This is a genomic window from Streptomyces sp. NPDC057002 (assembly GCF_042673825.1).
GTDB lineage: Bacteria > Actinomycetota > Actinomycetes > Streptomycetales > Streptomycetaceae > Streptomyces.
The window spans coordinates 1,264,614-1,320,778 of sequence record NZ_JBHURZ010000002.1; the positions used below are offsets into that span (position 1 = coordinate 1,264,614).

Genomic DNA, 56,165 nt, shown 5'->3' on the forward strand with positions numbered 1-56,165 from the left:
CAGCTCGTTGAGCGTGTCCATCGGACAGGCCTGCCGCAGTGCGGGGAAGAGGGTCCCCTCCTCCTCCGCGAGGTGGGAGCGGATCTCGCTCATCAGCATGCCCATCAGCCGGTCGAAGTCGGCGTCGCCCGCGTCGCAGCCCTCCAGGTCCTTCATGATGCGCTCGGCGGTCGCGTGGTCGGCGAGTTCCCGGTCGGCGAGGGTGTCCCCGTTGGCCACGTGCTCGCGCACGGCCGGATACAGATAGGCCTCCTCGGCCACCGAGTGCCGTACCAGCTCGATCGTGACCTGGTCCGCGTACACCTTGCGGTCCTGGTGACCGGACGGCAGTGCCTCGATCCTGCCGAACATCTCCTCGACTTCGCGGTGATCGGTCACCAGCTCGTCGATGACGTTTCCTCCGTGTCCCATGTCCTTCACCTCCAGCCCCCGGGTCCCCCCTGCCACGAATGGGCTAACGCGCGGTCCCGGACACGCACCGCCGGCGGCTCAGACGGGGAGCTTGGCCCGGACCCGGCCGGCCGCGGCGGCGGGCCCTGCGGTGGCACGGACGGAGCGGCGGACCAGTCCCGCGTCGTGCCGCAGGCCATGGGCGGCATGGGTGCCGCGCCACAGCAGCGAGGGGCGGGCGCCGGTGTCGTCGGCGGCGATCAGCAGCCCGCCGAGCATGGACATGTTCTTGAAGAAGTGGATGCGCTGCTGGGCCCGTTCCGAGGGGTCCTCCGCCTCCCAGAAGCGGTGCGCCGCAAGCGTCGTGGGCACCAGCGTGGCCGCGATGGCCAGCGCGGCCGGGCGCGGCATACGCCCCGTGGCCAGCATCAGGCCCGCCACGACCTGCACGGCGCCGTTCAGCCGTACGACCTGCTCGGTGCGGTCGGGCAGGGCCGAGACACGTTCGGTGACCGGTTCTACGACAGGCTCGGCGAGCGGGGCGACCTCCTCCGGGGCACGGACGGAACTCAGGCCGCCCGTCAGGAACATCGAGGCCAGCATGGGGCGGCCGAGCACACGCAACAGACTCATGGTCCTCTCCAGGGTGTCGGTGGGTACAGCGCTCGCCGGGTTCCCCGTCAGGGGCGAAAGCACGCACCCGGTTCGCTTCGCGGGGCTGATACGCGTGCGTCGGATGTTGAACAAGTGATCTAAATAAACTCATGGGTAAGTTGGCATGATTTGTCCCCATCAGGTGCACTAGAGGAGAAGCATCCGCTTCCCCCCAAGGAGATGGTGCAATGTCCTCCACCGAGAAGGTCACCAAGGAACTGACGGGCATCCAGAGTGCCGACATCGAGGCGGCGCTCGACCCGGCAGAAACCGACGGCATCTACCGCGACAGCCGTGAGTGCGCCGCACTCGCGCTGTTCAAGGGCGGATTCGGTCTCCTCCTGTCGCCGCCCACCCCGCGCCCCAAGAAGGGTTGAGTGGACCGACAGGAGCAACCATGAAGCAGTCAGGCACTTCGTCTCTCTTGCAGGACGCGGTGCAGGACCTCGCTTCCGGCGTGGTCTCCGCTCTTCGGAGCGGAGACCACGCTCGTGCGGCCGCCCCCGTGGCGGTCGACCCGGAAGCTGAGGGCCTAGCCCTCGCGGCCGTACGTGTGCTGGGAGCCGACGCGTTGCTGCCGAGCACCCTTCAGCACACCCCGCCCCCGCCCGACGAACTCGCCGTGTTCCGGAAGGCCGTGGAGGCCTATCCGCCCGGCGCCCACGCCGCCCCCACCGTCGTGTGGAGCCACTGGGCCATGCGACGCACGCTGCGGCGGCTCGATCCGGGCCACGCCGTCGGCCCCGACGAAGAACCGGACGCGGCCTGGCTCGAGGGCGCGAGCTGGCAACTCCTCACGCACCAGCTCGCGGTGCTGGCCGCCCTCGCCCTGCCCGGCGAGGACAGCGCGGTCGCCCGCGCGGCCGTGCACCGGCCGGTCGACGTCGCCCGCGGCTTCGTACGCGCCGTACGCCGCAGGGACTGGCGGCAGGCGGCAGGCGCCGGACGCTGGCTGACCCTGCTGGACGGCGTACCGCGGACGCTGGGGCTCGAGAACGGCCTGGACTTCGTCGAGCTGATGGGCGGTCAGGACCCGCTCGTGGCGCTGCAGGTGCGGGCGGCGCGGCTGACACGGACGGGAGCGTTCGTGTGAGCGACGCACGGGGGCCACGGCAGGTGGCCGAGGACGCGCTGGCCTGGGTGTCCGCACATCGCGAGCGGTTCGCGCTGGGCGAGGACGCGCTGGCCGCCGACGGACAGGTGAACCGCAGCTGGAAACCGCTCGGGGAGCTGGCCCAGGTGTGCGCGACCGTCTCCCTGCACACCGCGCCCCCGGATCCGCTCCACGCGTGCGCGGCCGACCTCATGGCCTTCGCCTGGCAACAGACCGGCCGGGGAGAGCTGTTCGTCCGTCTGCAACGGCTGGAGCCCTTCGCCACCTACCCGTTGGAGGTGTACGCCGCCATGGCCGCGGCGGGTCTGCGGCACCCCGGCTACGAGGCGGCCACCGCCACGGTGGCCCGCACCCTCGGCTGGCGGCTCACCGAACAGGAGCCCACCCGGCGGCTCGGCGTCCTGAACGCCGAGACCCGCAGCGGCATCCGGCAGTCCGACGCGATGCCGCAGGCGCTGCGGCACACCTGGCTGGCCGGGCTGCCCGAGCCCTGGACCTTCGAGCAGTCCTCCGGCTACTCCCTCACCCACGTCGTCTTCCACCTCACCGACTGGGGACGCGCCGGGCCCGGGGGCGTACCACCGGACGTGGCCGACTACCTGGCCGACTGGCTGCCGCCCTGGCTCGACACCTGTCTGGACGCCGGGATGTGGGACCTCGGCTGCGAGCTGCTGGCCGTGGCGGCGAGCCTGCCCCTGCTGCCCGAACCCGCCGTCCTCGAGGACGCCTGGGCACGGGTCGCGGCGGTACAGCACCCCACCGGCGCGATCCCCGAGCAAGGAGGCGGAACGGACCACGACGGCGGCCCGGACTTCCTCACCCACTACCACCCCACCCTCATGGCCGCCTTCGCGGCAACCCTCACCACAGGGCGTCTCGAGGACGGAGCCCGGGCGGGCACGCACCACCGGCCCGGCGGACAAGGAGTGCTGGGATGACCGACACCCGCCTGATCCACAACGTCGGGGCCGGCGCCCTGGAATGGCTGTGGGCCCACCGCGACGGATTCGAGCTGGAACCCGACGTCGACCCCGAGGTCGGATTCCTGGAGCGCTTCAAACCCATCGGCGAACTCGCCATGATCTGCAAGGTGCTGTTCCGCGAGGGCGTCGCGGGATCGCGCCAGGCACAGCTGGCCCGGCAACTCGTCGACCACGCCTGGCGCGAGACGCTGGACGGCGGCCGCATGCTGGTGCGCGGGCAGCTCACGGAGCCGATCTCCCCCATCCCGTTCGAGGTGTATCTGCCCTTCAAGGAACTCGGCTACAGCCAGCCGGAGGTGGAGCGGGCCGCCGCCCTGAACCACCGGCTGGACAGCTGGGTGGCGTTCGAGGCGACCCCCACCCGCAGGCTCGGACTGTCCGCTTTCCAGCGCCGGTTCGGTCTCCCGCCGCGCCCTCCGGAGGCCGAACTGCGGGACACCACCTGGCTGGCCCGCACCCCCGAGCCCTGGACGGTGGAAGGGCACATCGCCTACGACGTCACGCACAACGTGTTCCACCTGACCGACTGGGGAGAGAACCCGGACGGCCTGCCGCCCGCCACCGCCGACTACCTCGCGACCTGGCTGCCCGTCTGGATCGACGACTGGCTGGACCTCGAACGCTGGGACCTGCTGGGCGAACTGCTGGTGGTCGACGCCTGCCTGCCCCGCCCCACCCTGGACGAACGGGCCTGGGAGGGCTTCGCCGCCGCACAGCAGCCCGACGGGGCCATGCCGGCCCTGCGGACGATGCCCGAGGGCGACCCCGACGAGGTGTTCGACATCGTCTACCACCCGACCCTGGTCGCCGCCTACGCCTCCGTACTGGCCACGTCCCGCTCCCTGTCCCGCCTGGCACACGCCTCGTGACGATCCGCCGGCACCCCTCGCGGCGGGACGAACCGCTCGACGTCCCTCGCGCCACGGACGCGGCCGCCCACCCTGCCCCACCCGTCCGGTCACCGGAACCTGCCCCGGACGACGGGTCGCTCGGCGCGCGGCTCGCGGACGCCGTCACCGCGGCCGACGCGCCGGACGTCGTCTTCGCCCTCTCACGGCACGGCCGCCGCATCGTCCTGAGCGGCGGCACCGCCCCGCCTCCGCCGCTTCCCCGGGAGGAGCTGCGGTACGAGATCGGCTCGGCGGCCAAGACGTTCACCGGGCTGCTACTGGCCCGGCTGATCCACAGCGGAAGGCTGTCCGGCGGTGAGCCTGCCATCGCCTTCCTGGACAGGGGGCGGCCGGCCGGTGCCCACCCGGTGACGCTCGCCCATCTGATCACCCACACCTCCGGACTGCCCGCCCTGCCGCCCGGCTTCCTCCTCCGGGCCCTGCCCGCCTGGCACACCAACCCCTACGGCCGCTTCCCGGCCGCCCGGGTCGTCGACGCCTTCCTGCGCCACGGTCCGCGCCACCGCCCCGGCACCCGGTGGCGCTACTCCAACTACGGCGTCGCCGTGCTCGGGCACGCGCTCGCCGCCGCGACCGGCACACCGTGGGAGGACCTGCTCACCGGCCAGGTCCTGCACCCGCTCGGCCTGGCCGGCACGACCCTGCGCGCGGACGACTCCGGGTTCGACGCACTCGGGCACGGCAGGGACGGCCGGTCACCCGTGCCCGCCTTCGACGCCGGAGGCTTCCAGGCCGCGGGCGCCGTACGGGCCACGCCGCACGACCTGCTCACCTTCCTCGAGGCCCATCTGGACCCCACGGGCCGATCACCACAGCTCACCGCGGCTCTGCGCGAGGTGCGCCGACCCGTGCTCCGCCGGGGCATCGGGCACCGGCACGTCCACACCACCGCCTGGTTCCGTCACCCGGCTGACGGCGGACCGGTGTACTTCCACAGCGGGGCGACCCTCGGCCAGCAGGCGTTCCTGGGCTTCCGCCCCGACACCGGCACGGCCCTGGCCGCCGTGTGCACCCGCCGCTTCCGCGGCCACGACCCGTTCCTGGCGTCCGCCTACGCGCTGCTGACGGGGGAGTAGCGCGGAGAGCAGCGGGCCCGGCCCGGCGCCCACGGCACATGCCGCGCCGGCGCCGGGCAGCCCTGATTCCTCGTCACACGCGCTGCCACAGGGCCGGAGTCCGGGTGGGCGCCCAGGGGCCCTGGGCCTGGTGGGTCTGCAGGCACCGGTAGCGCACCCCGGCGTGGCTCACCATGACACCGGCCTCGTAGACACGGCCGGCGGCCCAGGTCTGCGCGACGTTGCCCTGCGGTGCCGCGGCTTCGGCGACCGCGGTCCTCAGAGTGAGGCCGAAGTCGCTGAGCAGCGGATTGATCGGCTGGAAGAACGTCGTACCCCCGCTCTTGCAGTCGCCCGTACCACCGGAGGTCACGCCCTGCGCCTGGACGCCCGCGACGTAGGGCCCGCCGGAGTCGCCCGGCTCGGCGCACACCGTCGTCCGGGTCAGCCCGTCCACCCTGCCCTCGGCGTAGCTGACACTGGCGTCGAGCTGCTCGATCTTGCCGCAGTGCCACCCGGAGGTGGAGCCGGAGCGGCAGACGGCGGCCCCGACGAGCGCCTGGACCGAGCCGGTGACCTGCACCTTCTGCTCGCCCTCGACCTTCACGTTCGCCGTGGTCGTCCACTGGTCGTTGACCGCCACCCACGACATGTCCTTGCCGGGGAACGTGGAGGCCTGGAACGTGCCCTGCTCCGCCTGGTTGAACCCGGTCGTCGCGGCTCCCTTCTTGCCGCAGTGGCCCGCCGAGGCGAAGCCCTGCTGCTGGCCCTTGGTGACGGAGAAGCCGATCGAGCAGCGGGCGCTGCCGTTGATGTAGTAGGGATCGCCGCCGGTGATGTCCGCCATGAGGCGCGGCCGGTCCGCCGTCACCGTGACGCCCACGGACTTGGCGTCGAGGCCCGCGGCCTTGACGAACGCGGCGGCCGCGGTCTTGCTCCGGGCCTGCATCGCGACCCGGTTCGCCGGAATGTCGACGTACCACAGGGGCGTGTCGCGGGTGTCGGCACGGGCCGCTGCCCCGTCCAGCTTCTTCTTCGCCGCCTGGAGGTCTCGGAGCGTCTTCTTCACGACGGCGGCCTTGGCGCCCTGGGCCTTGATGGCGGGCACATCAGCGGTGTTGGTGGTCGCCACCACGAGCTCCTGCGCTGTCGTGCCGCGCAGCCAGGCCCCCGCGAAGCGGTTGCCCAGGGCGTTGCGCAGCCGCCCCGCCCGGGTGCCCGCCTCCGCCTCGTTGACCAGCCGCCGGGATGCCTGGGCCGGGGTCAGCCCGAGGTCGCGCTGCAGAGCACGCAGCACCGGAGCCGACGGCCGGTCGGCGCCGAGGGTCTGGGCGGCCGAGGGCAGCGGGCCCGCGGGGGGCGTCGGCTCGGCCGCCACGGCGGAGGGGAGCCCGGTGGCGACGAGCGCGCCGAGTGCGGTCAGGGCCGCCCGGCGGCCGGTCACGGCGTGTCTGTGGACCATGCGATGTGTCTCCTTCGATCACGGTGGAACTGCGGTACTGCGGGAACCGGGCGTGTCACGCGGACTTCAGGCCGGGCGAACCCACCTCCGTGACGAAGGACGCGGTCGTCGAGACGGTGCCCCCGGGCTGTGTGATGGACGGGACGGTCCGGAAGTCGACCTGGGCGTTCGCGCGGCCGAGTTCCACCCGGACGTAGCCGCGCCGGCCGTCGTAGTACTTCATATGGGGGTTGGCCCGCAGATAGGTGTCCCAGTTGTCGGGCTTCTCGGTCCCGTTGCCGCCGCTGGAGATGGAGGTGCAGGTGAACTCCGTGCCCAGCGTCCTGGACTGCGGGTCGTCGAAGTCGTCCTTGATGTCGAAGGCGTACCCGACGTGGACATCGCCGGTGAGGATCATCCAGTTGTCGATGCCCGCGGCCTTCGCGCCCGCCGTGACCCGGTCGCGGGAGGCTCCGTAGCCGTCCCAGGCGTCCATGGAGACCCGGGCAGGCCCGGTCACATCGAACTTGCGCTGTGAGAAGCACACCTGCTGCGGCATCACGTGCCACAGCGCGGAGGAGTCACGCCAGCCGTCCAGCAGCCAGCGTTCCTGCGCGGCGCCGGTCAGGGTGCGGGCCGGGTCGTCCGACTCGGTGCCCGGCGCGTGCGGCCGGTCGTCGTAGGCCTGGTCGGATCGGTACTGGCGGGTGTCGAGCAGGTCGAACTGGACGAGTGACCCCCAGTTCAGCCGGCGGTACAGCCGGGCGTCGGGCCCTTGCGGCAGCTGTTCGGCGCGCAGCGGCTGGTTCTCCCAGTAGGCCCGGTAGGCGGCGGCGCGTCGCGCCAGGAACTGGTCCGGGGAGGTGCCGTTCTCGTCGAAGGCGCCCGCGTAGTTGTTCTCCGTCTCGTGGTCGTCCCAGGTGACGAGGAACGGGTGCCGGGCGTGTGCGGCCCGCAGGTCCGGGTCGTTCTTGTAGAGCGCGTAGCGCAGCCGGTAGTCCGCGAGGGTGGTCGTCTCGCGGTTGAACACGTCGGGCAGCTTGCGGTCGCTGTAGCGGCGGGCCCCGCCGGCGGAGTCCACCGGATACTCGTACAGGTAGTCGCCGAGGTGGAACACCACGTCGACGTCCTCCTCCGCCAGATGCCGGTGGGCGGTGTAGTAGCCGTCCTGGTAGGCCTGGCAGGCCACGGCGGCCAGCCGCATGCCGGCGGTTGCGCTGCCCGCGGCCGGTGCCGTACGGGTCCGGCCCGTGGGGCTGATCCAGCTGCCCACCCGGAACCGGTAGTAGTAGTGGCTGTTCGGCCTCAGGCCCTTGACGTCGACGTGCACGCTGTGGGCGTACTCGGGATGGGCCGTGGCGACACCCCGCTGCTCGACGAGCGCGAACCACTCGTCCAGGGCCACTTCCCAGGAGACGGCGACCCGCTCCTGGCCCAGGCCGCCGTCCACGGTGAACGGCTCGGGGGCCAGCCGTGTCCAGATCAGCACCGAGTCGGGCAGCGGATCGCCGGAGGCGACGCCGAGGGTGAAGGGGTCGTCGGAGACCCGGGCGGCGTCGAGTTCCGGAGCGGCGGTGGCGCCGCGGGCCGGCCGGTTGGTGCTGAAGGCGAGCATCGCCGCCGCCGCGGTGACGGTCAGGAAACGGCGGCGGGCGACGTGCGGCGCCGCGGAGCGCAGTACGGCGTCGTGCGGGGAGAAGGCATGCTCGGACGGTGCTTTCCGACGGCCCGTCAGCGCCATCTGGTGTCCTCTCGTACGGGGCAGGGCGCCCCGGACGGACGCGTGGGGCATCGCCGACGTGGGGAGCGCGGAGCATGCATGCTAAGCAGACAAAATGCCTGAAGCGGGCGCGACCTGCGGGGCGTTCACACCAGAGGCGGTACGGGAACAGCGACTCGCGTCATCTGCGGCGGAGCACGGAAAACGCCGCCGGCGTCGGCCGGCGGCGGGAGAGCAGGGGTCGGGAAGGGGGGCGGGGCTAGCGGGCCGCCTCGGCGGCGGCCCCGGTGGTCGCGTGGTCACGCACCGGCAGGTGGTAGACGTGGAACGCCCGCCCGATCACCGGCTGGGCGACATTGCGCACCCGTACGCCGCCGCTCGTCATGCCGTGCTCCGTGCCGGCGTGCGCGTGCCCGTGCACCGCGAGGTCGGCGCCGGCCGTGTCGATCGCCTCGGCCAGCAGATAGCTGCCCAGGAACGGATAGATCTCCAGCGGTTCGCCGGCCAGCGTGTCCGGTACGGGGGAGTAGTGGGTCAGGGCGATCCGCGCGTCACAGCCCTCCTCGCCGAGCTGTTCCAGGGATGCCCGCAGTCCGTCGGCGCAGCGGCGCGAGTGCCTGACGAACTCCTTCATGACGGGCTCGCCGAACTCCCCGGCGCAGCGGCCGACGAAGCCGCCGCCGAACCCCTTGGTGCCGGCCACGCCGATCCGCGCCCCGCCGCACGGCACGACCGTCCCCCGCCCCTCGAGGACTTGGGCTCCGGCGTCCCTGAGCACGGCCGTGACCTCGTCGGGCTTGTCGTCGTGATGGTCGTGATTGCCCAGGACGGCGACCACCGGCACCCCGAGGCCCTGGATCTCCCGGGCCACCACCCGGGCCTCCTCGGGAGTGCCGTGCCGGGTGAGGTCCCCGGCCAGCAGCAGGAGGTCGGCGCACTCGGGCAGGGTCTCGAACGCGGGGCGGAGCAGGCCCTGGCTGTCGGGCCCCATGTGGATGTCTCCGACGGCTGCGATACGGATCATGAGAGTTCCTCCGCGTGGTCGGGGGAGGACGCCTCGGTGACCACGAGGTCGCTGTGCACCGGTGTCCCGGCGAGCTCCTCGAGGGCGGTGCGCAGGATCTCGTCGCGGCAGGGGGCCGAGGGCACGGTGCCGGTGAGCAGCACCGTCCCGCCGCGGGCCTCGGCCCGTACGCCCAGTTCACCGAGTTCGCCGGAGGCGAGGCGGTCCTGGAGGTGGGCGATGCGGTAGTCCAGGCTCTGTGCCGGCGGCGCGCCGCCCGTGTCCTGGGAACCGTGGGTGCTCATGGGTGCTCCTTCAGATGACGTCGAGGCGCTCCAGGAGGAAGAAGAAGGCGGCGGGCATGGGCGCGTCCCCGCACTCGCGCCGTACCCGCTCCCAGTCGACCTTCTCCCGCAGGGCGCGCGCGATGGGAAGGGCGGCGCCGAAGTCGCAGTGGTGCTCGGAGAAGGCGGCGGCCAGGCTCCACAGCAGGTCGGTCGGGGCCAGCACGGGCATGCGCACCGAGTCGACCGAGATCTCCTCCGCCCGCTCCAGCATGTCCGCGCCGACCGGCCGGTCCGCCAGCTCGAAGATGATGTCGACGGGCTGGCCGAAACACGTGGCCTTGATCAGCCAGTCCTCCGGCGGCGTGTAGACGGTCAGTCCCGCGTCCCGGAGCGTGACGGCCACCGCCTCGGCGTCCTCGGGGCGGATGGCGAAGTCGACGTCGTGCTGGAGGTTCTTCTCGCCCCCGTGCGCGTAGGCGGCCACGCTCCCGGCCAGCGCGAAGAGATGCCCCTTCCGCTTCAGCAGGGAACCGACCTGCTTGGCCGCCTCCAGAATGGCCTGGTTGCGATCCAGGGGCAGTTCGTGCGGGGGCTCGCCGGCCTGCGGGTCCTGGGGTGGCGCGGGCTCGGTCCGGTCCGGAGCCAGTCGGAGGTCGGGTATCCCCGGCCGCCGGACGAGCGTCGCGTCATCACCGTTCTCCGTCATGACCACTCCATTCGCCGAACCGGACACTCCGCTGCCACAAGGGCCGCGTGCCCGCTCTGAGTACCCAGCGCGCCTGTGCCGACACGGAAGGCTGCGACTCCCTGCTCCGGCCGAACAAGACAAGCGCTCACACCGTCGACGAAGGAATATGGGGCAAGAAGCTGGAAAACCGGTTGAAGCCGGATAAAAAACGCGCCTGTGGAGGTCGGCATGAACCAGGAGACATCACGTTCGTCTGATCTTCCGCAGCCGTTGCGGGCCGTGGTCTCGGGCCTGAGGCATCTGCCGGGTGCCGAGCAGGTGGGCAAGGTGGCCGGAGGAGCCCTGGACAAGGTCGGCGCGGTGTCGCCGCGCGGCCGCCGGATGGCCGTCTACGCCGGTGCCGGGGTGCTCGGTGTGGCCGGAGTGGTGGAGTGGCCGGTGGCCCTGACCGGCGCCGCCGTCGCCTGGCTGACGCAGCCCCGGCACGGACAGGAGCCCGACGGCGCGTCACCGAACGGCGGTACGCGGACCGCCCGGGCCGGTGAACGCCGCGAGGGCACCGGTGCCCGGGACACGCCGGACGATCAGGACACCTCCGAGTACGGCCCCGGCGGCAGGCTCGCCGCGTCCCACTACCGGCACGACCGGCCCGAACAGCACGTCCACGAACAGCCCGCCAAGGTGGGCGACACCGCCACCGCCTCCGCGCTGAAGCAGGTCGCCGAGGCCACCGCGCACCACGAGGCGCACGGCGAGGAGCCGGACCGGGAACACCCGCACCCGCAGGGACACGACAGCCGGTCCGCCGGCTGAGTCGGGACAGCGGCAGATGCTCACACGCTTCGACGTCGCCCCGTTCGTCGGGGCCGTGGCCGGGGCGGCCGCAGGGGCCGTCCGCAACACCGCCCAGGGCGTGACGTCCGTCTACGACACCACGCGGCGCGTGCGCAACGTCGCGCGCAACGCCCTGACCGGAGGGCAGCACTGGAAGGCCGGGCAGCACGTCCACCTCGCCCTGCGGAGCTCCGACGGCGAGGCCGGCACGCTCGCCCGCGAGATGGCCGGGGAACTGCTCGACCACCCGGACGTCCTCATGGCGTACTGGGACGAGGGACTGTCCCGCATGGTGATCACCGTGGCCGAGGAGGCCGCCACCGACCGGGTCACCGAGCGGGCCGCCGCACTCGCCGCCCGCTTCGGCCTGGACGAGGGCGCCGACCCGAACGCCCGGGACACCAGCCACCCCGGCGACCCCACCGAAGTACGCGTGACCGCGGCGGCGATCCTGCTGGACGCCGCCGGCGCGGCCGGCGCCCTGGTCGGCCGGTCCCTTCGCCTGCCGCCCACCTCACGCATCATCACCGCCACCGTCACCCTGCTGCGCGAGAACCCCCGCTTCCGCGCCCTGCTCCGGGAGCGCTTCGGCAGCTCCGGCATGGAACTCGTCCTCGCCGCCGCCAACGCCGCCGCACACGGCGCCGGCCAGACCCCGCTGGCGCTCGTGCTCGACGGCGCCCTGCGCGGCACCCAGCTGACGGAGGCCGTCGCCAGGGCCGCGGCCTTCGAGGCGCTGCACGACGACATCGTCCACGAACGGCGCATCAGCCTGCCCTGCCCCCCGGACACCCGGCCGCCCCTCAAGGTGACGCCCGCCGCGGAGTACGCCTCCCACGCGAGCACGGGCAGCCTCGCCGGCGCCGCCGCCACCCTCCTCGTCACGCACAGGGCCGGCGACGCGGCCGAAGCGGTCCTCGCGGGATCCCCGAAGGCGGCCCGTTACGGACCGGCCGCCTTCGGCGCTACCCTCGGCACCTTCCTCGCCCACGCCGGGATCCTCCTGCGCAACGGGGAGCGCCTGCGGCAGCTGGAGATCGCCGACGCCCTGGTCCTGCACGCCGACGCCCTGCGCAGCCGGCGGGAGGACACCGAGGACGACTCCGACGGGCTGCCCGACGACCCGGTCCACCCCTTCGCCGAGGCCGTCCTCGACGCCGCCCGCAGGGCGGGACTGCACGTCGTGATCGCCGGCGGCTCCGACCTGAAGGACATCACCCGGCTCGCCGACGAGGTCGCCCCGGGCGCGAAACCGTTCGGAGACGTCGTACGGGGCCTGCAGCAGGACGGGCACGTGGTGGTGACCGTCGCCCGCCTCAGGGCGTCCGGCGACGGACACGTGGCGGAAGGACTGCCCGCGGGCGACGTGGCCATCGCCCTCACCGACGGACGGGCCGCCGTCTCCTGGGGCGTCGACGCGCTGGCCCCGGGCGGCCTCGCCGACGTCTGGCGGCTGCTGACCGCGATCCCCGCGGCCCGGCGCGTCGGACGCCGGTCGCAGACCCTGGCCCGCGCGGGCGCCGCCCTGTCCGGGCTCCTGGTCGCCCGCGGCGGACAGCGCCTGGGCCGACTCGGCATGTGGCCCCTCACCCGGCACGCCCCCGTCAACATCGCCGCCGCCAACGCCCTGCTCACCGGCTGGCTCGCGGCCGTCCGGGTGGCCCGGGCCACCCCGCCCCCGCCACGACTGCACATCCCCTGGCACGCCCTCGAACCCCACGAGGCCCGCGACCGGCTGGGACGCGCCGGGCGCGACGACGAGCCCCGCGGACTCGCCCTGCTCGCCGACCGCTCGCGACAGCAGGCCGGACGCCTGATCCGCCACCCGGCCGTGACCCCCGCCCGCTGGACGTGGCAGGCGGCCGGTGCCGTACGCCGCGAACTCGACGACCCGCTCACCCCCGTCCTGGCCACGGGCGCCGTCGCCTCCGCGCTGCTCGGCTCGCTCGTCGACGCCCTGCTGGTCGTGGGCGCCATGGACCTCAACGCCGTGACGGGCGGACTCCAGCGGCTGCGCGCCGAACAGGCACTGGCCCGGCTGGCCGCCCGGCAGCAGCCCAAGGCCCGCAAGCAGGACAGGCACCGGCGCACCGTCACCGTCGACGCCGCCCGGCTGCGGCCCGGCGACGAGGTCAGCCTCGGCGCCGGCGACGTCGTACCCGCCGACGCCCGGCTGCTGGAGGTCGACGGCCTCGAGGTAGACGAGTCCGCACTCACCGGCGAGTCCCTGCCGGTGACCAAGGCCGTCGACGCCACTCCCGGACTGCCGGTGTCCCAGCGCACCTGCATGGTGTTCGAGGGCACGACCGTCGTGGCCGGACGCGCCACCGCCCTCGTCGTCGACACCGGCGACCAGACCGAGGCGGGCCGCGCCGTCACACTCGCCGCCCGCACACCGCCGCCCGCGGGCGTCCAGGCCCGGCTGCAGGAACTGACCCGCAAGGCCCTGCCGGTGACCTTCACGGGCGGCGCCGCCGTGACCGGACTGTCCCTGCTGCGCGGCAGCCCCGTACGACGCGCCGTCAGCGGCGGTGTCGCGGTCGCCGTCGCCGCCGTTCCGGAAGGACTCCCGCTCGTCGCCACGGTCGCCCAGATGGCGGCCGCCCGGCGGCTGTCCCGGCGCGGCGTCCTGGTCCGCACCCCGCGCACCCTGGAGGCGCTCGGGCGCGTCGACACCGTCTGCTTCGACAAGACCGGCACCCTCACCGAGAACAGACTGCGCCTGGTCCGCGTCGCCACCGCCGACGGCACCGTCCTCGAGACCGGCACCGAACAGGCCCTGCCGGTCCTGCGCCTGGCCGCGCGCGCCTGCCCGCAGGAGGAGACTGGACAGGGCCGCCGTGTCGCGCACGCCACCGACGAGGCCGTCCTCGACGTCGCCCCGCCCGACGAGGGCTGGGCCCCGACCGGAGAGCTGCCCTTCGAGACACGGCGGGGCTACGCCGCGGCGGTCGGCCGCGACGGCGACCCGGACTTCGGTGAACTCCTCGTCGTCAAGGGCGCCCCGGAGACGATCCTGCCCGCCTGCCGGGACCTCCCCGGCCACGCGACCGACACCGCCCACGAACTGGCGGGAAAGGGGCTGCGTGTCCTCGCCGTCGCCCGGCGCCCCTGCCGGGCCGACGACGCCGACGCCGAACTCGAGGCGCCGCTCGCGGACCTGGAGTTCAGCGGTTTCGTCGCCCTCGCCGACGTCCCGCGCGACACCTCGCACGCCCTGCTCGCGGAACTCCGCCGCTCCGGCATCCTGCCCGTCATGCTCACCGGCGACCACCCCGAGACCGCCCGCGCCATCGCCCTGCAACTGGGCTGGCCGGAGGAGACCGAGGCGGTGACCGGCGACGAACTCGTGGCCATGGAACGCCGCGAACGGGTCCGGGTCCTGCGCGGCGCGGGCGTCATCGCCCGGGTCGCACCCGAGCAGAAGCTGCACGTCGTCGAGGCGCTGCAGCAGGCCGGACGGGTCGTGGCGATGGCCGGCGACGGTGCCAACGACGCCGCCGCCATCCGCGCCGCCGACGTCGGGGTCGGCGTCGAGTCCCGCGGCTCCGCGGCCGCCCGCAACGCCGCCGACCTCGTGCTCACCACGGGCGACCTGTCCGTCCTCGTCGACGCGGTCGCCGAGGGCCGTGCCCTGTGGCGCAGTGTCGCCGACGCGGTGAGCATCCTCATCGGCGGCAACGCCGGCGAGGTCGGCTTCAGCGTCCTCGGCACACTGCTGGCCGGCGCCTCACCCCTGTCGACTCGTCAGCTGCTGCTGGTCAACCTGCTCACCGACATGTTCCCGGCCATGGCGGTGGCGGTCACGCCGAGCGCCGACCCGTCGACGGCGGAGCACGCCGCGACCGGCCCGATGGGCCTCAACGTCCTCGGCGCCCCGCTGCTGCGCTCCATCCGGCGCCGGGGCATCACCACCTGCCTGGGCGCGGTCACGGCCTACCTCATCGGCCGCCTCACCCCGGGCACCGAACGCCGGTCCACCACCATGGCCCTGTGCGGCGTGGTCGGCGCCCAGCTCGTGCAGACCCTCTCCGGCCGCCGTCACAGCCCCCTGGTGTGGGTGACGGCCCTCGGCTCGGCCGCCGTGCTCGCCGCGCTCGTCCAGACCCCCGGCGTCAGCCACTTCTTCGGCTGCACCCCGCTCGGCCCGGTGGCCTGGGCGGGCGTGGCCGTGGCCATCGTCCTCTCGGCCCTGGCCCCGCGCCTGGAACACCTCCGGGCCGTCCACCTCCTCTACGAGGCGGTGACACGCCTCGCCCTGCGCCTGGGCGACCTGAGCCGGCAGGCCCGGGAACTGCTGCAGAGCGGGATCGCCCGGCCTGTGGTGGCGTAGCGGGCGAGCGCACACGGCAGAAAGCTGCCGCCACCACTGCACGTGGTGGCGGCCGCCCGCTGTCGCCGGCTCAGACCGCGCCGCGCCAGGCACCCGTCTCCGACCCCCGGGCCTCCATGAACTGCTTGAACCGCCGCAGGTCACCCGAGACCTGCCGCTTGACGAACCCGAGCTTGTCGCCCACGGTCTCGGTCAGCCCGACGGGGTCGAACTCCAACTGCAGCATGACCTTGGTCGTGTCGTCCTGGATGCGGTGGAAGGTGACCACACCGGCCTGCCTGGCCTCCCCGCCCACCGTCGTCCAGGCGACGCGCTCGTCGGGCACCTGCTCGGTGATCTCCGCGTCGAACTCCCGCTCCTGGCCGCCGACCTTCGTCACCCAGTGCGTCAGCGTGTCGGTGCGCTGTTCGATGCGCTCGACGCCCTCCATGAACTGGGGAAAGTCCTCGAACTGGGTCCACTGGTTGTAGGCGGTGTGCACCGGGACGCGGACCTCGATGGATTCCTCTACCTGTGACAAGGCGGTACCTCCCTTTCTCGTACGGAGAGCGACGGACGGGTACCAGATCTCGCGCAGGACACTCATGCTCATCACGACTTGTAAGGTCGGATGCCGTGGCCACCTTGCTGATCGTCCATCACACGCCCTCGCCCAACTGCCAGGCGATGTTCGAAGCCGTCGTCTCCGGGGCGACGGACCCCGAGATCGAGGACGTCCGGGTCGTACGCCTGCCCGCGCTGTCCGCCACCGCCTCCGACGTCCTCGCTGCCGACGGCTGCATCCTCGGCACCCCCGCGAACCTCGGCTACATGTCGGGCGCCCTGAAGCACTTCTTCGACCAGGTCTACTACCCGTGCCTGGACGCGACGCGCGGCCGGCCCTTCGGCTTCTACGTGCACGGCGGCAACGACGTGACCGGAGCGGTGCGGGGCATCGAGTCCATCACGACGGGCCTCGGCTGGCGCCGCACCGCCGAGGCCGTGACCGTCACCGGCGAGCCGGACAAGGGCGACATCGAGAGGTGCTGGGAACTGGGCGCGACGGTCGCCGCCGGACTCATGGGCTGACCAGGTCAGGTTTCCTCGACGCGGCGCCGGTCCTCCTCGTCCCACGCACGGGTGTCACGCGGCTGGGTGTACGGCTCGTCGTCCGGCGGATGCCCGCCGGCGACGGCCCGCTGCCGTACCGTCTCCGCGTCGAACTCCAGGCCCAGCAGGATCGCCAGATTGGTGATCCACAGCCACACCAGGAAGATGATGACACCGGCCATCGTGCCGTAGGTCTTGTTGTACGAGGCGAAGTTGGCCACGTACACGGCGAAGCCCGCCGATGCGGCCAGCCAGATCAGCAGGGCCAGCACACTGCCCGGTGTGACCCAGCGGAATCCCTTCACCTTGGCGTTCGGGGTCGCCCAGTACAGGATCGCGATCATGATCGTGACCAGCACGATGAGAACGGGCCACTTGGCGAACGACCACACGGTCAGCGCGGTGTCGCCGATGCCCAGAGTCGTCCCGGCCTGACGGGCCAGCCCGCCCGTGAAGACCACGATCAGCGCGCTCACCGTGGCCAGCACCATCAGCACCACCGTCACACCCACCCGCACCGGCAGCACCTTCCACACCGGCCGCCCCTCGGGCATGTCGTAGACGGCGTTGGCGGAGCGGATGAACGCCGCCACGTAGCCGGAGGCCGACCACACCGCCAGGAGCAGACCGACGATCGCCACCAGTGAGCCGATGCCGGCGTTGCCCTGCAACTGCTCGACGGCCCGGGTGATGATGTCCCGTGCCGCGCCCGGAGCGAACTGCTGGATGTTCTCGAGCACCTTGTCCGTGGTGGATTTGCCGGTGATCCCCAGCAGCGACACCAGGACCAGCAGCGCCGGGAACATCGCCAGCACCGTGTAGTACGTCAGTGCCGCCGCCCGGTCGGTCAGCTCGTCCTTCTTGAACTCTCGCAGGCTCCCCTTCAGCACCGCACCCCACGACGTCCGGGGCAGCTCACTCGGCGTGTCGGGCGCCGCTCGCTCCACTTCTGGCCCCGGACCGGCCGTCTCGGGCGCCGGCGGCGGGCTCTCGGACTGCTCCGATGGCGGAGTCTCCGTCGCGTCATGTTCTTTTCGTCCTGGAATATGCAGCTTCACCATGTGAGCCGGGTAACCCCGGTCTCTGCCCTTAAGCGGTCAGCCCGCCTCGCGTGTTGCCATCAGCCGCCCCGGGCCGGTGCCCGCAGGGACTTGGTCCGACGCAGTGCAGCGCCAGCAGTTCCGCCCGGGGCGTCGGCCATTGCCTTCGCCGCGGCCAGGGACGCGGCGAGCCGCTTCGGGGCGCACGCAGCACTTCGTCACAGCGGGTTGAGGGAGCGCTCCCACACCGTGCACGATGCCGTCATGACCGCGTCCCCCGCCATCCGCCCGTACCGCCCCGAGGACCGTCCGGCCCTCGACGACATCTGTATCCGCACCGCGCACGCAGGCCAGGACGGCCGCCCCCACTACGCGGACCCGGGCATCTTCCCGGTGACCTTCGCGGCTCCCTACGTCCGTCTGGAGCCGGAACTGGCCTTCGTCCTGGACGACGGACGGGGGCGGGCGGTCGGGTACATCCTCGGCGCCGCCGACACCCCGCGCTTCGCTGCTGAGTTCCGCACGGCATGGCTGCCCCTGGTCGCCGGCCGCTACCCGGAACCGCCCGAGCCGCCGCGCACCCCGGACGAGGAGATGGCCCATCTGCTGCACCACCCGGAACGGATGGTGCTGCCCGAACTGGCCGCGTATCCCGCGCATCTGCACATCGACCTGCTGCCCGGCTGGCAGGGCAGGGGCCACGGACGCCGCCTGATGCGGACGCTCCTCGGGACCCTCCAGGACAGGGGAGTCCCGGCCGTCCACCTGGCCATGGCGACCGCCAACACCGAGGCCAGGGCCTTCTACGACCGTCTGGGGTTCCGCGAGATCGACGTGCCGGATGCCGGCTCGGCCACGTACCTCGGACGCACCACGAAGGAACTCGACCGGCTCTGACGGAAGTGGCGCAATCGTGCGTTGCCGACTGGTGCCATCGGGCGCAGCGTGGGAGTGCGGGAGCGCTCCCACGTCGCGCCCGCACTCCCCACGCACGGCACACCGCAAGCACCGCAACCCCCACATCCGAAAGAGGAGATCATGAATTGTCATGGTCATGACCATAATCAAGCCCGTTCGGTCAGGTCCCGTCTGACGCTCACCCTGACCGTGCTGGTCGCCGCGCTGCTCAGCCTGATCCCATGGAGCGGCACCGCCGTCGCCCACGGCTCGGTCGTCGACCCGGCATCCCGCAACTACGGCTGCTGGCTGCGCTGGGGGAACGACCACCTCAATCCCGCCATGGCCCAGCAGGACCCCATGTGCTGGCAGGCGTGGCGGAGCGACGCGAACGCCATGTGGAACTGGAACGGCCTGTACCGCAACGGCTCCGGCGGCAACTTCCAGGCCGTGGTGCCCAACGGCCAGCTGTGCAGCGGCGGCCGTACCGAGGGCGGCCGGTACAACTCCCTCGACACGGTCGGCGCCTGGAAGACGACGGACATCGGCGCCAACTTCACCGTGAAGCTGTACGACCAGGCCAGCCACGGCGCCGACTACTTCCTGGTGTACGTCACGCGGCAGGGCTTCAACCCCGCCACCCAGCCGCTGACCTGGAACGACCTCCGGCTCGTCACCCGCACCGGCAAATACGCGCCCAGCCAGAACTACGAGATCCCGGTGAGCACTTCGGGGCTGAGCGGCCGGCACGTCGTCTACACGATCTGGCAGGCGTCGCACATGGACCAGACCTACTTCCTGTGCAGTGACGTGAACTTCCGCTGACCTGCGGCTTCGGCTGCCGTACCCCGCCGGACGGGGCGAGTCCGGCGGGGTACGGCTGTGCGGGCTTTCTGAGAGTTCCCGAAGAATTTCAGGAGCGGCTGAACGCTCCGGTGCCCGCGCACGTATGAGGCGAGGGGATTTTCATGCCCGGCACGCCTCAAGCGCAGGAGAGCACCCTTGGCACGCAATTCGCGAAGACGCCCTACAGGCCCACGGCGCGCGACCTTCGCCGCAGTCGCGCTGATGCTGGGCGGAGGCGGCCTGATGGCGGCGAACGTCTACGCCTCGGCCACGGACGGCGGATCGGGCGGTGAGTCCGCCCAGACGCGGTCCGGTACGGGGGTGCGGACCGCCGGCGCCACGATCGACTGCCCGGACGTCGGCAGCAAGCTGACCTCGGTCCCCGAGCAGGCGAGGGCGGAGGTCGACAAGGAACTCGCCCTCCTGGACGAGCAGATCGCCAAGGCCTACCAGCGGCTGAGCGAGTCGGCGCAGGAGATCCAGCAGGATTCCGGCTTCGCCGACAACGCGATCATGAATCCGCTGAAGGAGAAGCGGGGCGCGACCCTCGAGCGCATCGCCATCGCCATCGACCGGGTGGGCGACCGCCCCGAGGGACTCGACGCCCTCGCGGCCTGCACCGTCCGGGACTCCGGCAACCAGGCGCCCGAGCAGGGCGAGGGCCAGGACGGCGACGGCGAGGAGCAGCCCGGCGAGGAGCAGGACCAGGGCGGCCAGGAACAGGGGAACGGCCAGGAGCAGGGCCAGGGCAACAACGGCGGACAGGCGGGCAACGGACCGGTCGCCGCCGACTTCGCGGACATCACCAGTGTCCAGCCCAATGTGAACAGCCCCCGCCAGAAGGACAACGCCTCCCGCGGCACCTTCGCCACCAGTTGCGGCGTGAACGAGAACGGCCTGTTCAACTCCGACAACATCATCGCCGCCCCGGGTGTCACCAACGGCGCCCACCACTTCCACGACTACGTCGGCAACCAGGCCAACAACGCCTTCGCCAGCGACCAGGACCTCGCGAACGCCGAGACCAGCTGCGACGATCAGGGCGACAAGTCCTCCTACTACTGGCCCGTCGTGCGCGTGCAGAACGGCACCCAGGAGCAGGACGCCAACTCGCCCGGCGGCGGCATCGAGGGCAACGCCGGCGCGATCGTCACACCGAAGCAGGTCACGCTCGACTTCGTGGGAAACCCGCGCGACAAGGTGACCGCCATGCCGCGGCTGCTGCGCATCATCACCGGCGACGCCAAAGCGTTCGTCAACGGCACGGCCAACGCCAACGCCTCCTGGAGCTGCACCGGCTTCGAGGACCGGCAGCTGAAGGACAAGTACCCGCTCTGCCCGAAGGGCAGCGACGTCGTGCGCTCCTTCAAGTTCCAGAGCTGCTGGGACGGCCGCAACATCGACAGCGCCAACCATCGCACCCACGTGGCGTTCGCCGACGCCTCAGGCGCCTGCCCGTCCGGCTTCCGGCCGATTCCGCAGCTGGTCCAGCGCATCGTCTACGACGTCGACGCGCCGAGCCTGAACGACGGCGGCCGTACGACACCGCTGTTCGCGGTGGACTCCTTCCCCGAGCAGCTGCACAAGCCGGTCACGGACCACGGCGACTTCATCAACGTCTTCGACGAGGACCTGATGGGGGAGATGGTCGACTGCATCAACGACGGCCGGAAGTGCGGAGCCGGAGCGGAAGGCGAGCCGAGCGAGCAGCCGAGTGAGCAGCCGGGCGAGCAGCCGAGTGAGGAGCCCGGGGCGGGCGAGGAGCCGAGTGAGGAGCCGACGAAGACCCCCGAGGCTCCGCAGGAGCAGCCCACCCGCACCCCGGACGCCCCGCAGGGCGGCAACGCGGGTGGCAAGCCCGGCGACACGGGCAACGGCGGCAAGGACGAGGCTTCCAAGCCTCCGGCGACGGACAAGCCGGCCCCCGAGCCGGAGCCCAGCGACCCGCCCGCCGGCGAAGCCGAGGTGTACGCGACGCCCTCGGCGAAGTCCGGTGACCAGGGCGGCTCGAAGGACGGCAGCGGCGAGGACTCGGACGGACTAGGCCAGTCCCAGGCCGTCGGCACGGCGACCAGCGCCGCCGCGACCCCGGCGACCCCGCCCCGGACCGAGCCCCAGGCGGTCGGCAGCGGCAGCCTGGCCGAGACCGGCGCTCAGCTCTGGCCGGCCGCGGCAGGCGCCGTACTCGTCATGGCGGGCTTCGTGGTCCTCCGCCGCTCCAGGCGCAGCTGACACGACAACGCCCTGACGTGCCCCGGGAACGGCGGCGGGATCCCCCTCGGATCCCGCCGCCGTTCCCGCGCGTCCGTGCCGGGGCGATACGGATCCGACCGGCTCGGTCTCCGGCGTCCGGCACCCTTCGGCCAACCCCGAAGTGCGCACCCTCTAGCGTGATCCCATGGACAGCACCTGGAACGCCGGACGCGGCGTCGGAGTCGCGGCATGACGCCCTGGGAGATGGCGGCCGTGTTCGCGGCCGGTACGGGCGCCGGTGCCGTCAACGCCGTCGTCGGCTCGGGAACGCTGATCACCTTCCCGGTGCTGCTCGCCACCGGACTGCCACCGGTCACGGCGACCGTGTCCAACGGGCTCGGGCTGGTTCCCGGCTCGATCAGCGCGGTCATCGGCTACCGCGAGGAACTCCGGGGGCAGAGACGGCGCGTCCTCCTGCTCGGCATCGGTGCCGTGCTGGGCGGCCTCGCGGGCGCCGTGCTGCTGCTGACCCTGCCCGCCGCGGCCTTCGAGCGGATCGTGCCGGCCCTGGTGGGCCTCGCCCTGGTCCTGGTGGCCTGCCAGCCCCTCATCGCCGGGTGGGTGCGCCGCCGCCGTCGCCGCACCGGCGGCCGCGCCCGTCCCGACGGCGGTCCGCTGCTGTTCACGGGGCTGACGCTCGCCAGCGTCTACGGCGGCTACTTCTCCGCCGCGCAGGGCATCATCTACGTCTCCCTGATGGGCATGCTGCTCGACGAGACGCTCCAGCGGCTCAACGCCGTGAAGAACGTGCTAGCGGCCGTCGTCAACACCGTGGCCGCGCTGCTCTTCGTCTTCTTCGCGGAGTTCGACTGGACGGCAGTCCTCCTCATCGCCGCCGGGTCCGCGCTGGGTGGCCTCGTCGGAGCCAGGACGGGCCGGCGCTTCAGCCCCGCCGTCCTGCGGACCCTGATCGTGTCGGTCGGCGCCGTCGCCCTGGCGCACCTCGTGCTCCACTGAGGCCGGCCCGCTACCGCGCCGGACGGGCGCCCTCGGCCTTCTGTTCCCCCTCGGCGTCGATGTGGGGCAGCACCCGGTCCAGCCAGTGCGGCGTCCACCAGGCGTGCCGCCCGAGCAGCGTCATCACGGCCGGCACCATCAGCAGCCGTACCACGGAGGCGTCGATGAGCACACTGACGGCCAGCCCCAGTCCCAGCATCTTGACCACGATGTTGTCGCTGATGATGAACGCCGCGAACACACTCACCATGATCAGCGCGGCACTGGTGATGACCCGCGCCGTGATCTCCAGCGCGTGCGCCACCGACCCCTTGGCGTCCCCGGTACGCAGCCACGCCTCGTGGACGCGGGACAGCAGGAAGATCTCGTAGTCCATGCTGAGGCCGAAGATGATGGCGAACATCATCATCGGCACATAGCTCTCGATGGGCACCTTGCCGTGCACGCCGAGCGCGGGCCCGCCCCAGCCCCACTGGAACACGGCGACGACCACGCCGTACGAGGCGGCGATCGACAGCACGTTCAGCACGGCCGCCTTGACGGCGACGAGCAGTCCCCGGAACACGGCCAGGATGATGAGGAACGCCAGGCCCACCACGACGGCGATGATCACGGGCAGCTGGGAGGCGACGATGTCACGGAAGTCGACCTGCGTCGCCGTCGTGCCGGTGACGTACCCCTTGGCGTCCGTCCCCTGGACGACGTCCGGCAGCGTGTCGTCGACGAGACGGTTGGTCAGGTCCGTGGTCGCGGCGTTCTGCGGCGACTTGGTCGAGTAGACCGTGCCGACCAGGACGTCCCCGTCCTGGGTGGGTGTCAGGGGCGTGACGGCGGCGGCTCCTTCGACCGAGCCGAGCGTCGTCTGGGCGCGCGAGGCCAGATCGTCGCGCTGCGAGTCCGGCACGTTCGTCTGGTCGATGACGACGGTGAGCGGACCGTTGGACCCCGGCCCGAACGCGTCGGTCATCAGGTCGAACGCCCGCCGGTCGGTGAAGGAGGTCGGGTCGGCGCCGTCGCCGATGTGGCCGAGCTGGATGGAGAACAGCGGGATCGCGAGCACCACGATCACGGCGACACCCCCCGACAGGAACCACAGCGGCCTGCGCTCCACCCGCTGCGCGTACCGGTGCCAGGTGCCCTGCGCCGTCTCACCCGCTTCGGCGTCGGTCTCGGCGACGGGGCGGCGCACGTGGTAGCGGTCGATGTGCCGGCCGATGAGGCCGAGCAGGGCGGGGACCAGCGTGAGCGCGCCGATGACGGCCGAGACCACGGTGACGGCGGCGGCGAGACCGAGCAGGGAGATGAAGGAGACCCCGGACGCGGACAGGCCCGCCAGGGCGATGATCACCGTACAGCCGGAGACGAGGACGGCGTGGCCGCTGGTGCTCGCGGCCTGCCCGGCGGCCCGTACCGGGTCCGCGCCGTCGATGATGTTCTGCCGATGACGGGTGATCATGAACAGGGCGTAGTCGATACCGACACCGAGACCGATCATGGTGGCCAGGGTCGGTGAGACCGTCGCGAAGGTGAACGCGGCGGCCAGCAGCCCGAGGATGGCGAGACCTCCGACGACGCTGATCAGCGCGGTGAGCAGCGGAATGACGGCGGCGATCACGCTGCCGAACCCGACCAGCAGCACGATGATGGCCACACCGAACCCGATCAGCTCGCTCACCCGGTCGTCGGCGGCGGGCCGCGCGAGTTCGCCGAGCGGCCCGCCGTACTCCACCTCCGCTCCCGCGGAACGCAGCGGCTGTACGGCGGAGTCGACGCCGTTGAGGTATCCGGCGCCGAGGGTCGAGGGCTGCACATTGAAACGGACCGTGATGTACGCCGTCTTCTTGTCGTCCGACAGCGGCCCGACGTTCGGCTGCTGCGAGGACGAGCCCGGGGCGGTCAGCGGGTTCTGGGCCGACAGGACGTGCGGGAGCTTCTCCAGGTCGGCGACCGTGGTGGACATCTGCGAGCTCAGCGCCGTCAGGTCCTGGCTGTCGTCGTGCAGCACGATCTGGCTGCTGTAGCCGCCGGCCTGCGGATCGTGCTCCTTCAGTACGTCCAGGCCCTTCTGCGCCTGCGCCTGCGGCAGGGAGAAGTTGTCGGAGTACGCACCCCCGGACACATGGTTGACGACCTGGAGAGCCACCAGCGCCACGAGCCAGGCTCCGATGACGATTCCGAAGTGGCGTGCGCACCATTCGCCCAGCCGCCGCAGCAGACCCGCACGCGCGGGCTTCTTGTCCCCTTCACCGGTGCGGGAGTGCGGCATCTACGTGGCTCCTGTGTCGGCTGAGACATCTAGGTGCCGTCCATTAGATGCGCGGGGGATCACTCCGGCATTTCCGGCGCGCGGACGCCCTGCCACTCCGGGCGGGCGTTCCCCCGAAAGGTCGTCGCCGGGGCGGCGCGCCGGGTTCGCCCGCCGATGCGCCGGCGCGCCGCGGTCGGGTTCAGCGCCCCGGACCCCAGGGCGACTCCGAGGCCGACCAGCGCGCTGCCCGCCGCCTGTGCCAGGCCGTAGGAGCCCGTGCCGACGAGCGGTGCGGTGCCGGCCGCCGCGACCGGGATGAGGCCGGAGAACAGGGTGGCGCGTTCCGCGCCGATCCGCTGCATGCCCATGTACCAGCACACGAATCCGACGACGGTGACCACCACCGCCTGCCACAGCAGCGCGGCGGCCTCTGCGGTGTCCGGACGCCGCAGCCACCCGGCCCCGTCGGCCAGAACTCCGACCGCGGCCGATTCCAGCGCGGCGACCGCGCACACCGTGGCGGACAGCAGCCGGGGCCCGAGCGGCCGCAGCACGGGTACGGCGAGCACGGCGAACCCGACCTCCCCCGCCAGGGCGCACACGGAGAAGGCCAGGCCCGCGCCGTCGGTGCGCCCCCAGCCCTGGACCGCGCAGGCGCCGACGGCCACGAGCAACGCCCCGTACAGCACCGCCCGCCTCGGCCCGCGCCCGTCCAGGAGCGGCACGAGCACGGCGACGACGACCGGCGCACAGCCCACGAACACACCGGGAACCGCCGGTTCCGCCGTGCGCTCCGCGGCGATGACGGCCAGGTTGAAGCCGACCATTCCGATGGCGGCGAGCAGGACGAGACGGATCCACTGACGCGGCGTCAGCGCCCTCAGCCGGGCGGCCGAGCCCTTCCCGGCCAGCGGCAGAAGCAGCAGACAGGCCAGCCCGTAGCGCAGGAACTGGCCGCCCGCGTACGGGTACTCGCCCAGGACGCTGTTGGCCGTGAAGGACGCTCCGACGAGGACACAGGCGAACGCGGCGAGCAGGGCTCCGCGCGTGGTGGTGACGTTCATACCGGCGACGCTAGGCAGCGCGGCGGCCCGGCTCGGGGTCCATTCTCGTGCCCGTTTCATGGACCAATCCGCCCCGGGCCGCCGCCTGAGGGTCAGCCGATGTGGTAGCTGTCGCCGTAGACCTTCCAGTCCAGCGGCGGGTCGAGGTCGAGGTTCCGCTTGCGCAGGAAGACCCGCTGGGCCGTGTCGACCCGGCTCGTGTCGCTGTGCGCCTCCTCCTGCCTCATGGCCCACACCCGCGCGTCCAGGAAGGCGTCGAGGTAGGTCACCTCGTCACCGCCCCACGCCGGCGGGTTTCGCCGTGCGCAGCGCGCGCTTGCGGATGTTGCGGAAGCTCAGGGGGTCGTTGCCGTCGCCGTGCATGACGATGGCGTCGTAGTACGCGAACTGGCCCAGCACCCGCAGCCCGTCCGCCTTGCCCTGCCGGACCGCCGGGCCGAAGTACACCCGGTCGCGCTCGTCGTCCTGCGCCCGCCGGAACGCGGCGTCACGGGCCGCCCGGCGCCAGTCGCCGGGGAAGCCCGGGTCGAGCCCGTCGTGCGAGTCGGAACCGTCGACCTCGCGCAGCGCCGGCAGGTACTTCGCGAGTACGTTGCCGGGTTTGCGATCGGTGTAGAGCTCGACGAGGTCGAGCATGTCGCCCGTGCCGGAGCAGAACCCGATGATGCCGGCGGTGTAGCCGCGGCCGTCGCGGATGTCCTCGATGTACTGGTACTGCGCCTTCCAGTCGAGCGAGGAGTTCTCCGCGCTCGACACGAGCTGCATGGCGATCTCCTTCTTCGCCGGGTCGTCGAGCCCGATCGCACGGACGGAGGCCGCGGCGTGCGACGGCCTCAGAAACGGGGCGGTGGCGAGGGCGGCGCCGAACAACGCCAGAGCGGAGCGGCGCGGGGTCGGGTGTCTCACGGGGCCTCCAGACAGAGTGGGGGTGGGAGAGCTGGCCGTGCAGAACTGATAGGAAGGTTTCCTATCACTGTCCGCGCGTCCCGGGAACCGCCGGAGGCGAAGTTCGTAGGGTCGAACGAGCCGGCCGGGCGCCGCGACGGGAACCAAGAGCCCGCCCCGCGCGTCAACTCTTTGTCCAGGGAGGCTGATCGGCCTCGGAGTCCGGCGAGAGAGGGGAATCGCGGTGGACGACGCGACGTCGCAGCAGGGGAGCGATACGGAGGCGGCGGCACGCCGGGCCCGCTTCGGCGCACTGCCGGAGCCGGTGCGCGTGGAGGACATGGTCGAGGAGCGAGCCGCGGGCGCCCCCGACCCCGCGCGCACCGCCTACAACCAGGACGAGTGGCTCGTGCGCTACTGCCTGTGACCCGACCCTACGAGCGGCTCTTCGCGCCCAGGTCGCGCAGCCACCGCACGACGTCGTCGGCGTCGTGGGCGCGGGCGATGTCGAGCGGTGTCATGTCGTCGTAGCCGCACCAGTCCTGGTCGGCGCCGTGCCCGTGGAGATACCGCGCGGTGGGGAGATGCCCGCCGTGGCAGGCGCCCCAGAAGGCGCTGGTGATCTCGTCGGCCGAAAGGGGCTCCCCGGCCTCGACGTACGCCCGCACCCGCTCGAGCAGGCCGAGCGTGGCGGCGTCCTGGAGGGTGGTGCGGGCGCCGTGCTCGACCAGCCGGCGCGCGGCACGCCACTGGCCGAACGCGCGGGCGTCGGCGAGCGGAGTGCCACCGGCGATCACCGCTCCGGGGGCCTCGATGTCGGCACCGGCGGCGATGAGCGCGTCCAGGACGGCCACGTCGTTGCTGCTCGCGGCCCAGTGCAGCGGTGTCTCCGTGTGCGCACCGCCGAAGCGCGCGTCGGGATCGGCCCCCGCGGCGACCAGCGCGGCGACCACCTCGGGACCGTGGGGGAAATGACCGGGCCAGTCGGTCGCGATGTGCAGCAGACTGCGCGTGCCCTTGCCGTCCTCGCCGTGCTCGGTGACGCGTGCCGCGGCCAGACCGGGATGGTCGGCGAGCAACTGCCCGAGCCCCGGCAGATCCCCGGCCCGGATCGCCGAGGTGACGGCGACGGCCAGCGGATCCTGTGATGTCAGCGTCAGCAAGCCGGCCTCCCGATCGCGGTCCAGGGCTTCCGATTCTGTAGGACGACGCCTGCGCACACCACGCTCCGTGCCCGTAGCACTCATCCGCGGAGTCATGCCCGAAGACATGCCCGCAGGCCCCGTGAGGCGTAGCGTCCGGGTAAGAGCGGGAGGACTGCATGTCCGCGAGCAACGAGCCGCCCGGGGGTGCCGGGACGCTGGACGCCCTGGGGACGGCGCTGGCCGACACCGTGCGCGGAACCGGAGCCTCGATCGGCGGCCTGTACCTGATCGAGGAGGCGGAGCCCGTGCTGCGCCTGGTCGCGCTGTGCGGTCTGCCGATCGCGTTCAGCGCCCCCTGGCAGCGGCTGCCTCTCAACGCGCCGGTGCCGGTCGCCGACGCGATCCACGACGACACACTGGTCAGTGTCGCGAGCCAGGAGGAGATGGCCCGCCGCTACCCCCGGGCCGCCGCGGTCCTGCCCTACCCGTTCGCCCTGGCCGCCGTCCCGCTGGCCGGCGTACGGCGCCGCTGGGGCGGCATCGTGCTGATGTGGCCCGCCGTGCGGCCGCGCGGCATCACGCCACGCGTACGCGGCCACGTCACCTCCAGCGCCCGCCGCATGGCCCGCCTGCTGGACGACGCCGCGGGGCCGCCCGCCCTGCCCGACCAGCCGCGCATCGTCCCCGTCGACGCCGCACACCACCCCGTGCAGACCGGCCTGGCCGCCGCCGACTACCTCGAACGCCTCCCCGAAGGCGCCCTGGCCCTCGACCTGGAGGGCCGCATCACCTTCGCCACCCCCACCGCGGCCCGCCTGCTCGGCCGCCGCGCCGACCGGCTGCTCGGCACCCGGCCCTGGCAGTCCCTGCCCTGGCTGGACGACCCCGCCTACGAGGACCACTACCGCACGGCGGTCGTCGGCCGCACCCCCGTGTCCTTCACCGCGCTCCGCCCGCCCGGCCTGTGGCTCACCTTCCAGCTCTACCCGGACACCAGCGGCATCAGCGTCCGTGTCGTCCCGGGCGGAGAGCGGGCCGAGGCCCCGTCACCGCCCGCCGTCGCGCGCAGTCCCGCGGCGGCCCCGACGGGACGTCTCTACCAACTGGTGCACCTGGCCGCCGCGCTCACCGAGGCGGTTACCGTGCGCGACCTCGTGGCGCTGAGCGCCCACCAGATCCTGCCCGCCTTCGGCGCCCAAGGCCTCGTGCTGTCCGTCGCCGAGGCCGGGCGTCTGAAGATCACCGGCTACCACGGCTACGCGGCCGACGTCATGGAACGCCTCGACGCCCTGTCGCTGGACACCGACCTCACCCCGGCGGGCCAGGTCCTCGCCAGCGGCACCCCCGCCTTCTTCGCAAGCCCGGCCGAGCTCGCCGCCAACTACCCCGGCGCTCCCCAGATCAGCGGCAAACAGGCCTGGGCCTTCCTGCCGCTGATGATCTCCGGCCGGCCGGTGGGCTGCTGCATCCTGTCCTACGACCAGCCGCACACCTTCACCGCCGACGAACGCGCCGTCCTGACCTCCCTGTCCGGTCTGATCGCCCAGGCCCTCGACCGCGCCCGGCTCTACGACACCAAACACCGTCTCGTCCACGAACTGCAGCGCGCCCTGCTGCCCCGTGCCCTGCCGAACCTGTCCGGCCTCGACGTCGCCGCCCGCTACCTGCCCGCGGGCCACGGCATCGAGGTCGGCGGCGACTTCTTCGACCTCCTGCGCCTGGACGAGACGACCGCGGCCGCCGTCATCGGCGACGTGGAGGGCCACAGCATCGCCGCCGCAGCTCTCATGGGCCAGGTACGCACCGCCATCCACGCCCACGCCACCGCGGGCGCCGCACCCGACGAGGTCCTCGTGCGCACCAACCGGCTCCTGGCCGACCTCGACTCCGAACTGCTCGTCTCCTGCCTCTACGCCCATCTCGACCTGGCCCGCCACCGGGTGGCCTTCGCCAGCGCGGGACACGTGCCGCCGCTGCTGCGGCACACCAGCCGCCCCGGCGCGGTCCTCGACGTCGAGCCCGGCCCGCTGCTGGGCATCGACACCGGCAACCACTACCCGGTCACCACCGCGCCCCTGCTCCCCGGCACCACCCTCGCCCTCTACACCGACGGTCTGGTCGAGCTCCCCGGCACCGATGTCACCCGGACCACGTCCGACCTCGCCGGTCAGCTGGACGCCGCCGACGGCCACGACCTGGAACGGCTCATCGACCGGCTCCTCCAGCACACGACGCCCACCGGGCAGCACACCGACGACATCGCGGTGCTCCTGCTGCGCGCGTACCGCCCCGGCCCCCACCGGGCCTGAGGCCGCTGCCTCGACGTTCCCGGTCAGGCCCGGTCGGGATCCGCGCGGACGTGCCGGGCGACATCGCGCAGCTTGATGTTGTGGTTCTGCGAGATACGCCGCAGCACGCCGAAGGCCTCGTCCTCGCTCAGCCGGTGGCGTTCCATGAGGATCCCCATGGCCTCTCCCACGGCGTGCCGGGTCTCCAGGGCGTGCTCGAGCTGGTCGACGGTACGGGCGGTGTCCAGTGCCACGGCGGCATGGGAGGCGAGCAGCCAGCCCGCGGCCTCGATGTCCTTGCCGAAGGCCCCCGGGCGGCGCGAGTAGAGGTTCAGCGCGCCGAAGTCCTCCTGCTCGGTGTAGAGCAGCACACCGGTCATGCTGCCGATCCCCAGATCGCGGGCCGCCTGGGAGAAGCGCGGCCAGGACGGCTGCGGCGTGGTCATGTCGGCGATACGGAACAGCCGCTCGCCGTCCACACGTCGGGCGGCGTCGAAGCACGGCCCTTCGCCCAGTTCGCCCTGCAGCCGGTCGGACTCCTCGACCATGTCGCCGCACGCGGACAGTGTCACGGCCCGGCCCCTGGACACCGTCAGGATCCCCGCCGCGTCGCAGCCCTCGACTAGCTTCACCGCCGATGCGGCGATCTCGTCCAGCGTCGCCTGCACCGAATCCTGGGCCACCAGATCCCGGGCGAGCTGCGCCATCTGCTCGGCATACCGCTGCCACTCCACCGCCACCACCGCCTCGCTCCCCGGTCCCGCCCACCGTACTCCGACCCACACCACGCATCCGCGCACCCCAGCGCCCGCACCGACCGACCGTCACCTGGGCGCCGGGCCCGGCGAGCCCGACCGTGCTGGCGCACAACGCGCCGAAATCTTGGATACGGCGGCACTACCGCGCTGGGGGTGGGGGCGCCAACGGCGCCAGGATGAGCGGTAGCCCAGTGTGTTGGGTGAGGCGGCGCTCGCCGGCCCGGACGATTCGGTGCCGGCCAGGACGGATGCCGTGGCGTTCACCGGGGCCGGGATACGCACGGAGCCGCCGGGCCCGGTGCGGCGGTGATGCCGTAGGCAGGTGGGCCTGGACGCGCAGGGCCCGTAGGCGTAGCCCGGGCCATGACTGGAAGGCCCCGCCCGTCAGCGGTATGCCGTCAGCAGGAGGGCCACGTCGTCCGGGCGCTCGGGGGCGCGTCGGGCCGTTCTCACCAGTCGGTCGGCGAGATGCTCCACCGAGTCCGCCGGGGTGTCGGCCAGAGCACGGCGGACCTCCTCGATCCCCGTCTCGATGTCGCTGCCGGGCTGCTCCACGAGCCCGTCGGTGTACAGGGCGAGGACGCTGCCGGGGGCCAGCGTGAGCGCGGTGACGGGATAGACCGAGTCGGGCTGCACGCCCAGCATGACCCCGCCCACCAGGTCCAGCGTCTCCGCGCGCCCGTCGGGGTGGCGCAGCAGCGGCGGGGGATGGCCGGCCCGCACGGCGAGCGCCCGCCCGGTACGCGGGTCGAGTTCGATGTAGCAGCAGGTGGCGAAGGCGTCCGACTCAAGCTCGGTCAGCAGCCGGTTGGTATGGGTGATGACCTCCTGCGGCGGCCGCTCGCTCGCGGCGAAGGCGTGCACCGCACTGCGCAGCTGACCCATCACCGCGGCCGCGCCGACACTGTGGCCCTCGACGTCCCCGATGACCAGGGCCACGCCACGCCCCGTCGTGATCACGTCGTACCAGTCACCGCCGATGGCCATGCCCTGCGTGCCCGGCAGATAGCGGCCGGTGGTGCGCAGCCCCTCGACCGCCGGCAGCCGGTGCGGCAGCAGCCCCTCCTGGAGACCGCGGGCGACGGCGGACTCCGAGTCGTAGAGCCGTGCCCGTTCCATCGCCTGGGCGGCCAGCCCGCCCAGCGCGGTGAGGGCGGAACGCTCGTCGGCGGTGAACCGGTGCGGGGCGTCCCAGCCGAGGATGCAGGAGCCGACGGAATGGCCGGAGGCGATCAGCGGCAGGAACGACCAGGCGTTCATCCGGTCCAGGGCGATGCCCGGGTAGGCGGTGGAGAGGTCCTCGGGCGACTCGAAGAAGAGCGGCAGCCGCGTGGTCAGCGCGTGCACGCCGGGCAGTCGCGTGTCGAGGGCGACGCCCTCGAACTGGGTGAGGAAGCCCTCCGGGTACCCCGACTCCCACTGCAGGTACATCCGGCCCTCGCGGACGGTGTACAGGGCGAGTTCCCGCGCGCCGAACGCGGGCAGCAACTGCTCGGACACGGCCCGGCAGACGTCCTGCACGGTGACCGCCTCGGTGAGCACGCTCGCCATCTGCACCACGTGGTACAGCGCCCCGGCCCGCGCCGCCGCCACCGGCCCGGGCGGCGGCGCAACGGCCGCAGCGCCCGGCACGGGACCGGCGGACGCCCCGGCCTCGCGCGCCGCCTCGCCTCCGGTGGGCGGGACGGTCGGATGGACCCGGCCGGTCAGTCCGTGCACATCCGGGTACAGGACGAAGCTCAGCCAGTTCCCGGCGGGATGCCGCACGAGGAAGGACACCTGTTCCTGCGACAGCATCGCCGCCCGGTAGCGGTCCTCGTACGCGGGATCCCGGAGCCAGGTGATCACCTCCCACGGATAGCGGCCGAGGAGCTCCTCCCGGCCGGCGCCGAGCAGTTCCTCGCAACGGCGGTTGCCGTACGTCACACGGCCGTCCTGGTCCAGGGAGAACAGCCCGTCGGGCAGCCGCTCCGCGGCCTCGGCCGCGGTGAGCCCGCCGGCCGCGTCGACGAGGGCGCCCACCAGGATCCGGGCGGAGCCGGTGCCGCCGCGCACGAGCCGGCCCCACAGTTCGACCGGCCGGTAGCTGATCTCCCCGCCGCCGGACTCGTCCCGGACCCGGAAGTGACGGGACCTGACCCGGCCGTGCGTCAGCGCGTCCTGCCGGCTCGCCCGCAGTTCGTGGAGGTCTTCCGGGCTGACGCGGGCCTCGACGGCCGCCATGGTGCCGTCGAAGTCCGCCCCGGCGATGCCGAGGAGCGCGAGGGCCTCGTCGTCCGGCGTGCACCGGTCGCTGTCCAGGTCCCAGTCGAGAAGCCCGACCCGCATGGGGCGCACGGCGGCCGTGGGCAGCCGCACGCTGACGGGTTCGTCGTCGTGTTCCACCCGGTACGCGCCCGAGCCGGACCGGCCGGCGGCGAGGCGGCCGAGGCGCTCCTCCATGTCCCGCCCGGCGGGACGCAGCGCGCGATCCACCGCCTCCGCGTCCATCGGCGACCGGGCGGCCGAGCGCAGCACGACCAGCACGCCCACGGCCTCCCCGCCGGCCCGGACGGGCTGGTGGGCGGAGCCGAAGGAGTACGGCAGCCCGGCGGTGAAGTGCGGGAAGCGCACCATGGTGACGCGCTCGTCCGGCAGCCACAGGGGCTCGTCGCGCCGGTAGGCCTCGGCCATGGGCAGCGCGCCGCCCACGGGCACCCGCCACCACGCCCTGAGCAGCGACCGGGGCACCCCGGTCACCAGGGCCAGCACCAGCGAGCGCCGGTCGCGGGAACGCAGGTAGACAAGGCCGCCGTACCCCCCGAGGTCCCGTACGGCCGCGATCAGCGGAGCGGTGAGGGCGTCCTCGATCCGGCCGGTGTCCCCGGTCCGGACCCGGCCGTCGCCTCCGTCCCGGCCCGGGCCGCCGGATGGCCGCGGCCCGTCCGGCACGGCGGCTGCCTCATCCATCTCGCGTCCTCCCGGTACGGACGCACCGGACACCAATCGCTCCCCATCAGGATGTGCCATGGTCGGCACTCCGGCGCGGCAAGCGCAACCTTTCGGTCGTCACGGCCGTCTCACCCGATATCAGCAACACATAAGCCTCGGGGGCGAAAATGGTACGAATCCGAACTGCATGCGCGACGCTCGCACTCGTGGGCGCCACGGTGGGCGTGGCCGCGGTCCCGGCCGGCGCGGCTCCGGTCGCCACCCGGCAGGCGACCCAGGCCGCGGCGTGCCCCACCGGCTGGGGAAGTCTCGCCAAGACCGACACCAGCGGCACGATCGCGCCGGTGAAGGACATCAGGACCGGCCGTCACACCTGCTTCGACCGGATGGTCATCGACCTGCCCGGCGCGGGCGGCGACGTCGGCTACTCCGTCCGCTACGTCGACCGGCTCCACCAGGACGGATCGGGCCGCCACATTCCCGTGAGCGGCGGAGCCGTCCTCGAGGTGCGGGTCGCGGCCCCCGCCTACGACCCGGAGACCGGCGCCGCCACCTATCCCGGCCGGGTGGCGCGCCCGCTGCCGGGTGTGGACCTCACCGGCTACCGCACCTTCCGGGACACCCGCTTCGCCGGCAGCTTCGAGGGGGAGACCCAGATCGGACTCGGCCTCCGCGCCCGGCTGCCCTTCCGGGTGCTGCAGCTGGAGGACCGCGTCATCGTGGACGTCGCCCACAGCTGGACCGCCGCGAGGTGACGGCACGGTGCGCCCGGTTCTCCGGAGCCGGGCGCACCGCTCGGCCCGCACCCGCCAGGGCCGTCGCGCTCGCCGGGCCGGGCCGTTCTCAACGGCCGCGCACGCGCCCCAGTTCCGCCAGGGTCCGTGCCGCCGCGCCGGCCAGACGGGGCCGGTTGCGTACGAAGCGGCGGGCGGCCCGGGCGGGCTCCCGGCCCAGCCAGTGGACGGCTCCGCCCGGGGTGGGCCGTACCACCGCCCCTTCGTACACCCGCAGGTCACGGGTCTTGAGCGACTCCTTGTAGCGGGCGGGGCCGCTGCCCAGGTCGACCGTCTCGACACCGTCGGCCGCCGCGGCCTCCAGCATCCTGAGCTGCAGCACGAGACCGGGGGAGTACTTGGCGTAGGCGCGGTCGTACGCCGGGAACCACCAGGAAAGCACCGTGCGCGAGCGCAGACCGAAGTGCGCGGCCACGGGCCGGTCCGCGGCGTAGAGCACGGACAGCACGCCACGGCACTCCGGTTCCTCGCTCTCCCCGAGCAGCGTCACCAGCCGGGTGATCCACTCCTGCGCGAACCGGTCGCGCCGGCCGGTCCGCCGGTACTGTGCCGACTTCCAGTCCATCAGCGCCCGCAGAGCGACCGGGTCCCGGGCGTCGTACACGAACCGCACCTCGCCGACCTGCCGGGCCAGCTTGCGCTCCTTGGCCAGGGTCTGTCTCAGGAAGCCCGGCGACTTCGCCCGCAGCCGCTCTCGGTACCGCTCGAACCCCTCGCCGACGTCGACGACCGGGGAGGCGAGCTCCTCGGCCGCGTGCGGCACGAACAGCCCCTGGCCGGCCTCGAGGTTGTCGAACTCCCAGGACGACAGCGCGCAGGACCGCAGTAACCCGCGCGCGTCGAGCCGGATCCCGGGCCGCAGCACGGCCCCCTGGCTGTCGGACACCCCGAGCCCGATGGCCCGGCCCTGGCCCAAGGGTCCCCTCTCGTAGGGGAAGAACCCGACCGGGGAGTCGTCGTCGAGCAGCACCGCCACTCTCGCTCCCTGCCTGACCTGCCCCACCACGGTGGTGAACGCCGGGTCGAGAAAGGGATTCGCGGGGGCCGCGGACTCCGTCCGGATCTCCCGCCACATCTTCTGGTCGTTCGGGCCCAGTTCGTCCGGCCTCAGAACGAGAACGCGCTTTCCAGGCAACTCTGCCTCCTGTGTCATCGGCATGGGGACACACGAAGGCCTGCACATCACCGCGAATCGGCACCAGGCAGTACTCAGGCCGCACGGCGCAGGCCCTTGTCGGTACTGCCGTCACTCAGCAGCGGAACGTCTGCAACTGGGCGGCGTTCGGGGCGGATCCGGCTGTTCCCGCACACCGGGTCGTCCCCGCACACCGGCTCGTCCCCGCCGCCCGGAAGTCCGTGCCGCCCCGGTCCACCGCGGGCGCCCCGGTCACCACCGCGCTCGCCCCGGCCGCACCCGCGGCCCGCGGTGTCCGTGCCGCCAGGTGCCGGAGCGACGGCTCCTCCTCGCACGGACAGGGCTTCCCGGTTCCTTCGGCCTCAGGCGTCGAAGCGGCACCGGTCTCCCGCACATCCACGGCTGCCGTGACCGCCGTGTACTCGCCCCGATCGAGGCCGGGGACGGCGAGATGCAGCAACAGCAGGCAGGCCACCAGGCCCACCGCCGCTGCCCATCGTCGCCGCACCATCAGACCCCCCGACACGGCCGGCTGCGCCTACCAGTAGGCCGATCGCATCTCGCCCCCGTCAAGCCCTTGTGGGCCGATTCGCCCCGCTCGGCCAGTTGCTGCCGAAATCCAACGGAAAGCGCTGCCGCCCTCCTTGCGGATCAGGTCAGCGGCTGCCGCCGGGCGTGCTCAGTACCTCGCCCGCCTTCGGCGCCCGGATGTCGAGCGGTTCGCCGAAGGCGCTGAACGAGGTGGTGGTGTGCTGCGCACCGCTCTTGTAGACCGTCTTGAGCAGGTAGGGCTCGCCCTCGTCGGCCACGTAGAAGGTGTACGTCCCTTCCTTGTCCGCCTTGTCGGTCACGATCAGCTCGATGGCCCTCGTGCCCCCGACCCGGGTGGAGCCGCCCTTCTTCGCCGTGCCGAACGAGTCGAAGGGCCGTTCGCACGAGGTGAGACCGTTGCCCGAACCGGCGGGGTCCACCGGCGTCTTCGCCCACAGCCTCTGCTCGCCGGTGACACCCGGGGTCTTCTTCCACTTCTGCAGATAGGCCCGGTTCGGCCGGACGTAGTCGGTCCCGCCCAGACGGATCTGCTCCAGGGCGGCGCCTCCAGTCATCTCGGTCTTCGACCTGCACCGGCTGTCCAGGTCGGTCTCGAGATGGCTGGTGACGGTACCGCTCGTCGTGCGGTTGGTGATGTCGACGGTGACGGAGTCCAGCTTTCGCATCGTCGCGTTGGCCTCGTCGAGGAGATCGCCGGCGGACTTGTCCTCGCCGGCGCCGCCGGAGCCGCACCCGGCCAGGGCCGCGCCCGCCAGCAGGCACGCGAGCGCGGTCGTCGTCACGGTAGCCATGGCCCGCACGGAGCCCCCCTGAAGTTCGTGTCGGCCGATGATCAGCACGGGAGCCTACCCGTCCGCCGGTGTCCGCGGCGGACAGGCCGGGGTCATGCTCCGCTGTCGGTCTCGCGGACCAACTCGATCGCCCGGCCAAGGGTGTCGAGCCGGTCGTCCAGGGTCTCCCCGGCCGGATAGAGACGGACCGTGTCCACACCGGCGTCCCGCCAGACCCGCAGCCGTCGCCGCACCATCTCCTCGGTGCCGATGAGTGTGGTGGCCAGCACCATCTCGTCGGTGACGAGACCCGCCGCACCGTCCCGGTCGCCCACCTGCCAGCGCTCCCGCACCTCCGCCGCGACCTCGGCCCAGCCCTGACGGCCATAGGCCCGGTTGTAGAAGTTGGTCGACGCGGAACCCATGCCGCCCAGGCTGAAGGCGAGTTCCTTCCTCCGGTCCGCGATCATGGTGCCGAGCGCCTCCTCGTCCCGGGCGAACGCGACCTCGGCGCCCTGGCAGACGTCGAACCCAGCGCGTTCCCGGCCGGCGGCGGCCAGCCCCTCGTCCAGCGGAGCGAAGTAGGCCTCCGCCGCGCCCTCCGGTACGAAGCTGGTGCCGAGCCAGCCGTCCGCGACCTGGCCGGTCAGCCGCAGCATGGCGGGCGACAGCGCGGCCAGGTAGACGGGGACGGGGTGCTCGGCCCGCATCGACAGGCGCATCGGCACCGCCTCCCCGTCGGGCAGCGGAATCCTGAACTCGGAGCCCGCATGGGAGATCTTGCCGCCCGCGACCACCTGCCGCACGATCTCCACGGTCTCGCGCATCCGGGCCAACGGACGGGCGAACGGAACCCCGTGCAGGCCCTCCATCACCTGCGGTCCGGACGGGCCCAGACCCAGCAGGAAACGCCCGCCGGACAGGTTGGACAGGGTGATCGCGGCCTGGGCGAGGGCCACCGGCGTGCGCGTCCCGACCTGCATGACCGCGGAGCCCAGCAGCATCCGTTCCGTACGGGCCGCGTAGAAGCCCAGGGCGGACGGGGCGTCCGATCCCCACGCCTCGGCAACCCAGCAGACATCGAGCCCCAGTTTCTCCGCCTCGACGACGAAGTCGGCCTGCCGGGACCAGGAGCCGAGGGCCGCCGCCTCGACGGTCGTCGCCGTGCGCATCACGCCTCCGCCCGCTCCCTGATGTGCTCCAGCGTGGCGGTCATGCCCCGCTCGAACTCCCGCAACCTCACGAACACGATCTTCTGCTCCTTCTCCGGCATGGCGTCGATCGCGAAGGAGAGGCCGGAGCGCCCCGGCCCCATCCGCATCCACTGCGACAGCCCGGTCCCGCCGTCCCTGGGCTCGAGGCCGAACCGCCAGACGGCACTGGGCTCGGCCGGATCCCCGACCGCCCAGGCGAACACCCGCTCCGGGTCACACGTGACCACCGTGGAGGTCGTCTTCCACTCACCGAACGTCTCGTGCCTGCTCCGGCCGGTGAACCGCGCCCCGACGGCAGGCCCGGCGGCTCCGTCGGCCCACCCCGCCCACTGCAATTCCTCGCTCAGGTCCGGCATCCGCGTCACGTCCGACACCAGCGCCCACACTCTCCCCGGCGGAGCGGCGATCCACGTCGCCACCTCGACCGTCGGTCCGTCCGCGTACCGTGCGCCCGTCCACTCCATCGCGTGCCGGCCTCCTCGTCGACAGGGACTGTGGCAGCAGAGTTGCGTAATAAGACTCACCAGGTCAAGAGGGCACGTGTGTCCGTACCTTTAACGGGCCGTGAAGGTGGGCGCAGGCGTGCCCCAGTGCGCGGAACAACGCTCGCGGGGCCGCGTACGCTACCGATGGCTGCACCCCGGGGGATCTTCACGTCTGACGTGTCCGCCGGTAAGGGAGCCATCAGGGACGGCAGTGGCCGAGCCGATCCGTCGGCGGGCACCATGAATTACGGCCGGGCGCGGTCGCGAGGGTGCGCCCGAGCCTTCGAGTGGAGGACGAGATGGGATCGGCGATGGGCGAGCGGGATCACCGCCGGCAGAGATGGGCGGCCAGAGGAGCCCTGGCCGCGGTCGCGCTGGCGGCGTTGCTGCCTCTCGTCTCCGGCGGTCTGAAGGGACTGCTGCTGCTTCTGGCCGGCCTGGCGGGACTCGCCCTGACCGCGGCGGCGCTCTGGTGGGTCCTGTCCCGCCGCGGGCCCGCACGCATGGCGTCGGCCGTGCTGGCCGTCGTCGCCCCCGTCGGCGTCATCATCCTCTTCGCCGCCGCGAATCTGATCTGGGTGGTCTTCGCCTCGCTGCTGCTGTGGTGCGTCGCGGTCTGGAGCGGCCGCTACGCCCTGCGCAGCACGGGCCTGCGGCCGGTACGGGTCAAGGAGTACCGCACTCCGCCGCCGCAGCGCCCCTTCCTCCTGCTCAACCCGCGTTCCGGAGGCGGCAAGGTCGCGAAGTTCTCCCTCAAGGAGAAGGCCGAGGAGCTGGGTGCCCGGGTCGTCCTGCTCGACCCGGAGCACCACCAGGACGTCACCGCCCTGGCCAAGGCCGCCGTGGCCGACGGAGCCGACCTCCTGGGCGTCGCGGGCGGCGACGGTACGCAGGCGATGGTCGCCGCCGTCGCGGCGGAACACGGCCTTCCGTTCCTCGTCATCTCGGCCGGCACGCGCAACCACTTCGCCATGGACCTGGGCCTGGACCGGGACGATCCGTCCACCTGTCTCGACGCCCTCACGGACGGGGTCGAACTCCGCGTCGACCTCGGCTTCGCCGACGACCGCCCGTTCGTCAACAACGCGTCGTTCGGTGTCTACGGGGCCGTCGTCCAGAGCCCCGGCTATCGCGACGACAAGGTGGGTGCCGCACTGGAGCGGCTGCCCGAGCTGCTCACCCGGCAGAGCGGCCCGCGGCTGACGGCCAGCGCCGACGGCACCACCATCACCGACCCGCAGGCCGTCCTGGTGAGCAACAACGCCTACCGCATGGACGACCCGTTCGGCTTCGGCCGGCGCGAGCGGCTCAACTCCGGGAAGCTGGGCGTGCTCGCCGTCCGCGTGGACAGTGCCGTGGAAGCGGCCGAACTGCTGCTGTCGCCGCGCCCGGAAGGCCTCACCGTGCTCACCGCCCAGCACGTGGTCGTCCACTCCGACGAACCGCATCTCGAAGTCGGCCTCGACGGCGAGGCGCTCACCCTGCCCGCCCCCGTCCACTGCCGCATCGCACGCCGGGCCCTGCGCGTCCGCGTGCCCCGCAACCGCCCCGGAGTCCCCGAGGCCCCACCGCGCCTGGACTGGCGCCGGCTCCGCAAACTGGCGGCCGCGGTCGGCCGTACCGCCGCACCCACACGCTCCCGGCGCACCTGAGCACGGTCCCCGGCCTCATGTGAAAGGTCCCCCCGCCGCTTCGGGCGGGGGGACCTTTCACATGCGATCAAGCGGGTTACGCGCCCTTCGGCCCCGCCTGCTGTACGACCTCGAAGGACCAGAGGGTCGAGTCGCTCGCGGCGGGCTTGGGCCGCTCGCCGCCCTCGCCGCCGCCCTGGTGCGCGGCCTTCATCGGCCCCTCCATCCAGGCCTGGAACGATGCCTCGTCACGCCACCGCGTGTAGACGAGGTAGGTGTCGGTGCCCTCCACCGGGCGGAGGAGCTCGAACCACTCGAACCCGTCGGAGCTCTCCACGGTGTGCGCGCGGGAGGCGAACCGCTTCTCCAGCGTCTCCCGCTGCTCGGCGGGCACGGTCAGCACATTGATCTTGACTACGCTCATGGCCCCATCTTGCCCGATGGCACATCCGCGCCGACCGGGAGCTGCGCCGTCGGAAGTTTTGAACGCGTTCAAATATGGGCTAGGGTCGATCCCACACGTCGAGGGGGAGGCCTTCATGAAGATCGTGATACCCGGCGGGACCGGACAGGTCGGCACGTTCCTCAAGCGTGCGCTGAGCGCCGCCGGACATGACGTCGTGGTCCTGACCAGGCGTCCCGCACGCCAGGGCGAAGTGCACTGGGACGGCGCGACCCCGGGCCCGTGGGCACAGGAGATCGACGGCAGCGATGTCGTCGTCAACCTGGCCGGCCGGAGCGTGAGCTGCCGCTACACCCCGGCCAACCTCCGCGACATGATGGACTCGCGGGTCGACTCCGCCCGGGTCGTGGGCGAGGCCATCGCCAAAGCCGCCCGGCCGCCCCGGGTCTGGCTCCAGATGAGCACCGCGACGATCTACGCCCACCGCTTCGACGCGCCCAACGACGAGGCCACCGGCGTGATCGGCGGAGCCGAACCCGGCACCCCCGGCTACTGGGCCTACAGCGTCGACATCGCCAAGGCCTGGGAACGGGAGCAGGAGACGGCCGGCACACCGGCCACCCGGAAGGTGGCCCTGCGCGCCGCCATGGTGATGAGCCCGGACCGCGGCGGAGTCTTCGACGTCCTGTTGCGGATGGCCCGGCTCGGCCTCGGCGGCCCGGTCGCCGGCGGTGCGCAGTACGTGTCCTGGATCCACGACCGGGACTTCGTCCGGGCGGTGGAGTTCCTCGTCGCCCGGGACGACATCACGGGCCCGGTCAACATCGCCGCTCCCACGCCGCTGCCGCAGCGCGCCTTCATGCGCGCCCTGCGTACCGCCTGGGGGATGCCGGTGGGGCTGCCCGCGACGCGCTGGATGGCCGAAGCAGGCGCCTTCGTGCTGCGTTCGGACACCGAACTGCTCCTGAAGAGCCGCCGCGTCGTCCCCGGCCGTCTGCTCGAAGCGGGCTTTGCTTTCGACCACCCCGGCTGGCCGGAGGCCGCGGACGACCTCGTGCGGCGGGTCCGCGGCCGCGACCTGAGGTGAGCCGGGGTCAGCTCTGTCCCTTGCCCTGCTCCAGGACCTTGCCGGTCATGTCCGTGACCTGCCCGGCCGGCGGCTCGTCCGCCTCCACCTCGGTACCGAAGCCGGTGAAGTCCATGACCGTGCGCACCGTGACCTTCTGCGGCGCGGACGAGGCGTCGGTGGAGGACCGCTGCGTCGGCGTCGGCGCCTTGAGGGTCATGTCGATCTGCTGACGGCGCATCCGGCCGTCGTCGTCCAGCCACACGTCCATCGGCAGCGTAGGGCCGACCTGCTTGCGAAGCGTGTCGCCGCCGGGCAGCTCGGCGACGTCGACGGATACGCGGTAGTGCGTGGTCCTCACCCCGCCGATCGTGGCCGTGCCCTTCTCGGTCACGTCCTTGTCCGTGATGGCTTTGGCGTACGCCGCCGACTGCGCCGGGTCGCTCATGGAGTTGTCGCCGGCGCCCTGCTTCCCGGCGACCTTCCCCAGGTCGATCTTGATCCAGGGCTTGCCGTCCGGCGCCTGGCCCTTCGGCATCTTCTGGTACAGCACCCGATCGATCACGCGCTGCTCGATCCGCTGCCCCCGCACCGTGAGTGTCATGACGCTGTCGCCGTCGTCCAGGTCCACGACGCCCTGCCCCTCGGCCGACTCCGAGGCGCCCTGGGCCGAGGTACGCACCCGCAGCTTCACCTCGGCGGTGTCCTCCTCGGCCGTCCTGTCGTAGGCCGAGCGCACCGCCTGGGTGCCGCGCTCCCGGGTGCCGCCGTCTGCGGAGGAACCCCGCGCACCGTCGCCGGTGTCCCCGTCGTCGCCGCAGCCGGTCAGCACCGTTCCCGCCAGGACACCGGCGACGCCTAAGGCACAGACCCTCCTGCCGTTCCCCGCCCTGCTCATCGAACCAGCTCCTCTCAGGTGTGGTGCGACCCAAGTGCCCGAACCGGACATGAACACACGTGTCGGTACGAGGAGTTGGTCACCGGGAGGTTCGTGACGCGGCCGGTGCGGATGCCGGGTCCGGTCAGCGGCGGCCGCGGAGCTTGCCCAGCAGACGCTGGGCCTGGGCCCGCTTGCGGGGGTCGGCCGCGGCCCGCCGGGCCTGCTCGACGGCCCGCCGCCCCTGCGGACTCCGGGCGAACTGCTTGATGCGATCCAGGATGTTGGCCATGAGGCACCTTCCTTCGTGTCTGACGTGCTTGTTGTCTGTAGCCCGCCTACCCCTCCGACGAGGGGCTCAGCCCTCACCCGCCCCGACAGCGGGCGACCGAACGTGTTTGCCGACGGAGTCAGAGGCAAGTCGGTGTCCATGACTGAACAGAACAAGCGCACGAATCACAAGCCGACCACCATTCAGACGACGGAGTCCAAGGCGCGCAACGCGACCGACAAGGCGACCGCGCCGACGACCCAGGCCGCGAAGCGTGCGGCGGCCAAGGTCGATGACGCGGGGTCAGCGGTCAAGGCCGGCGCCGAGCGCTCCGCCGAGGCGACCACGGCGGCCATGCAGACCGCGGCCAAGGGCGTCGAGGCCGGCCGCCAGGCGGTCGTCACGGCCTCGGGCCACGTCGCGGCCACGGCGAAGACGGCCTGGACGGTCATCGCCCACCGCAAGCTCGTCGCCGCGGGCGTCGGAGCCGGCCTGACCGCCCTGAGCGCCGCGTCGTACGCGGTGGGACGGCGCGCGGAACGCGGCGCGCACGGTCCCGTCACCCGGTTCACCGGCGGACGGATCTGACCACGGCAAGGGCGTCGACGTGACGGCCACGAGGAGGACAGGCGGCGCGGCGCGCATCACCGGACGCCCCGGTGGTCCGCGGCGCCGCCTCCTTGCGGTCTGTGACGCGCCCCGGCGTCCGAAGGCACCGCCTCCGTGTGCTCCATAGCAACTTCCGCCGTTCGAGACCTCTCCTTCCCGTGGCTTGGCGCACATCCGGCCCTCGTAGTGGTGTCCCCCTCGCGCGGCACCGCCGTGACGAGGAAGGATGAGACCGCAAGCGAAGGATCAACCCATGCGGAGGAGCGGGCCCATGCAGCACGAGCGAGCGGGCAATCCGGCCGGTTTCGAGGATCTCGTCGATGTGGCCCGGCTGGTGACCGCGTACTACGCGCTCCACCCCGACCTGGACGATCCGGGGCAGCGCGTCACGTTCGGGACCTCCGGACACCGCGGATCGTCCCTGGCGAGCGCGTTCAACGACGACCACATCGCCGCCACCAGCCAGGCCATCTGCGAGTACCGCGCCGATCAGGGCATCACCGGCCCGCTCTTCCTGGGCGCCGACACACACGCCCTGTCGGAGCCCGCGCGCGTCACCGCCCTGGAGGTGTTCGCCGCCAACGAGGTGACGGTGCTGATCGACGACGCGGACGGCTACACGCCGACCCCGGCCGTCTCGCACGCCATCCTCGCCCACAACCGCGGCCGCACCACGGGTCTCGCGGACGGCGTCGTGGTCACGCCCTCCCACAACCCGCCCGCCGACGGAGGGTTCAAGTACAACCCGCCCAGCGGCGGCCCCGCCGCCTCCGACGCCACGTCCTGGATCCAGGACCGGGCCAACGAGATCATCCGGGGCGGCCTGAAGGACGTACGGCGCATCCCCTACGCCCGCGCCCTCGCCGCTCCCACCACCGGCCGCTACGACTTCCTGGGCACCTATGTCACGGACCTGCCCAGCGTGCTCGACCTGGACGCGATCCGGGCGGCCGGGGTGCGGATCGGGGCGGACCCGCTGGGCGGGGCGTCCGTCGCCTACTGGGGCCGCATCGCCGAACAGCACGGCATTGACCTCACCGTCGTCAACCCGCACACCGACCCCACCTGGCGGTTCATGACGCTGGACTGGGACGGCAAGATCCGCATGGACTGCTCGTCGCCGTACGCGATGGCCTCGCTCATCGAGCAGCGCGACCGCTTCCAGATCTCCACCGGCAACGACGCCGACGCCGACCGGCACGGCATCGTCACCCCGGACGCGGGCCTCATGAACCCCAACCACTACCTGGCCGTCGCCATCTCCTACCTGTACGCCCACCGCGACCGCTGGCCTGCCGCCACCGGCATCGGCAAGACCCTGGTGTCCTCCGCCATGATCGACCGCGTCGCCGCTGACCTCGGCCGTGAACTGGTCGAGGTGCCCGTCGGGTTCAAGTGGTTCGTGGACGGGCTGGCCGGCGGCACCATCGGCTTCGGCGGGGAGGAGTCCGCCGGGGCATCCTTCCTGCGCCGGGACGGCTCGGTGTGGACCACCGACAAGGACGGCATCATCCTGGCGCTGCTCGCCTCCGAGATCACTGCCGTCACCGGCAAGAGCCCGTCGGAGCACTACGCCACGCTGGCCGCCCGCTTCGGCGAGCCCGCCTACGCTCGCATCGACGCCCCGGCGTCCCGCGAGGAGAAGGCCCTGCTCGCCAAGCTCTCCCCGGCCCAGGTCAGCGCGGACACCCTGGCCGGAGACGCGGTCACCGCCGTCCTCACCGAGGCCCCGGGCAACGGCGCTCCCATCGGCGGCATCAAGGTGAGCACGGACAACGCCTGGTTCGCGGCCCGCCCCTCGGGCACCGAGGACGTCTACAAGATCTACGCCGAGTCCTTCCTCGGCCCCGACCACCTCGGCCGGGTCCAGGAGGAGGCCAAGAGCGTGGTGCTGACGGCACTGGGCGGCTGAGCGCCGAGAGGACCGGACACGGCCCGGGCCACGTCATCGTGGCCCGGGCCGTACGGGCTGCCGGCTCGTCCCGCCGGGCCGCGATGCAGGACACTGGGGGCAGATCCGATCCGGGAAGGATTGTCACGTGATCATCTTTGGCACCAAGGGGTACCTGTACCAGCTGGCGATACTGACGCTGGTCTGCGGGCAGTGCGGCAATCCCGCCGCGCACACGCTCAGGAAGCGCGTCACGAAGTTCACGCTGTTCTTCGTGCCGCTGTTCCCGATCTCGACGAAGTACCTGACGCAGTGCACCTTCTGCGGCGCGGAACAGAAGGTGACCAACGAGCAGGCGGAGCAGTTGCAGATCCAGAACGCGGGCGGCCAGGGTGGTCAGCCGCACGGGCAGCCGGAGCAGCAGCACCACCGCTTCTAGGGCCCAGCACCGCGACCGGTGAGCGCCTGCGGTCCCGCCTACGGCGATCAGCTCACCGGTCGCCCACGGGCGCCGCACCCTCCGGTGCCGGGCGCCGCCGCTCGTACCGCAGCGCCACAGCCGTCGCGACCGCCCCCGCTCCCTCCCACAGGCCCACCCCGACGAAGACACCCGGCGCCCTCCCGCCGAGCGCGGCGACGGTGAAGACGGTGCAGGTGAGCAGCCGGAACGGCACGGTCCACCGGAAGAAGGCCCGCCAGTCGGCCAAGGCCGCCAGCCCGTAGTACACGCCCATGTTGAGCGCGGCCATGGACGACGCCGTCATGAACGCGGGCGTGAGGTCCCCGGCGGCGCGCCCATCCGGAGCGGAGAGCCCGAGCAGCGACAACTGCGCGGCCGGCGAGACCAGACCCACCGCCCCGAGGGCGGCGGCGAGCACGCCGAAGACGGCCATGGTCCAGCCCGAGGCGGAGCGGGGAAGGCGCACGCCGGGATCGTATCCATGTTCGATCAACGGCCGGGCCCGTTCCGCTTCCTTCCCGGATCGGCGCAGATCCGTGTGGCATCCGCAAGATCTCGGGTACCCGGCCCGCCACGGGCCCGGACCTGTGCTGCGGGCCGATGGGCCTCCTGCAGTCGATCAGTGAAAACGGAGGCATGAAGATGAGCACCGTCAAGGAAACCGTGGAAGTCGACGTCCCCGTCCACACCGCCTACAACCAGTGGACGCAGTTCGAGGAGTTCCCGAAGTTCATGGAGGGCGTCGAGGAGGTCAGGCAACTGGACGACCGCCACAACCACTGGACCACCAAGATCAGCGGAGTACGGCGCGAGTTCGACACCGAGATCGTCGACCAGCTGGCCGACGAGCGCGTCACCTGGCGCACGACCAGCGGCGACATCAATCAGCGGGGCTCTGTCCGCTTCGAGCGCGTCGACGACACCCACACCAGGGTCGAGCTGGTGATGGACATCGAGCCCAGCGGAGCCGCGGAGAAGGCGGCGGACATGACGGGCACGATCGACCGCCGGGTCAAGGGCGACATGAAGCGCTTCAAGCAGTACATCGAGGAGCGCGGAGCCGAGTCCGGCGCCTGGCGCGGACGCATCCAGCCCGGCGGCACCGGCCCCGTTCTCTGACCCCTCACGCTCCGTCCCGGACCCGGCCTCCACCGTGGAGGCCGGGTCCTTTGTGCGTGCGCGCGCGGAGAAGAGGTGAGAATTCGGCCATCGTTATGACATGCACCTGTCCATATCGGCCTCCCGGTGGCACGCTGCCCTCTGACTGTCCGCAGTGACACCCCTGCCTGACCGGGCGGACGGTTCCCCGCCGCCCGGCCCCCGCAGCAGAAGGAGACCGCGTGATAGGCAGACCCCGCAGCCTTCGCTCGTCCGGCGGCACCACCCGCGTTCGCCACACCGTCCTCGGCGCACTCGCCGGCGTCGCCGCACTCCTGGCGACCGGTGTCACCGCCGCACCGGCGGGCGCCGTGCCCGAACCGGGAGTCATGGCACCCTCGGCGCAGCAGAGCGCCCTCGACTTCTGGACCCCGCAGCGGATGCGCGCGGCCACCCCGCTCGACATCCTGTCCGTCGACCGCTCCGACGTACGGGCAACCGCACCCCGCAAGGGCAAGGCGACCGTCGTGGCACCCAGCACATCCGTCTCCGACGTGGGACCCCTGGCGATCCCGCACGGCGGCGGCCCCTGGACCGGCGGGGGAGCGGTGGCCAAGACCGCGGGGCGGGTGTTCTTCAGCTACCAGGGGCGGACCGCCTCCTGCTCCGGCAACGCCGTCACCAGCGCCAACAAGAGCACCGTCATCACCGCCGGGCACTGCGTGAAGATGCAGGGAGCCTGGCACACCAACTGGGTGTTCGTGCCCGGCTACCACGACGGCCAGCGCCCGTACGGCACCTGGGCCGCGTCCAAGACCCTGTCCACGCCGCAGTGGACGGCCAGTGAGGACATCAACTACGACATCGGCGCCGCCGTCGTCGCCCCGCTGGACGGGAAGCGGCTGACCGATGTCGTCGGCGGCCAGGGGCTGGCCTTCAACACCGGCTACAACAAGGCCATGTACTCCTTCGGCTTCCCGGCCGCCGCTCCGTACGACGGCGAGAAGTTCATCTACTGCAGCGGAACCACCTTCCGGGACTTCCTGCTGTCCAGCGACCACGGCCTGACCTGCAACATGACCGGAGGCTCCAGCGGAGGCCCCTGGTTCACCCAGTTCGACGAGGCCACCGGGACCGGACTGCAGTCCTCGGTGAACAGCTTCAAGTACAACTTCCTGCCGAACGCCATGTACGGCCCGTACTTCGGCGCGGACGCGCAGAACCTGTACCAGAGCGCCCAGTCGTCCTGAGCCGTCGCACCAGCCGGGAGCCCGGGTCCTCCGCCCCACCACGGGAGAGGGCCCGGCTCCCGCGCGCCGGCTCAGCCCCGGGCCACCGCGATGGCCCCCGCGAGCCGCTCTCCCGCCTCGTAGATCATGTACGGGACGCCACCGTCGGTGCCGAAGGAAGGCGCCGCGGCGCGCCCGTTCTCCGGAGCCGCGCTGCGGGAGTTGTAGAAGACACCGAGGTGATCGCGCTTGCCGAAGTCGTTGCCGACCTCGGTGATCATGATGTCGCCGCCGCTGGACTTGTCCTTGTTGTAGACGACGTAGGTGCTGTTGTTGCGGTGCAGCAGGTGCGGACCGCCGACGTTGACGGCGCCGACGTCGCTGTGCCGGATCAGCGGCTTCTGGTCGTAGGTCCAGGTACGGCCGTCTGCGGACCAACCCCAGGCGATGTCACGGTGGTCGGTGGTGTTGTTGAGCATGAAGACCATCACGTAGCGGGCGCCGCGTGAGGGCAGGTCGTGGCGGAAGACCCGGGCGTACGACGCCTCCGTGGTGCCTGCCGGGAGCATGGCGGTCGACAGCACGCCCTTGTCGTACGTGAAGTGGATCCCGTCCTTCGAGCGGGCGAGGCGGGTCGTGGTGTTCTCGCCGTGGAAGTACAGCCAGAGCTCCTTGGCGTCCTGGTTCCACAGCACGTGGGGCGACGAGACATGGCTGACGGAGTAATGCCCTGACCACTTGTTGGAGACGATCGGGTTCGACGGGTACTCCGTGAACGGGCCCTCCAGTGAGTTGCCGTAGGCCAGGCAGATCCCGCCGGGCGGGTCGTGCGGCGCGTAGTACAGGTAGTAGCGGCCGAGGGGGGAGCTCAGCTTGTCGTAGACGCCCCGGATGCAGGGGAAGATGATCTCGTCGGTCGGGTTGTACTTGAGCTGGGACGCCGTCAGCAGGGTGCGGACGTACTTGTAGTCGGGAAATCCGCCGGGCGCGGCGGCCGCGGGCTGGGCACCCACGGCCGTCCCGACGGTGAGAGCGGCTCCGGTGGCGGCGCCGGCGCGCAGGAAGAGGCGCCGGTCGAGGTGGTGCTCGCGCATGGTGGGCTCCTATGACGCTACTCAGAGGTGGGTGGCGGCGGTGACACACAGGCCGCCGAGGGCGACCGCCCAGACGTACGGCAGCGTGCGCACCATGACCTGCTGCGGAGTGACCCCCGCGTACTGGGCGCTCCACACGGTCTGTGTGCTGGTCGGGTCGGCGACGCCGAATACCTGGTTGTACGAGGTGGTCATGCCGAGGACGGCGGCCGCCGGGTAGATGCCGGTGGCGATGAGGACACCGGCGATGCCCGCGCCGAGCCCGAACACGTTGAGCGGGCCGCGGTAGAGGCACAGCGGCACGAGCAGCGTGAAGACGAGGACGAAGAGCACAGGGTTCTGCGGGCTGACGGCCTTGACGAGGGGTTCGAGGGCCTCCACGGCGCCCGGCAGTTTCACCGCCGCGAGCAGGATGCCGATGGCGACGAACAGGACGATCGGCGGGGCGGCCACCTCGAAACCGCCGTACAGGGTGCGCAGCAGCCGCTTGTTCATCTCGCCGGGCCGGGTCGTGGTGACCAGCGCGTACAGGACGCCCGCCAGCAGCGAGGGAATGATGGCGAGTTCGAAGCCCAGGGCCAGGACGAGCGGCACGGCGGGGGCGAGCAGCGCGTACCAGGGCGCGTCGCCCAGCTCCGCGCGGCGTGAACGAGGCTTCGCATCCAGGGACTTGAGCGACCAGGCATGCTCGGTGCCACGCCGTCGCGTCTCGACGAGGACGAACGCGAGGGCGGCGACCAGCGCGAACGGGAAAAGCTTCACCATGAAGCCGCGCACGGTCGGGATCGGCAGCTCCAGCGCGGTGGAGAAGAACTGCCACACCGGCAGCTCGAAGGGGATGCCCACGGCGATGCCCATCAGCACCGTGCCCGCGGCGGTCACCTTGGGCATGCCGACGGCGATCATCGCCGGGATGCCGATGATCCCGGCCAGCATGGCGGCGGGTGCCGAGCCGGTCACCGTACCGACGAGGGCGGACACACCGAGGACGCCGAGGGCCACCACGGTCGGCCGGTCACCGCCGAACTCGACGATCTTGCGGACCAGCGTGCCCGCGATACCGGTCTCGTCGAGGAGCTTGCCCAGCCAGGAGCCCAGAACGATCGCGATCATGGTGGCGGCCAGAGCCGGCGCACCTTCCTGGAGCACCGTGTCCAGCACGCTGTTCTCGCCGGTGAGCGGCGCTCCGGCGAGGAAGGCGATGACGACGGCCAGCAGCACCAGCGCGAAGGCGGTGGGAAGTCTCCGGGTGAGCATCAGGCCGACACCGGCCGCCATGACGAGGAGGATCACGACACCCATGGGTCAGTTCTCTCTTCCGGGCCGGGGGAGCGCGGCACGCAGCGCCGCGGTGAGGAGCAGGGGGCTGCGGCCTAGCCCGCAGACGGTTCTGGCGTAGGCGTGGGCGGCGACCTCTTCGGCACCGGCGACATGACCGGCCACGCGGTGCCGTCCGAGGCGCAGCACGGTGTGGCCGAGCGCCTGCTTGAGCGCGGCCTTCGCCGGGCCGTGATGGAGGTGGGCGTGCACGGCCTCGTGGGCGAGCGCCGCCGCGCGCACCGAACCCGGCGGGTACCAGGCACGCCAGCCGCGGGCGTCGACCAACTCCTCGGCGAGCGTGAGCGTGTCGGTGTAGAGCTCGACCGTCGGGGGCCGTGACGTGTAGCGGGCGAGCAGCATCCGCTCCAGGCCGCCGTCCCGCTCGACCACGCGCGCCGTGGACGGGACGGGAGCGAGCCGGGACCCGAACTCGTCCGCTGTCCGGGCCCATCGGCGCAGCAGCTCGCGGTCGCGGCCCTCGTGGGTCGGCGTGGCGGCCAGCAGCCGGACGGCCCATTCGATGTCGTCGACGGACGCCGGATCACTCGACCGCTGCTCCGCTGCGGCCGTCATGCCCGCACCTCCAGGACCGCGACCACCGGCTCGTCGGCCGCGCGGGTCCGCAACTCGCTGCGGGCCAGCGCGAGCAGAGGCTGCGGATCGAGGACGCCGGACAGGTCGGCGATGCGGGAGCCGAGCAGCAGGCGCAGAGCCGGAGCGCGTACCCCGCCGTCGCCGTACGAGGTGGACTCCCTCACGAGCCGGGCGAGCACCTCCGGGGCGCCGGCCACCGTGGTGGTCTCCACATGGGCGTCGGAGGCGTGGTGGCGTACGACGCCGTCCATGTCGACGATCCGTACCGGCCGGAGAGCCTTGCGCAGACGGCGCTGCGACCGCGTGCCGTAGACGGTGTGAGCGGCGGTGCCCGCCAGGACCTGGACCGCCGCGGGGTCGGCCTTGAGACTCGCCGCCGCGGCACGCAGCCGCTCGGTGTCGTCGGCGCGGTGGGACCGGTCCTGGGTGCGCAGTTCGGTGGCACCGGTCGCGACCGCGCGCACGGTGCTGGTCTGCGGGTCGACGGTGACTTCGACCTCGACGCCCTCGGCGGCCGCGCCCTGGGCGACGACCGCCCGCTCCGCCTCGGCGCGGACGGCGAGGATCTGCTCCTGCGAGGCGCCGGGCACGATCCGCTCGACCTGTTCCCGCACCAGCGCGAGGGCGACACCGATGGGGCTGATGACCTCGTTGTGGCGGGCGATCCGGCCCTCCATGCCGCTGGTGCGGGCGAGATGCGGGGTGACTGACGCGGCCCCGCCGCCTCCGCCGACGAGGACGGCCGTGTCCTTGTCGAGGCGGTAGTCGCGGATCATGGCGTCCACCACCGACTTCACCTGGGCGACGCCCGCGTCGAGGATCCGCGTGGCCGCGGTCGCGACGTCGGTGCCGAGCACGGCGGCCAGCGGCGCTATCGCGGCACGCGCACTCGACGGGTCGCAGCGGGCGAAGTCGCCCTCCGGGACGCGGCCGAGGGCATTGGCGGCACAGGTCATGGTGACGGCGAACCGCCCGCCCTCGGCGTCGAGCACGACGTAGTCGGCGGGGTCGCCGTCCATGGGCCGGACGGTCGCCACCTTGGCCTCGCGCAACCGGTCGGGGGAGGCGAAGCAGGCGTACGGCAGTCCCGCGATATGGGCGCTGCGCGGTCCCACGCCCGTCACCCGGCGGTCGCCGATCCGCACCATGGATCCGCCGCCGACGCCGACCGTGCGCACGTCGAGGGCGTTCAGATACGAGGTCCTGCCGAGGACGGTGGCGTGCCGGACGGCGACCTTGCCACGGCGTACGACGCTGATGTCGGTCGAGGTGCCTCCGGTCTCCAGGAACGCTCCCTCGCTCACCCGCTCCTGCATCAGCGCGCCCGCGACCCCGGCGGCCGGTCCCGACAGCACCGTCAGGAGCGGCCGCCGGCGCATCTCGTCGAGGGCCATCACCCCGCCGTCGCAGCGCATCACCATCAGCGGCGCCGTCACGCCCGCCTTGGTGATGGAGGCGTCGACGAGGTCGGCGGTGGCCAGCATGCGGGGCAGGATCGCGGCGTTGACCACGGCGGTGCGGGTGCGCTTGTGGAGCCCGTACAGCGAGGTGATCTCGTGCGCGGCGGTCATCGGCAGCCCGTACGGCCGTGCCGCGTCCAGCACGGCCCGCTCGCCCTCGGGCCGGTCGACACTGAACGGCTGGCTGGCGACGAGGACTTGGGCCCCTTCGCCCTCCAACTGTTCGACGGCGCTGCGGACGGCCTCCGTGTCGTCAGGGTCGGCGACATGCGCGTAGACCAGCGGAAGCCTCTTCCCGGGGGCGAGTTCGAGCCTGCTGAACGAGGCGAGGCGCCGGGTGAAGACCGCCGAGGGGCCGGCCCCGATGCCGATCAATCCGACGGTCGCGACGTCGCCCTCCAGGAGGGCGTTGGTGGCCTGGGTCGTGCCGTGCGCGAGGAAGGCGATGTCGGCCGGGGCGCGGCCGGTCCGTTCCAGGAGCCGGTCCAGGGCCTCGACGATGCCGTGTGCGACACCGTCCTCGTGATGGTGGCTGGTGGGGACCTTGACCTGCCCCAGGAGTTCGAGGGTCGTGGCGTCCACGGCCACCGCGTCGGTGAAGGTTCCGCCCACGTCGATGCCGACGCGGATGCGGGGTGTGTTCATGTCCGGGCACCTCCTTGTACCGTCCATGTGCGGGGGCGTTCAGTAGCCGCGTACATCCGGCCAGTGGCGCTGCACTCCATCGCGGTCGAGCAGCCGGGCGAACTCCTCGAACCGCTTCTCGTCGGCCTGCACCTGATGCGGCTCGACGCCCTCGGCCAGGCAGTGCGCGGCGAGAGCACCGGCGACCTCGCCGACGTTCCACTCCACCGGGTGGAGCCGGTAGCAGCCGTTGGTGATGTGGGTCGTGCCGATGTTCTTGCCGGCGGGCAGCAGATTGCGGACCCGCCGCGGCACCAGCGCGCCGAGCGGGATCTCGAAGGGCACCGACCCGACGTCGATGTAGTTGTCGCCGCCGGTCGAGGGATGCAGATCGATGCGGTACCCGCCCACGCCGACGGAGTCCCGGTGCCGGGTGCCGCCGTACGGGCCGACGATGCCGATCGCCACGTCGTGCTCGGTGACCGTGGTGACGGCCTTGACACGACGGGACTCGCGGACGTACGCCGCCTTGGCCAGGCCGTCCGCCGTGCCGGTCACGTCCGGGCGGATCCGCAGGCCCGGGAAGCCGGTGCCGCCGTCCGGGCGCGGTGCCTTGGTCTGCAGCCAGTACAGCAGCGACAGCGACAACTGCCGTGCCCCGCGCAGCGCTTCGGCCTCCTGGCCGATGTACGGCTTGAGCCAGTAGTCGTTGAGCGGCCAGTTGACGAGGGTGATGTCGGAGTCGAAGGCGCCCGGCGTGTGCAGCCCGCGGGCGAGGATCCGGCGGAAGCCCCACAGCTCCTTGTCGCCGGCGTCGGCGCTCTGGTCGGCGGAGACGGCGAGCGGGTCGAGATCGGGATTCGGTACGAAGGTCCGCGGCACCGGCTCCAGCGTGCGCGGGTCGGGTGCCTCGAAGCCGAGCAGGGGACCGGGCCAGAACGAGGGCCGGTAGCCGCGCCAGAACTCGAAATCCCCGGGCCGGTCGATCGTGTGGTCCTCGCCCTCGTGGTGCGAGAGCGCGAAGCAGACCGTGATGCCCTGCTGGTTGCCGGGCTGGGCCTCGTCCGGGGCGTGCGGTTCGTCGAACTCGGCGCGCGCCTCGGCCCCGTTCGCGTGCTCGACGCCCGCGAGGTGGAGGAGTTCGCCCGTTTCGGTGGCGTCCAGGACGTAGCGCGCGGTGAGGGTGCGGTGGGTTCCGTCACGTAGATCCTTCAGGGTCACCGCCCGTACGACATCGTTGTCGGACTCCGCGAGAATCGGCCGGTGCTCGGTGAGCACGGTCAACTGCCCCGCCGCACGGTGGGGCGCGAGCATGCCCTCCAGCACCGCGAGGGCGACCCTCGGTTCGTGGCAGAGCTTGCTGACGCGGCCCGCGCCGGGGTTGAGGTCGGTGAGCGCCAGCGCCTCGGCCCGCAGCGGGTACCAGTGGCGGTAGTACCGCCGGATCTCCTCGCGCAGCCGCCGGTACGAGGCGGTCGTGCCGAACCGCTCCACCCACGGGTGCTCGTCGGGCGGCACGGCTTGACTGGTGAGCTGGCCGCCGATCCAGTCCGTCTCCTCGGTGAGCACGACGCGGCGTCCCGCCCGGCAGGCGGCGAGCGCGGCGGCCACGCCACCGAGGCCGCCGCCCACGACGAGGATGTCTGCTTCGGGTATCACGCTTCTCCTAGCTGCTGCTGGATCAGGTTCATGGAGCCCCGAGCGGGCCGTGCTCAGCGACGGACGGGCGGCGGCGGTCCGGTCGTCGGACCCGGACGGAAGACACAGCCGACGAGCGGCTCCCGCGCCTCCTCGCCCGCGACGAGCGCGGCCAGCAGCCGCACGGCCGCTGCGCCCAACTGCGGCCGGGGGATGTCGAATCCGGTCGGTACGGGCTCGCCCGCCAGATCGGAGGGCGGGCTGCCGAGCAGGGCGAGGGACACCTCTCCGGGGCAGTCGAGACCCGCCCCGCGCACAGCGGAGAGCAGGCCCCGCCAGGCCGCCCCGGTGTCGGTCTCCTCGGCGACGAAGGCCGTCACTCCCTCGTCGGCCCAGGCGCGGAGCCGTTCGGTCGTCAGCTCACGCTGCGGATCCGCGGACCTGAAGACGCTCGCGGGCCCGGCGGCCAGACCCACCGCTTCCAGCCCTTCCAGGAAGCCGCGCTGACGGTCCGTCGAAGCGGGCGCGTCGTCGTCCTCCCGGACGAGCACGATCCGCCGATGCCCCAACTCGGCGAGGTGACCCACGACATCGCGTGTGGCTTGGACATAGTCCGCGCCCACCCATGCCACCCCCTCCAGCTCCTCGCGGCGGCCCAGGTGCACGACCGGGAAGCCGTCCTCGACCAGCCGCTTGAGCTCCGCCCGGGGTGTGTGCCGGCCGATGAACAGACAGCCGTCCGCGAGCCGGACCCGGCTCAGGGCTTCGGGACCCGCGGCCCCGGCGCCGCCGGTGCTCGACCCGGTGAACAGCACCAGGTCGTAGCCGAGCGCCGCCGCCTCGCGCTCCACACCGACCAGGAAGGGGTAGTACGAGTGCTGGACGTCGGTGGGGAACGTGGCGGTGAAGCTGAAGACCCCGAGGAGGTTGTTGCGGGCGGCGGCCAGCCGCCGGGCGGCCGGGTCGGGCACATAGCCGAGACTCCGGGCCGCCTCCAGGACCCGCTGCCGGGTCTCCTCGGAGATGACGCGCCCCGCGCCATCGGGCTTCGGCGAGAGCACCAGGGACACGGTCGCCTGCGACACCCCCGCGAGCCGGGCCACCTCGGCCTGCCGCGGCCGCGACGTACGCCCGGC

General features: G+C 72.3%; 51 protein-coding genes and 1 pseudogene (2 of these 52 cut by a window edge). 22 read left to right on the forward strand and 30 right to left on the reverse strand.

Going from position 1 to position 56,165, the window contains the following annotated elements:
- Positions 1–411 carry the 5' portion of a hemerythrin domain-containing protein gene (locus ACFT32_RS13820; protein WP_382488638.1) on the reverse strand. It extends 153 nt beyond the left edge of the window, so 411 of the gene's 564 nt are visible here — the first part of the coding sequence; it begins with the start codon at positions 409–411; its stop codon lies off the left edge, out of view.
- 78 nt (positions 412–489) lie between these two features.
- Positions 490–1,023, reverse strand: coding sequence for a DoxX family protein (locus ACFT32_RS13825; protein ID WP_382488640.1), 534 nt, complete (start codon positions 1,021–1,023; stop codon positions 490–492).
- Between the two features lie 209 nt (positions 1,024–1,232).
- Here ACFT32_RS13825 and ACFT32_RS13830 point away from each other — a divergent pair, with 209 nt between their 5' ends.
- Genes ACFT32_RS13830 through ACFT32_RS13850 form a run of 5 tightly spaced genes read left to right on the forward strand, consistent with a single transcriptional unit; the run spans position 1,233 to position 5,128 of the window.
- Positions 1,233–1,421: a hypothetical protein gene (locus ACFT32_RS13830; protein WP_382488642.1), complete on the forward strand. Its 189-nt coding sequence runs from the start codon at positions 1,233–1,235 to the stop codon at positions 1,419–1,421.
- Positions 1,422–1,441: 20 nt separating this feature from the next.
- Positions 1,442–2,137, forward strand: a complete 696-nt coding sequence (locus tag ACFT32_RS13835) for a hypothetical protein (protein WP_382488644.1) — start codon at positions 1,442–1,444, stop codon at positions 2,135–2,137.
- Positions 2,134–3,096, forward strand: coding sequence for a DUF6895 family protein (locus tag ACFT32_RS13840; RefSeq protein ID WP_382488646.1), 963 nt, complete (start codon positions 2,134–2,136; stop codon positions 3,094–3,096). The genes ACFT32_RS13835 and ACFT32_RS13840 overlap by 4 nt, the downstream gene beginning before the upstream one ends.
- Positions 3,093–4,010 carry a DUF6895 family protein gene (locus tag ACFT32_RS13845; RefSeq protein ID WP_382488648.1) on the forward strand — a complete coding sequence of 306 codons (918 nt, stop codon included), beginning with the start codon at positions 3,093–3,095 and terminating at the stop codon, positions 4,008–4,010. Before ACFT32_RS13840 ends, ACFT32_RS13845 begins: the two co-directional genes overlap by 4 nt.
- A 2-nt stretch (positions 4,011–4,012) precedes the next feature.
- Positions 4,013–5,128, forward strand: coding sequence for a serine hydrolase domain-containing protein (locus ACFT32_RS13850; protein ID WP_382488907.1), 1,116 nt, complete (start codon positions 4,013–4,015; stop codon positions 5,126–5,128).
- A gap of 73 nt (positions 5,129–5,201) precedes the next feature.
- Here the strand turns inward: ACFT32_RS13850 and ACFT32_RS13855 are convergent, their stop codons facing one another.
- From ACFT32_RS13855 to ACFT32_RS13875, 5 genes are all read right to left on the reverse strand, one after another.
- Entirely contained in the window at positions 5,202–6,569 is a 1,368-nt protein-coding gene (locus ACFT32_RS13855) for a carbohydrate-binding protein (protein WP_382488650.1), read from the reverse strand.
- A gap of 55 nt (positions 6,570–6,624) precedes the next feature.
- Positions 6,625–8,289, reverse strand: a complete 1,665-nt coding sequence (locus ACFT32_RS13860) for an alkaline phosphatase D family protein (RefSeq protein ID WP_382488652.1) — start codon at positions 8,287–8,289, stop codon at positions 6,625–6,627.
- Between the two features lie 238 nt (positions 8,290–8,527).
- Positions 8,528–9,292, reverse strand: a complete 765-nt coding sequence (locus ACFT32_RS13865) for a metallophosphoesterase (protein ID WP_382488654.1) — start codon at positions 9,290–9,292, stop codon at positions 8,528–8,530.
- Positions 9,289–9,576 carry a BON domain-containing protein gene (locus ACFT32_RS13870; RefSeq protein WP_382488655.1) on the reverse strand — a complete coding sequence of 96 codons (288 nt, stop codon included), beginning with the start codon at positions 9,574–9,576 and terminating at the stop codon, positions 9,289–9,291. The genes ACFT32_RS13865 and ACFT32_RS13870 overlap by 4 nt, the downstream gene beginning before the upstream one ends.
- Positions 9,577–9,586: 10 nt before the next feature.
- The gene (locus ACFT32_RS13875) at positions 9,587–10,264 is read right to left on the reverse strand and encodes a nucleotidyltransferase family protein (protein WP_382488657.1); all 678 of its coding nucleotides are present in this window, start codon (positions 10,262–10,264) and stop codon (positions 9,587–9,589) included.
- 210 nt (positions 10,265–10,474) lie between these two features.
- Between ACFT32_RS13875 and ACFT32_RS13880 the strand changes: the two genes are divergently transcribed.
- Positions 10,475–11,059, forward strand: coding sequence for a hypothetical protein (locus tag ACFT32_RS13880; RefSeq protein WP_382488659.1), 585 nt, complete (start codon positions 10,475–10,477; stop codon positions 11,057–11,059).
- A gap of 16 nt (positions 11,060–11,075) precedes the next feature.
- Positions 11,076–15,413, forward strand: coding sequence for an HAD-IC family P-type ATPase (locus tag ACFT32_RS13885; RefSeq protein WP_382488661.1), 4,338 nt, complete (start codon positions 11,076–11,078; stop codon positions 15,411–15,413).
- Between the two features lie 70 nt (positions 15,414–15,483).
- On the opposite strand, the gene ACFT32_RS13890 is transcribed toward ACFT32_RS13885, so the two are convergent.
- Positions 15,484–15,933, reverse strand: a complete 450-nt coding sequence (locus ACFT32_RS13890) for an SRPBCC family protein (protein WP_382488663.1) — start codon at positions 15,931–15,933, stop codon at positions 15,484–15,486.
- A 95-nt stretch (positions 15,934–16,028) separates the two neighbouring features.
- Between ACFT32_RS13890 and ACFT32_RS13895 the strand changes: the two genes are divergently transcribed.
- The gene (locus ACFT32_RS13895; RefSeq protein ID WP_382488665.1) at positions 16,029–16,481 is read left to right on the forward strand and encodes a flavodoxin family protein; all 453 of its coding nucleotides are present in this window, start codon (positions 16,029–16,031) and stop codon (positions 16,479–16,481) included.
- 5 nt (positions 16,482–16,486) lie between these two features.
- On the opposite strand, the gene ACFT32_RS13900 is transcribed toward ACFT32_RS13895, so the two are convergent.
- Positions 16,487–17,563, reverse strand: coding sequence for a YihY/virulence factor BrkB family protein (locus ACFT32_RS13900; RefSeq protein WP_382488667.1), 1,077 nt, complete (start codon positions 17,561–17,563; stop codon positions 16,487–16,489).
- Positions 17,564–17,806: 243 nt separating this feature from the next.
- Here ACFT32_RS13900 and ACFT32_RS13905 point away from each other — a divergent pair, with 243 nt between their 5' ends.
- The 4 genes from ACFT32_RS13905 to ACFT32_RS13920 all read left to right on the forward strand — a co-directional run bounded on the left by ACFT32_RS13905 (position 17,807) and on the right by ACFT32_RS13920 (position 22,495).
- The gene (locus ACFT32_RS13905; protein ID WP_382488669.1) at positions 17,807–18,439 is read left to right on the forward strand and encodes a GNAT family N-acetyltransferase; all 633 of its coding nucleotides are present in this window, start codon (positions 17,807–17,809) and stop codon (positions 18,437–18,439) included.
- Positions 18,440–18,580: 141 nt separating this feature from the next.
- On the forward strand, positions 18,581–19,264 hold the full coding sequence (locus ACFT32_RS13910; protein ID WP_382488671.1) for a lytic polysaccharide monooxygenase: 684 nt from the start codon (positions 18,581–18,583) through the stop codon (positions 19,262–19,264).
- Positions 19,265–19,528: 264 nt separating this feature from the next.
- Complete coding sequence (locus ACFT32_RS13915) at positions 19,529–21,517, forward strand: DUF1996 domain-containing protein (protein ID WP_382488672.1); 1,989 nt, start codon at positions 19,529–19,531, stop codon at positions 21,515–21,517.
- Between the two features lie 210 nt (positions 21,518–21,727).
- Positions 21,728–22,495: a sulfite exporter TauE/SafE family protein gene (locus tag ACFT32_RS13920; protein ID WP_382488674.1), complete on the forward strand. Its 768-nt coding sequence runs from the start codon at positions 21,728–21,730 to the stop codon at positions 22,493–22,495.
- A gap of 10 nt (positions 22,496–22,505) precedes the next feature.
- Here the strand turns inward: ACFT32_RS13920 and ACFT32_RS13925 are convergent, their stop codons facing one another.
- The 3 genes and pseudogenes from ACFT32_RS13925 to ACFT32_RS13935 all read right to left on the reverse strand — a co-directional run bounded on the left by ACFT32_RS13925 (position 22,506) and on the right by ACFT32_RS13935 (position 26,713).
- A complete protein-coding gene (locus ACFT32_RS13925; protein ID WP_382488676.1) occupies positions 22,506–24,761 on the reverse strand; it encodes an MMPL family transporter in 2,256 nt (751 codons plus the stop codon).
- Positions 24,762–24,820: 59 nt separating this feature from the next.
- Positions 24,821–25,807: an EamA family transporter gene (locus ACFT32_RS13930; protein WP_382488678.1), complete on the reverse strand. Its 987-nt coding sequence runs from the start codon at positions 25,805–25,807 to the stop codon at positions 24,821–24,823.
- 92 nt (positions 25,808–25,899) lie between these two features.
- Positions 25,900–26,713 (reverse strand): annotated as a pseudogene (locus ACFT32_RS13935) (chitosanase).
- Between the two features lie 223 nt (positions 26,714–26,936).
- On the opposite strand from ACFT32_RS13935, the gene ACFT32_RS13940 reads away from it, so the two are divergent.
- Positions 26,937–27,119, forward strand: a complete 183-nt coding sequence (locus tag ACFT32_RS13940; RefSeq protein ID WP_382488680.1) for a hypothetical protein — start codon at positions 26,937–26,939, stop codon at positions 27,117–27,119.
- A gap of 7 nt (positions 27,120–27,126) precedes the next feature.
- Here the strand turns inward: ACFT32_RS13940 and ACFT32_RS13945 are convergent, their stop codons facing one another.
- Positions 27,127–27,855, reverse strand: a complete 729-nt coding sequence (locus ACFT32_RS13945) for an ankyrin repeat domain-containing protein (RefSeq protein ID WP_382488682.1) — start codon at positions 27,853–27,855, stop codon at positions 27,127–27,129.
- A gap of 158 nt (positions 27,856–28,013) precedes the next feature.
- On the opposite strand from ACFT32_RS13945, the gene ACFT32_RS13950 reads away from it, so the two are divergent.
- Positions 28,014–30,146, forward strand: coding sequence for a SpoIIE family protein phosphatase (locus ACFT32_RS13950; protein WP_382488683.1), 2,133 nt, complete (start codon positions 28,014–28,016; stop codon positions 30,144–30,146).
- 23 nt (positions 30,147–30,169) lie between these two features.
- Here ACFT32_RS13950 and ACFT32_RS13955 read toward each other — a convergent pair whose 3' ends face one another.
- On the reverse strand, positions 30,170–30,832 hold the full coding sequence (locus ACFT32_RS13955) for an ANTAR domain-containing protein (RefSeq protein WP_382488909.1): 663 nt from the start codon (positions 30,830–30,832) through the stop codon (positions 30,170–30,172).
- Positions 30,833–31,267: 435 nt separating this feature from the next.
- Positions 31,268–33,832, reverse strand: a complete 2,565-nt coding sequence (locus tag ACFT32_RS13960) for a SpoIIE family protein phosphatase (protein WP_382488685.1) — start codon at positions 33,830–33,832, stop codon at positions 31,268–31,270.
- A gap of 149 nt (positions 33,833–33,981) precedes the next feature.
- On the opposite strand from ACFT32_RS13960, the gene ACFT32_RS13965 reads away from it, so the two are divergent.
- Positions 33,982–34,569 (forward strand): hypothetical protein, encoded by a 588-nt coding sequence (locus ACFT32_RS13965; RefSeq protein ID WP_382488687.1) that lies wholly within the window; start codon positions 33,982–33,984, stop codon positions 34,567–34,569.
- A gap of 88 nt (positions 34,570–34,657) precedes the next feature.
- On the opposite strand, the gene ACFT32_RS13970 is transcribed toward ACFT32_RS13965, so the two are convergent.
- From ACFT32_RS13970 to ACFT32_RS13990, 5 genes are all read right to left on the reverse strand, one after another.
- The gene (locus tag ACFT32_RS13970) at positions 34,658–35,761 is read right to left on the reverse strand and encodes a GNAT family N-acetyltransferase (RefSeq protein ID WP_382488911.1); all 1,104 of its coding nucleotides are present in this window, start codon (positions 35,759–35,761) and stop codon (positions 34,658–34,660) included.
- A 97-nt stretch (positions 35,762–35,858) separates the two neighbouring features.
- Positions 35,859–36,254 carry a hypothetical protein gene (locus ACFT32_RS13975; RefSeq protein WP_382488688.1) on the reverse strand — a complete coding sequence of 132 codons (396 nt, stop codon included), beginning with the start codon at positions 36,252–36,254 and terminating at the stop codon, positions 35,859–35,861.
- 145 nt (positions 36,255–36,399) lie between these two features.
- Positions 36,400–37,086: a hypothetical protein gene (locus ACFT32_RS13980; protein WP_382488690.1), complete on the reverse strand. Its 687-nt coding sequence runs from the start codon at positions 37,084–37,086 to the stop codon at positions 36,400–36,402.
- Between the two features lie 92 nt (positions 37,087–37,178).
- On the reverse strand, positions 37,179–38,237 hold the full coding sequence (locus ACFT32_RS13985; protein WP_382488692.1) for an LLM class flavin-dependent oxidoreductase: 1,059 nt from the start codon (positions 38,235–38,237) through the stop codon (positions 37,179–37,181).
- Positions 38,237–38,743 carry an SRPBCC family protein gene (locus ACFT32_RS13990; protein WP_382488694.1) on the reverse strand — a complete coding sequence of 169 codons (507 nt, stop codon included), beginning with the start codon at positions 38,741–38,743 and terminating at the stop codon, positions 38,237–38,239. The genes ACFT32_RS13985 and ACFT32_RS13990 overlap by 1 nt, the downstream gene beginning before the upstream one ends.
- Positions 38,744–39,063: 320 nt before the next feature.
- Here ACFT32_RS13990 and ACFT32_RS13995 point away from each other — a divergent pair, with 320 nt between their 5' ends.
- On the forward strand, positions 39,064–40,416 hold the full coding sequence (locus tag ACFT32_RS13995; RefSeq protein ID WP_382488696.1) for a diacylglycerol/lipid kinase family protein: 1,353 nt from the start codon (positions 39,064–39,066) through the stop codon (positions 40,414–40,416).
- Positions 40,417–40,492: 76 nt separating this feature from the next.
- Here the strand turns inward: ACFT32_RS13995 and ACFT32_RS14000 are convergent, their stop codons facing one another.
- Positions 40,493–40,819 (reverse strand): antibiotic biosynthesis monooxygenase, encoded by a 327-nt coding sequence (locus ACFT32_RS14000; RefSeq protein WP_059416674.1) that lies wholly within the window; start codon positions 40,817–40,819, stop codon positions 40,493–40,495.
- A 115-nt stretch (positions 40,820–40,934) separates the two neighbouring features.
- Here ACFT32_RS14000 and ACFT32_RS14005 point away from each other — a divergent pair, with 115 nt between their 5' ends.
- Positions 40,935–41,885 (forward strand): TIGR01777 family oxidoreductase, encoded by a 951-nt coding sequence (locus tag ACFT32_RS14005; RefSeq protein ID WP_382488698.1) that lies wholly within the window; start codon positions 40,935–40,937, stop codon positions 41,883–41,885.
- Positions 41,886–41,892: 7 nt separating this feature from the next.
- Here ACFT32_RS14005 and ACFT32_RS14010 read toward each other — a convergent pair whose 3' ends face one another.
- Positions 41,893–42,762: a hypothetical protein gene (locus ACFT32_RS14010; protein ID WP_382488700.1), complete on the reverse strand. Its 870-nt coding sequence runs from the start codon at positions 42,760–42,762 to the stop codon at positions 41,893–41,895.
- Between the two features lie 124 nt (positions 42,763–42,886).
- The gene (locus ACFT32_RS14015) at positions 42,887–43,033 is read right to left on the reverse strand and encodes a hypothetical protein (protein WP_193482844.1); all 147 of its coding nucleotides are present in this window, start codon (positions 43,031–43,033) and stop codon (positions 42,887–42,889) included.
- 138 nt (positions 43,034–43,171) lie between these two features.
- On the opposite strand from ACFT32_RS14015, the gene ACFT32_RS14020 reads away from it, so the two are divergent.
- The 3 genes from ACFT32_RS14020 (at position 43,172) to ACFT32_RS14030 (ending at position 45,951) form a co-directional block, all read left to right on the forward strand.
- Positions 43,172–43,600 carry a hypothetical protein gene (locus tag ACFT32_RS14020; RefSeq protein WP_382488702.1) on the forward strand — a complete coding sequence of 143 codons (429 nt, stop codon included), beginning with the start codon at positions 43,172–43,174 and terminating at the stop codon, positions 43,598–43,600.
- A 292-nt stretch (positions 43,601–43,892) separates the two neighbouring features.
- The gene (gene pgm, locus ACFT32_RS14025; protein WP_382488704.1) at positions 43,893–45,533 is read left to right on the forward strand and encodes a phosphoglucomutase (alpha-D-glucose-1,6-bisphosphate-dependent); all 1,641 of its coding nucleotides are present in this window, start codon (positions 43,893–43,895) and stop codon (positions 45,531–45,533) included.
- A gap of 127 nt (positions 45,534–45,660) precedes the next feature.
- Entirely contained in the window at positions 45,661–45,951 is a 291-nt protein-coding gene (locus ACFT32_RS14030; protein ID WP_382488706.1) for a zinc-ribbon domain-containing protein, read from the forward strand.
- A gap of 52 nt (positions 45,952–46,003) precedes the next feature.
- On the opposite strand, the gene ACFT32_RS14035 is transcribed toward ACFT32_RS14030, so the two are convergent.
- A complete protein-coding gene (locus ACFT32_RS14035; RefSeq protein ID WP_382488913.1) occupies positions 46,004–46,405 on the reverse strand; it encodes a hypothetical protein in 402 nt (133 codons plus the stop codon).
- Between the two features lie 209 nt (positions 46,406–46,614).
- Between ACFT32_RS14035 and ACFT32_RS14040 the strand changes: the two genes are divergently transcribed.
- Positions 46,615–47,091 (forward strand): SRPBCC family protein, encoded by a 477-nt coding sequence (locus ACFT32_RS14040; RefSeq protein WP_382488708.1) that lies wholly within the window; start codon positions 46,615–46,617, stop codon positions 47,089–47,091.
- A 221-nt stretch (positions 47,092–47,312) separates the two neighbouring features.
- Complete coding sequence (locus tag ACFT32_RS14045) at positions 47,313–48,320, forward strand: trypsin-like serine peptidase (RefSeq protein WP_382488710.1); 1,008 nt, start codon at positions 47,313–47,315, stop codon at positions 48,318–48,320.
- Between the two features lie 71 nt (positions 48,321–48,391).
- Here ACFT32_RS14045 and ACFT32_RS14050 read toward each other — a convergent pair whose 3' ends face one another.
- The 6 genes in view from ACFT32_RS14050 to ACFT32_RS14075 are tightly spaced (at most 53 nt apart) and all read right to left on the reverse strand, a layout consistent with a single transcriptional unit that may run on beyond the window.
- Entirely contained in the window at positions 48,392–49,393 is a 1,002-nt protein-coding gene (locus tag ACFT32_RS14050; RefSeq protein WP_382488712.1) for a hypothetical protein, read from the reverse strand.
- A gap of 21 nt (positions 49,394–49,414) precedes the next feature.
- Positions 49,415–50,695: a transporter gene (locus tag ACFT32_RS14055; protein ID WP_382488714.1), complete on the reverse strand. Its 1,281-nt coding sequence runs from the start codon at positions 50,693–50,695 to the stop codon at positions 49,415–49,417.
- Positions 50,696–50,698: 3 nt separating this feature from the next.
- Positions 50,699–51,286, reverse strand: a complete 588-nt coding sequence (locus tag ACFT32_RS14060) for a hypothetical protein (protein WP_382488716.1) — start codon at positions 51,284–51,286, stop codon at positions 50,699–50,701.
- The gene (locus tag ACFT32_RS14065) at positions 51,283–53,412 is read right to left on the reverse strand and encodes a hydantoinase/oxoprolinase family protein (RefSeq protein WP_382488718.1); all 2,130 of its coding nucleotides are present in this window, start codon (positions 53,410–53,412) and stop codon (positions 51,283–51,285) included. Before ACFT32_RS14065 ends, ACFT32_RS14060 begins: the two co-directional genes overlap by 4 nt.
- Before the next feature lie 39 nt (positions 53,413–53,451).
- Entirely contained in the window at positions 53,452–55,050 is a 1,599-nt protein-coding gene (locus tag ACFT32_RS14070) for an FAD-dependent oxidoreductase (RefSeq protein WP_382488720.1), read from the reverse strand.
- A 53-nt stretch (positions 55,051–55,103) separates the two neighbouring features.
- Positions 55,104–56,165: the 3' portion of a LacI family DNA-binding transcriptional regulator gene (locus tag ACFT32_RS14075; RefSeq protein ID WP_382488722.1), read on the reverse strand. 39 nt of this gene lie beyond the right edge of the window; only the last 1,062 of its 1,101 coding nucleotides appear in the window; its start codon lies off the right edge, out of view; the stop codon is at positions 55,104–55,106.

Bases quoted from the DNA above. Each gene is read 5' to 3' on its own strand.
- ACFT32_RS13825 (WP_382488640.1), bottom strand. From the start codon at position 1,023: ATGAGTCTGTTGCGTGTGCTCGGCCGCCCCATGCTGGCCTCGATGTTC.
- ACFT32_RS13830 (WP_382488642.1), top strand. From the start codon at position 1,233: ATGTCCTCCACCGAGAAGGTCACCAAGGAACTGACGGGCATCCAGAGT.
- ACFT32_RS13835 (WP_382488644.1), top strand. From the start codon at position 1,442: ATGAAGCAGTCAGGCACTTCGTCTCTCTTGCAGGACGCGGTGCAGGAC.
- ACFT32_RS13845 (WP_382488648.1), top strand. From the start codon at position 3,093: ATGACCGACACCCGCCTGATCCACAACGTCGGGGCCGGCGCCCTGGAA.
- ACFT32_RS13855 (WP_382488650.1), bottom strand. From the start codon at position 6,569: ATGGTCCACAGACACGCCGTGACCGGCCGCCGGGCGGCCCTGACCGCA.
- ACFT32_RS13860 (WP_382488652.1), bottom strand. From the start codon at position 8,289: ATGGCGCTGACGGGCCGTCGGAAAGCACCGTCCGAGCATGCCTTCTCC.
- ACFT32_RS13865 (WP_382488654.1), bottom strand. From the start codon at position 9,292: ATGATCCGTATCGCAGCCGTCGGAGACATCCACATGGGGCCCGACAGC.
- ACFT32_RS13870 (WP_382488655.1), bottom strand. From the start codon at position 9,576: ATGAGCACCCACGGTTCCCAGGACACGGGCGGCGCGCCGCCGGCACAG.
- ACFT32_RS13875 (WP_382488657.1), bottom strand. From the start codon at position 10,264: ATGACGGAGAACGGTGATGACGCGACGCTCGTCCGGCGGCCGGGGATA.
- ACFT32_RS13880 (WP_382488659.1), top strand. From the start codon at position 10,475: ATGAACCAGGAGACATCACGTTCGTCTGATCTTCCGCAGCCGTTGCGG.
- ACFT32_RS13885 (WP_382488661.1), top strand. From the start codon at position 11,076: ATGCTCACACGCTTCGACGTCGCCCCGTTCGTCGGGGCCGTGGCCGGG.
- ACFT32_RS13900 (WP_382488667.1), bottom strand. From the start codon at position 17,563: ATGGTGAAGCTGCATATTCCAGGACGAAAAGAACATGACGCGACGGAG.
- ACFT32_RS13905 (WP_382488669.1), top strand. From the start codon at position 17,807: ATGACCGCGTCCCCCGCCATCCGCCCGTACCGCCCCGAGGACCGTCCG.
- ACFT32_RS13910 (WP_382488671.1), top strand. From the start codon at position 18,581: ATGAATTGTCATGGTCATGACCATAATCAAGCCCGTTCGGTCAGGTCC.
- ACFT32_RS13915 (WP_382488672.1), top strand. From the start codon at position 19,529: ATGGCGGCGAACGTCTACGCCTCGGCCACGGACGGCGGATCGGGCGGT.
- ACFT32_RS13920 (WP_382488674.1), top strand. From the start codon at position 21,728: ATGACGCCCTGGGAGATGGCGGCCGTGTTCGCGGCCGGTACGGGCGCC.
- ACFT32_RS13925 (WP_382488676.1), bottom strand. From the start codon at position 24,761: ATGCCGCACTCCCGCACCGGTGAAGGGGACAAGAAGCCCGCGCGTGCG.
- ACFT32_RS13930 (WP_382488678.1), bottom strand. From the start codon at position 25,807: ATGAACGTCACCACCACGCGCGGAGCCCTGCTCGCCGCGTTCGCCTGT.
- ACFT32_RS13950 (WP_382488683.1), top strand. From the start codon at position 28,014: ATGTCCGCGAGCAACGAGCCGCCCGGGGGTGCCGGGACGCTGGACGCC.
- ACFT32_RS13955 (WP_382488909.1), bottom strand. From the start codon at position 30,832: ATGGCGCAGCTCGCCCGGGATCTGGTGGCCCAGGATTCGGTGCAGGCG.
- ACFT32_RS13960 (WP_382488685.1), bottom strand. From the start codon at position 33,832: ATGGATGAGGCAGCCGCCGTGCCGGACGGGCCGCGGCCATCCGGCGGC.
- ACFT32_RS13965 (WP_382488687.1), top strand. From the start codon at position 33,982: ATGGTACGAATCCGAACTGCATGCGCGACGCTCGCACTCGTGGGCGCC.
- ACFT32_RS13970 (WP_382488911.1), bottom strand. From the start codon at position 35,761: ATGACACAGGAGGCAGAGTTGCCTGGAAAGCGCGTTCTCGTTCTGAGG.
- ACFT32_RS13975 (WP_382488688.1), bottom strand. From the start codon at position 36,254: ATGGTGCGGCGACGATGGGCAGCGGCGGTGGGCCTGGTGGCCTGCCTG.
- ACFT32_RS13980 (WP_382488690.1), bottom strand. From the start codon at position 37,086: ATGGCTACCGTGACGACGACCGCGCTCGCGTGCCTGCTGGCGGGCGCG.
- ACFT32_RS13985 (WP_382488692.1), bottom strand. From the start codon at position 38,237: ATGCGCACGGCGACGACCGTCGAGGCGGCGGCCCTCGGCTCCTGGTCC.
- ACFT32_RS13990 (WP_382488694.1), bottom strand. From the start codon at position 38,743: ATGGAGTGGACGGGCGCACGGTACGCGGACGGACCGACGGTCGAGGTG.
- ACFT32_RS13995 (WP_382488696.1), top strand. From the start codon at position 39,064: ATGGGATCGGCGATGGGCGAGCGGGATCACCGCCGGCAGAGATGGGCG.
- ACFT32_RS14000 (WP_059416674.1), bottom strand. From the start codon at position 40,819: ATGAGCGTAGTCAAGATCAATGTGCTGACCGTGCCCGCCGAGCAGCGG.
- ACFT32_RS14005 (WP_382488698.1), top strand. From the start codon at position 40,935: ATGAAGATCGTGATACCCGGCGGGACCGGACAGGTCGGCACGTTCCTC.
- ACFT32_RS14010 (WP_382488700.1), bottom strand. From the start codon at position 42,762: ATGAGCAGGGCGGGGAACGGCAGGAGGGTCTGTGCCTTAGGCGTCGCC.
- ACFT32_RS14015 (WP_193482844.1), bottom strand. From the start codon at position 43,033: ATGGCCAACATCCTGGATCGCATCAAGCAGTTCGCCCGGAGTCCGCAG.
- ACFT32_RS14020 (WP_382488702.1), top strand. From the start codon at position 43,172: ATGACTGAACAGAACAAGCGCACGAATCACAAGCCGACCACCATTCAG.
- pgm (WP_382488704.1), top strand. From the start codon at position 43,893: ATGCAGCACGAGCGAGCGGGCAATCCGGCCGGTTTCGAGGATCTCGTC.
- ACFT32_RS14035 (WP_382488913.1), bottom strand. From the start codon at position 46,405: ATGGCCGTCTTCGGCGTGCTCGCCGCCGCCCTCGGGGCGGTGGGTCTG.
- ACFT32_RS14040 (WP_382488708.1), top strand. From the start codon at position 46,615: ATGAGCACCGTCAAGGAAACCGTGGAAGTCGACGTCCCCGTCCACACC.
- ACFT32_RS14050 (WP_382488712.1), bottom strand. From the start codon at position 49,393: ATGCGCGAGCACCACCTCGACCGGCGCCTCTTCCTGCGCGCCGGCGCC.
- ACFT32_RS14055 (WP_382488714.1), bottom strand. From the start codon at position 50,695: ATGGGTGTCGTGATCCTCCTCGTCATGGCGGCCGGTGTCGGCCTGATG.
- ACFT32_RS14060 (WP_382488716.1), bottom strand. From the start codon at position 51,286: ATGACGGCCGCAGCGGAGCAGCGGTCGAGTGATCCGGCGTCCGTCGAC.
- ACFT32_RS14065 (WP_382488718.1), bottom strand. From the start codon at position 53,412: ATGAACACACCCCGCATCCGCGTCGGCATCGACGTGGGCGGAACCTTC.